Raw genomic sequence first — 54,077 nt, forward strand, 5'->3', positions numbered from 1 at the left:
TGGAGCGGGAAACGAGACTCGAACTCGCGACCCCGACCTTGGCAAGGTCGTGCTCTACCAACTGAGCTATTCCCGCATTGGCGTCCCCTAGGGGACTCGAACCCCTGTTACCGCCGTGAAAGGGCGGTGTCCTAGGCCACTAGACGAAGGGGACACACCTACAACATTCACTACTTACTGCGTTTCGCTGTGTGCTTTACGCTGTAAGTGGCGCGCATTCTATGGATGGATTGGGAGGTCGTCAACCCCCAGATATAAATTTATTTAAATCAATGACTTCGCCATGGTTTTGGGGGCTGTTTCAGCCTTTTCCCCGCCCAGGCTTTGGCGCCTATATTCTGGCACCCGACAAGACGTTATAGTCCAACGCAGCAAATGATGGCAATGTGCATTCATCCAGCAACTACCGTTAATAGCGGCGCGACAGCGCGTTTCAACTCGTCGCACTGCCCTATGCGCTCAAATGCTAAGCCACTACACTCGCACGCAAACCCTATAAAGAGGTCTTAACGGTGACACCACTCATGATCACCCTGCTAGTAGTAGCCGGGATCGTAATACTGATCGCCATTGGCTACATGAACCATGTGGTGGAAAACAATAAGCTGAAAAAAGCGCGCACCAAGGTCGAACTCAACGACCGCCTGCGCCGTTGCGGCGAAATCACCGAGACCTTCCCCGGCCAGTTGATGACACCGGCACTCAAGCTGCTGCTGACCCGACTGGAGCTCAATGTCACTCAGCGCCTGTTGAACCTGAACAAATCCGACGCATCTACCAAGGCGCGGGTAACCGAACTCAACGCCATGGTCGCCCAGGGCGAATCGATTCCGGTCAACAATCCGCCGGCACCGATCCAGACCGAAGCCAAAGCCAAGGATGTGCGCTTTCTACTGGAAGCGCTGCACGGCCAGGTTACTCGGGCAGCACAGGACGGTTTCCTGCCAGCCAATGAGGCCAAGCACTGGATCAGAGAAGTTCGTCATATCCTGGTGTTGCTGCATATCGAGTTCTTCAACAACCTGGGGCAGCATGCCCTACAACAGGATCAACCTGGTCAGGCGCGCCTGGCGTTCGAACGCGGCGTGCAGTACCTGCGCAAGCAGCCGGATCCGGTGGTCTATAACGAGCAGCTCAAGTACCTGGAAAAACTCCTGGCGCGCGCCAACTCGATGGTACTGACCAACATTGAGCCGGTAGAAGGTGACGTCAACGAGTTGACCGAAGGCCTGAAGACAGTGGAAGCCGACGCTGACTGGAAGAAGAAAGCGATTTACGACTAAGAGATGCTTCCATTGTAGAAGCAGCCGGTCGACGCTCGATTGGTCCGGGCGGCGTTCCGACGATGGACTCAAGGGCGACGCGTTTATTCAGAAAACACGCGTTATCGTTAACGTCCATCGCGAGCAATCGAGCGTCGACCGGCTGCTCCTGCTACAACCGGAAATGCCCAACCATCCCCTTCAGCTCTGCCCCCAGCTGCGCCAGTTCGATGCTGGAGGCGGCGTTACCCTGCATTGCCAAAGACGATTGATCGGCACTGGCGCGGATGCTGGTGACACTGCGGTTGATCTCTTCGGCCACCGAACTTTGCTGTTCGGCCGCAGCGGCGATTTGCTGGTTCATCTGCTGAATCAATGACACCGCAACAGCAATGCTGCCCAGAGCGCTTTCGGTCTGCAACGCATCGCTGACGGCCAGTTTGACCAGCTCGCCACTGCTCTGAATTTGCTGCACCGACGAATGCGCGGCTGAACGCAAAGCGCTCACCAGTCGTTCGATTTCCTCCGTGGATTGCTGGGTTCGTTTGGCCAAAGCCCGCACCTCGTCGGCAACCACCGCAAAGCCTCTGCCCTGTTCTCCCGCGCGTGCCGCTTCGATAGCTGCGTTGAGCGCCAACAGGTTGGTTTGCTCGGCCACGCTTTTGATGACACCAAGCACCGTACCGATGTTTTGTATTTGCGCACTGAGACTTTCAATGCTGGTGCTGGCCGAGGTGGCGGAGTCCGCGAGCTGCTCTATACGCTGCATGCTCTGACGGACAACCTGCTGACCGCTTTCAACTTTGTCGTCGGCCTTCTGTGCAGCCTGAGCTGCTTCTTCGGCGTTGCGCGCCACGTCATGCACAGTGGCAGTCATCTGGTTCATCGCCGTAGCGACCTGCTCGGTCTCTTCTTTTTGGCTGCTGACTTCGAGATTGGTCTGTTCGGTCACCGCCGACAGCGAATGAGCCGAACTCGCCAACTGCTCGATACCCGCCTGCAATCCACTGACGATATTGCTTAGCCCGGCACCCATCTGCTGCATCGCGAGCATCAACTGGCCAATTTCGTCACGACGCGTGACCTCCACCGTCGCACTGAGATCCCCCGCCGCTATTTGTTGAGCGACATGAATCACGCTACGCAGCGGCGCAACGATCAGACGGGTAATCACCCACGCGGCAATCAACCCGACCAGCAGCGCCAATGCCGAGGAGCCGATGATCAGCACCGAGTTCTTTTTAAGCTCCACCTGCATCGACTGATCTTCGGCTGCATAGGCCTGATCGACCCGCTCGACCACTTGCGCGGCACGCTCATGCAGTTGCTGGTAGACCTTTTTCTCCTGCGCCAGCAAACCGGTGTATTCGGTAAGCTTTTCGCTGAAGCTGGCAATATGCCCGGCCACTTCGTTGAGGACTGTCTGATACCCCGCATCCTTGACCGTTGCCTTGAGCTGCTCGGCCTGGGTCAACGCCTGATCAGCCTGCTCGATCTTGCCTTGCTCCCCACTCTCATCTTCGCCCTTGCGGCTCTGATCCAGACGCATGCGAGCTTCGTTCATCGCCTGCAGCATCAGTCTGGATACCTGACTGACCTGATTGGCTTGCGCGATAAACTCTGCACCCTCCTTGCCCTGGGATTGCTTCAGTGTGTAGGCACCATCATCGGCAAGACCGGCCTGAAGTACATCGAGGTTATTGGCGACACTGGAAACCGACCAACTGGCCATTTCCAGCGCGAGATCCTTGGCCTGGGTCAGCTCGACGAACTCATCGAAGGCTTTGCGATAAGCCCCAAGCGCCTGTTCGACATCGTTCATCACCGGGACGTTGGCCGCCGACTGCGCCTTGAGTTGCGTCGCCAGCGCGATCAGACCGTCAACGCCCTCATGCAAGGCATCGGCGGTTTTCGAGTCGCCATGCAGCGCATAGTTCTGCTCCAGCAAGCGCACTTTAAGCAGGCCACTGTTGAGCGATGACATTTGTTTGAGACCATCGAAGCGATGACTGATCACCTGTAGGGACCACACGCCTATGGCTGCCACCAAAGCCGTCAGAAGCAATACCAGAAAAAACCCGATACCCAGTTTTTTCGCCATACCAAGGTTGGCAAAACGTCCTTGAGCGGCCGTAATCATTGCGCGTAGTCCCCTTCCAACACCGAATGGCATAAAGGCCATTTTCTGTTTGTGCAGATTCGCAATGGGCTGCCCTTGAGCACAAGTCTCCGGCGCCTGAATAATGGCAAAAAGCTACGCCAAGGTCGTTTTCAGGATGGTAGAGGTCGATCCGACAGAGTCGTGGCGCGGAAAAATGCCAAGGCCCGCGGGTCGTTGGCGTAGGCCACATTGATACGCAGCCAATTGCCTGGAGCACCGTCTGGATTGAACCCACCGCCAGGACAAAGCACTACACCAAGTTTGCCAGCCTGTTCGCGCACCCGCGCATAGTCGGACAACCCGGGCCGAGCCCAAATGAACATGCCACTGGCAGGTCTGCTGAACACTTCCCATTCGGCATCCTCCAGCGCTTGCAGAGTGACAAGCCTGTCTTTGTTCAAACGCTGACGCAGGCGTTGCGCCATCTTGCGATAGGCACCGGTGGCCAACAGGCTGGCCACCACCGCCTCACAAAATCGCGAAGCTCCGAGGCTGGTAATCATCTTCACCTCGGCCAGCCTGGCGATGATAGTAACGCTGGCGCTGATATAGCCGAGCCGTAGCGAGCTGCTGAGGGTTTTCGAGAAACTGGCGATGTAAATGACCCGCTCATTGGCATCCAGGGCCGCCAGGCGCGTGCAAGCGCCATTCTGGAAATCGGCATAGACGTCGTCTTCGACAATGAAGAAGTCATGGTGAGTCGCCAATTGCAGCAATCGCTGCGCCACCAATGGGCTCAGGCTGCTGCCGGTCGGGTTGTGGTACAGACTATTGATAAACAAAGCGCGAGGTTTATGTTTCTCCAGCACGCTGTCGAGCTCATCGAGGTCCGGCCCGCTACGCGCTCTGGGAACCTCAAGCAGCGTAATCCCATGAAGCCTCAGCAAACGATGGAGATTGGAGAAGCCCGGGGGTTCGATCACCACACAATCGCCCGGTTTGAGCAGTGTGCGCACCACCAGATCGAGGGCATGACTGGCGCCATGGGTGGTCAGGATTTGCTCCTCATCCACACAGATGTTGATCCGCTTCAGATGCTTTTGCAGTTGCTGGCGCAAGAGAGGCAAACCCAACGGCGTGCTGTAGTTGAATAACGCGCTCATGTCGGTGCGAATGAGCTGGCGAATCGCGTAACTGAGGTCATCGCTTTCTCGCCAGCTTTCAGGCAACCACCCGCACCCCAACCTCAACTCACCCGAAGGGCTGCCGGTGAAGCGACTCCACCCCGCCTCGACATTTTCATACCACTGAGCTTTATTCCGGGGCTGGAGCGCAGACACCTGTTCGCCGACGAAGAACCCGGAACCCTGCCGTGATACCAGCAACCCCTGAGCAACCATCCGCTCATAGGCTTCGATGACGCTGGACTGGCTGAGCAGATTGTCCCGGGCCAATTGCCTGACAGGAGGCAGACGCGTACCGGATTGCACGTTGCCCTGATAGATCCACGCAGCCAATGCGTTGACGATTTGCTGCACAACCGGCACGAGCGCCTGCCGATCAATTTTCAAATCCATGAATAGACGATCCCTGACTGTTTTTTCTGAAAACAGTTAAGCACAGGCACGCTGCTGGCAAGGGACGATAAGGCCTTGAAATCGCCCGCCCTAACCATTTGAAACACAACACCCGCCCCTTGGCTGACATGGCCAGTGCATCGTCACCGACATCCAGACAGATGGGATAGTCACGCGCCAGCGAAGAAGGTTTTCCACAGCAAAACGCCCCGGACCAGTAAGGTCCGGGGCGTTTAAGAGGTCAAAGACCCGGCATCCAGTGGATCGCAAGCTGCACCGCTTGAACAAGCAGCATTGCAGGGCAATAACCGGGTTTTATCGCTGTACCTGATCAGAGTTTCGCGGCGTGCCGTTGGTGACGCTCCATGTAGCGCTCCACATAGGAGCACGACGGAATGACCGTGTAGCCCATGCGGTCAGCGTACTCGAGCGCCTGCTCGGTCAGCGCGGCAGCTATACCGCGGCCACGCAGTGCGTTGGGCACGAACGTCCGATAGATGTCCAGGGTTTGCTTACCCAGGTCCATATAGGTCAGGTAGGCACGATGACCGTCCACATTGGTCTCGAACTGATGACCAGCCTGGTCATGGTGGATGGACAACGCCTCGCTCATCACTACTCCTCGCGGGTCTTGGATTCTGACCACTACCTTACCGATGTTTTTCCGGCGAAGAAACATCTACTACGCCACCCCGTGCCTGTCTGGACACCGAGAAGAGCTTACCGATCCCGCACAGCCGAGCACGTTTCAAATAGTAGGCGCCATTATCGTAAATGCTCAAGGCGCGCTCGTCATCGTGTAGCTCCCGCTGGCGCAGCTCTGTATCACGTAGAGGTGGCCCGACCGAACACCCCCTGGTCGATAGCCTGTGCATTGCCGGATATTGAGACTTTATGACGAGCGCCCTGTCTTAAAGTCACCTCAACATGGACAAAGATACGTGAGCCGCTCCGCAATTTCTGAACACAAGTGTAGACCGATCAATATAGACCGACTTTCACCCACACTCCAAAACAGCCCCAGGCGGTAGCGAGCACTCATGATCCACTATGAAGCAGCTCGCCCAGCACGGGCCTCACAGCTGCATACTTTTTATACAGACTGATGAATAGTTGCTCGAAAAATATTCAAGGCCTAGAATATTTTTTGCTTCTTGCGCTACGTCAGTTTACTTACTACAAGTAATGGGTAGTATGTACGCCGGCTATTTCCTCACTCTGAAGAGATGGCTATTTAATAGAAAGTCCTTGAAGGGGAACCCGATGAACAACGTTCTGAAATTCTCTGCTCTGGCTCTGGCCGCAGTTCTGGCTACCGGTTGCAGCAGCGTATCCAAAGAAACCGAAGCACGTCTGACCGCTACTGAAGACGCAGCTGCTCGCTCCCAAGCTCGTGCAGACGAAGCGTATCGTAAAGCTGATGAAGCTCTGGCTGCTGCTCAAAAAGCACAACAGACTGCTGACGAAGCTAACGAGCGTGCTCTGCGCATGCTGGACAAAGCTAGCCGCAAGTAATAATCCCTCGGGATTGTTATCAAGCCGATCCATTCTTGGATCGGCTTTTTTATTGCCCGGATTTTCTGACGGCAATAAAAAACCGCCGAAGCTGTGAAGCCTCGGCGGTTTTTTTAGAGCGATTACTGTTGCAGATCGATCGGTATACTGGACACCAGCGGCGCATTGTTCGGTACTGCGATTTCTACCGGCATGCCATCTTCAGCGGCTACCACGTCGCGCACCACATCCCAGTTCATGCGCAGGTTATTGGCCAGGTCCTGACGCTTGAGCAAGGCGTTGATCACCGCGGTGTGCTTGTCGACTACTGACGGATTGCCTTTGTCATCCAGTGGCGTATGCGCTTCAAGATAGACCTTGCCGCCACTGATACCGAACTTGTACGGATCGTTGAGTATGCGTACCGACGTACCCACCGGCACCATGCCGGCCATTTCCAAGACGTTGTTGTTGTACATCCGGAAGCAGCCATGGCTGGTACGCATGCCAATGCCGAATTTCTTGTTCGAACCGTGGATCAGGTAACCCGGAGTCCCCAGAGTGAACTTGAACGGCCCCAGCGGGTTATCCGGGCCTGCTGGCACCACATTCGGCAACGGGTCGCCATCAGCAGCGTGCTCGGCCTTGATCGAAGCGGGAGGAGTCCAGGTCGGATTCGGAGTCTTCGCGATAATACTGGTGTGGGCGATCGGCGAGCCCCAGCCTTCACGACCGATACCCAGCGGGAAGGTGTAAACCACATTCCGGCCTTTGGGGTAGTAGTACATGCGATATTCAGCCAGGTTGATCACGATGCCTTCACGCGGGCCCGGCGGCAAAATGAAGCGCGTGGGCAGCACGACCTCAGTGCCCGCACCCGGCAACCATGGATCGACACCCGGGTTGGCCGCAACCATCTCCAGATAGCCCAGGTCGTAGGTCGTACCCAGATCGGCAAAGGTATCTTCATACTTGGCCTTGACCACTTGCACCTGACCGACGACATCTTCGCCCGGCGGTGGTAAAGGCAGCTCCAATGCTGCAACGGGCCCCGCCACACACAGGGCGGCAAGAGACAGGTAACGGGTGACGGCAGGAAAACGCGGCAACATCCGGAAAATCCTTCGCATGATCAACGGGTAAGGGAGGGATTGTACACCGCCGCCCCCACCTTCGGGAGGCGGGGCGACGAGCTCCAGGTTGCACACAATTGGTGCAGGAGCTACCGCAGGTTCGGGCCGCCGATCTTTTCGCCTCTTACAGCTCGAAGCGCAACTCCGGCCAGATCGGCGACGTACCGCGTTTCTGTGATTCGAGGATTGCCCGACATAGCGAACACAGGCGCTGGTCCTGGAAGATCGTCCGGTCGACGCTCGACCAGCGCGGCTGAGCCGGCAACAAGGTGCCGCACAGTGTACGGTCGGCCGAGCCGCCCAACTCCAATTGACGCGTCACCAGATGCACCCGGACTTCCTGGCAGGCGAACAGATCCAGCTGTTCATCAGGCTCGATCAGTTGATAGGCAAACAGGGACCAGGCGGGACGTGGCATCGGGGGCTCCAAATCGGGGCGCCACATTAGCCGAAAGACTGCCAGTAGAAAAGTGTCAAAGCAGCGGTTTTAGCGTCGGCCAGACATTTTCCAGCAACTTGCCCTGGGCCACTGCCGCGGGATGTATGCCATCCGCCTGCATCAGCTCGGGAATCCCGCCCACCCCTTCGAGAAAAAACGGTACCAGCGGGATCTTTTTCTCCTCGGCGAGGTTGCTGTAAACCTCGGCAAAGGCCTTGGTGTAACGCGCACCGTAGTTGGGTGGCAACTGCATGCCCAGCAAGAGCACCTTGGCACCGCTGGCACGGGAGCTGTCGATCATCGATGCAAGATTTTGTTGCAATTGAGCGGGCGGCTGACCGCGCAGGCCGTCATTGCCGCCCAATTCAAGGATTACCAACTCAGGCTTATGCTCTACAAGCAGCGCTGGCAGGCGCGCCTGGCCGCCGGCACTGGTATCGCCACTGATGGATGCATTGACTACCTTATCGGTGAAGCCTTCGCTCTTGAGCCGTTGCTCGAGCAGGGACACCCACCCCTGGCGGGTATCCAGGCCGAAAGCCGCGCTGATACTATCGCCAACGATCAGGACAGTACCCGCCGCTGCGCTCTGGGCCATGCACATCAAGGCCAGGCCAGCACTTAAAAACCACACACGCATCGGACTCTCCATGGGCGCAAGCATTCTCACAGCGCGCAACCTTAGCAAAGTGGTTCCCAGCTCGGAAGGTGAACTGACCATCCTGCACGAACTCAGCCTGGAACTGAACACGGGCGATAGCCTGGCGATTGTCGGTGCCTCCGGTTCCGGTAAATCTACCCTGCTCGGCCTGCTGGCCGGTCTCGACCTGCCCAGCAGCGGTGAAGTCGTGCTCGCCGGTCGAGCCCTGAGCACCCTCGACGAAGATCAACGCGCACGGATCAGGGCCGAGCATGTCGGTTTCGTCTTTCAATCATTCCAGTTGCTCGACAGCCTCAACGCTCTGGAAAACGTCATGCTGCCGCTGGAGCTGGACGGCCGCAAGGACGCCCGCGAGCGCGCCAGAGAACTGCTTGAGCGGGTTGGCCTGGGTCAGCGACTCAGTCACTCACCACGCCAGCTCTCCGGCGGCGAACAGCAACGGGTCGCGATTGCCCGCGCGTTTGCTGCGCAGCCCACTGTACTGTTCGCCGATGAACCTACCGGCAACCTCGACAGCCACACCGGCGAGCGCATCAGCGACCTGCTCTTCGAACTCAATAAAGAAAGTGGCACGACCCTCGTACTGGTGACTCACGATGAACGCCTGGCACATCGCTGCCGGCGCCTGATCCGCCTTGAAGCCGGCCTGCTGGTCGCCCCACTGGAGCCTTGATGGCACACTTGCCGCTATTGCGCCTGTTCAGCCTTGCCATCCGCCAATTGCTGCGCGATGCCCGTGCCGGTGAGCTGCGGGTGCTGTTCTTCGCCATTCTGGTCGCCGTGGCGGCGAGTACCGCCATCGGCTATTTCGGCGCTCGTCTGAATGGCGCCATGCTATTGCGCGCGACCGAGTTTCTGGGGGCCGACTTGCTGCTCGAGGGGAGCTCGCCAGCGCGCCCCGAACAGATTCAAAGCGGCATCGAACTGGGCCTCGAACATGCCCGGGTGGTTGAATTTTCCAGCGTCATCGCCACGGATAACGGCATTCAGCTTTCCAGTATCAAAGCCGTCGACAACACCTATCCGTTGCGCGGCGAGCTCAAAAGCGCCGTCGCCCCTTACGCCCCGGAAGAACCCGGGGGCGGCCCGAGACCCGGTGAAGCCTGGGTCGAGGCCCGCCTGTTGCCGGCGTTGAATCTGAAGATCGGCGACAGCATCGATGTCGGCATGAAAAACCTGCGCCTGACCCGGGTGCTGACCTACGAGCCGGATCGCGCCGGCAACTTCTACAGCCTGACGCCCAGGGTACTGATCAATCTGGCAGACCTTGAGGCCACTGGCGTTGTGCAACCCGGTAGCCGGGTCAGCTACCGTGAACTCTGGCGCGGCACAGCGCCCGCCCTGGAAAGCTATCGACAGTTGATCAAGCCCGGCCTGGCCGCCAATCAGCGATTACAGGATGCCCGCGACGGCAACCGGCAGATCGGTGGCGCCTTGGGCAAGGCCGAACGCTACTTGAACATGGCCAGCCTGGTGGCAGTGTTACTTTCCGGGGTGGCGGTCGCGCTTAGCGCCACTCGCTTCGCCACACGCCGATTCGATGCCAGCGCATTGCTGCGCTGCCTGGGTTTGTCTCGCCGGGAAACCATGCAGTTGTTCAGCGTGCAGTTGGCCGTACTCGGCCTGCTGGCCAGCCTCAGTGGTGCCCTGCTCGGCTGGCTCGCACAGCTGGGCTTGTTCTATCTGTTGCATGACCTGCTACCGACCGATGTACCGCCCGGTGGCCTGCTGCCGGCGATCGCCGGGATCGGCACCGGGCTGGTGGCCTTGGCCGGGTTCGCTCTGCCGCCATTGGCCGCCCTGGGGCGTGTTCCACCGCTGCGAGTGTTGCGCCGGGACCTGCTGCCCATCCCCTCAAGCACCTGGATGGTCTATGGCACGGCATTGGCGGCCCTTGCGCTGATCATGTGGCGCTTGAGCCTGGACCTGGTGCTGACCTTCGCCCTGCTCGGTGGCGGGGTAATTGCCGCACTGGTGCTCGGTGGCCTGTTGCTGGTGGTGCTGCAAAGCCTGCGTCGATTGCTGGCTCGTGCTTCCCTGCCGTGGCGCCTGGGATTGGGTCAGTTGCTGCGCCATCCGCTGGCGGCAGCAGGGCAATCGCTGGCATTCGGTTTGATTCTGCTGTCGATGGCGCTGATCGCACTGCTGCGCGGTGAGTTGCTGGACACCTGGCAAAACCAGCTGCCCAAAGACGCCCCCAACTATTTCGCGCTGAATATCCTGCCCGCCGATAAAGAGGCCTTCACCAGCCGTTTGATTGAGTTATCCGCACAATCGGCACCGCTGTATCCGGTGGTTCCGGGAAGGCTGATCAGCATCAATGGCGAACCGGCGCGGGAAATCGTCAGCAAGGATACCGAAGGTGATCGGGCCATCCAGCGCGATCTGAGCCTGACCTGGGCTGCCAATTTGCCAACGGGCAACATCCTCACGCAGGGCTCGTGGTGGTCGCAACAGCCTTCCGGTGATGTGCCGGGTGTTTCGGTCGAGGCCAAAGTGGCCGAAAGCCTGAAACTCAAGCTCGGCGATCATCTGATCTTCACCGTGGGTGGGGTCAATCGCGAAGCTCAGGTCACCAGCCTGCGTACGATCAACTGGGATAACTTTCAGCCAAATTTCTTCATGATCTTCCAGCCGGGAACCTTGAAGGATCTGCCTGCTACCTACCTGACCAGCTTTTATCTGGCTGCCGGTCATGATCAGCAGATCATCGATCTCGCGCGCGCCTTCCCGGCGGTGACCATTCTTCAGGTCGAAGCCTTGCTCGCGCAGCTGCGCAGCATCCTCGCCCAGGTCACGCTGGCGGTGGAGTATGTGCTGTTGTTTGTTCTCGCCGCGGGGATGGCGGTGCTGTTTTCCGGTTTGCAGGCGACCCTCGATGAACGCATTCGTCAAGGCGCACTGCTGCGGGCCCTCGGCGCGGAGCGACAACTGCTGGTCAAGGCGCGGCGTATCGAGTTCGGTCTGCTGGGTGCGGTCAGCGGCATGCTGGCAGCATTGGGGTCGGAGTTGGTGAGCCTGGTGCTGTACCGCTACACCTTCGATCTGGCCTGGCACCCGCATCCGTGGCTGCTGCTGTTGCCGGTAATCGGCGCGCTACTGGTGGGTGGTGCCGGGGTGTTCGGTACCCGACGGGCCCTGAACACCAGCCCCCTGACGGTCCTGCGCGAGGGTTGACTGGCTCGGGCCGCGCTCCTGAGCTGCGGCCCGTGCGACAACCTATTTCACGTATTCGATTTTGTTCACCCACCACTCCATGTCTCCATGGGGTGTAGGAACGACAACGTCGTCTCCGACTTCCTTCTTCAGCAACGCACGGGCCATGGGCGAATCGATGGAGATGTAATCCATGCGTTCATAAATCTCGTCGTAGCCGACTATTCGAAAACGCTTGGTTTCACCCTTTTCATTTTCAATCTCGACCCAGGCGCCGAAGAAAACGCGCCCCTCCTGTTCAGGTGAATACTCCACCACCCGCATATCTTCCAGGCGCTTGCGGATGTAACGGACGCGGCGGTCTATCTCCCTCAGCAGCTTCTTGTTGTATTGGTAGTCTGCGTTCTCGCTTCTATCGCCCAAGGAAGCCGCCCACGTGACTTTCCGGGTGGTGTCGGGACGCTTCTCTCGCCAAAGGTAATCCAGCTCCTTTTTAAGGGCCTCATGTCCTTCCTTCGTGATGATTTTCGTGCTCAATGGGTTGCTCGCTTTTCCTGGCGCGGATGCCAGCTTACCACTCAGAAGTTCGCTGAAAACCCGGGGGTCGCAGCAATTTCTTCGTCCTGATTACCCGCTCAAGCTTTCTCGACCAACGGATAAAGCGCCTCATCGAACTGCGACAAGCGCGGGAACTCGATAGGTTGGTCCTGGGCGATGTTTTCCAGGCGCTGCTGATAGCTATGCAGGAACTCCTTGCGCGCGTCGTCGCTGATGTACGGCACATGCCAGGCCACGAACGGCTCCAGCACATCGAACCCGACGTAGGCCAGCGTGCCACGCAGGATCGGTCGCAACATGTCTTGCAGCGGGCCATGAATCGCACCGTCGCCGAACATGTGCTCACGGCCGCCCAGCGTCACCGTCACCAGTGTCTTCTTGCCACTGAGCCCGCCCTGATCGTAGAAACGTTTGCCGCCATAGCAGACGCCGGAAACCAATACCCGGTCGATCCAGCCTTTAAGCATCGCTGGCGCCGAGAACCAGAAAATCGGGAAGTTCAGAATCAGCAGATCGGCCCACAGCAGCTTGTCCAGTTCCTGCTGGATATCCGCCGCCAGTGACTGGCTTTTGACCCCCAGACGCTGCTCCAGCGCATAGACCAGATAGTCCGGATTCTCCCGCGAGGAGAAGTCATCAGCGCTGGCCACCGGGTTCCAGTTCATGGCATACAAATCACTGACCTGCACCTGATGCCCCTGGGCTTTCAGGGTTTCTACCGCCTGTTCGCGCAAGGCGGCAGTAAAGGAGTTGGGCTCCGGATGGGCGTGGACGATCAATACATTCATAGGAGTTCCTTGGACGTTTTCAAACCTGGAAGGCGAAGGCTGGGCAACGGTCATGGCGAAATCACACTTGCATCGCCTTCACTTCAACAAACTCGGCCAACCCTTCTTCACCCCATTCGCGACCGTTGCCCGACTGTTTGTAGCCACCAAACGGCGCCTGATAGTTGAACGCCCCGCCGTTGATAAAGCACTGCCCGGCGCGCATTTGCCGCCCCAACCCGAGTGCACGCTCAGTGCTGCCAGCCCATACACCGCTGGACAGACCGAACGGCGAGTCGTTGGCCATTTGTATCGCGTGTGCTTCGTCCGTATAGGGAATCAGGCACAGCACCGGGCCGAAGATTTCTTCCTGAGCGATGCGCATCCGGTTGTCGACATCAGCAAACAGCGTTGGCTTGACGTAAAAACCGCGCTCGAACTCGTCAGCCGTTTCGCCGCCACACAGCAGGCGCGCGCCCTCTTGCTGACCGATTCGAATGTAGTCACGCACGGTGCGTCGCTGCGCCGCCGAGCACATCGGCCCCAGGAAACTCTGCGGGTCAAGCGGATCGCCCATACGCAGGCTTTGTGTCTCCGCCAGGGCCAGTTCCAACGCCTCGACGTAGCGGCTGGCGGGCAGCAGCATGCGAGTCAAGGCGGTGCAGGTCTGCCCGGAGTTGATCATCACGTCCTGCACGCCGTAGCGCACCGCGGCTGCCAGATCGGCATCTTCGCCGATCAGCAACGGTGACTTGCCGCCCAGTTCCAGGCATACCCGCTTGACCGAAGGCGCCGCCGCCTGCGCCACGCGTACGCCGGCGCCGGTAGAGCCAGTGAACGAGACCATGTCCACGTCCGGATGCCTGGCCAAGGCCTCACCGACCTTCGAACCCGGCCCGCTGACCAGGTTGAACACTCCGGCCGGCAGGCCGATGGCCTCGATCATTTCGGCCAGCAAGAAGGCGTGCAGCGGGGTTTCCTGACTCGGTTTGACCACCACCGTGCAACCGGCCGCCAGCGCCGGCGCGAGTTTGCCGATCAACTGATGCAGCGGGTAATTCCACGGATTGATGAAGGCGCAGACGCCGACCGGCTCGCGGATCACCAATGAGTTACCGACCTCGCGCACCTCATCCATCAACCCGGCGATTTCAATGTACTGCTCAAGTCCGGCAATCGGCCCGTCGACTTGCACCGAGCGGCACCACTGCACCGGCATGCCCAGTTCGGCGGTAATCACATCCGCCATCTCGTCTGCCCGCGCTCGCAGCTGATCGGCCAATCCGCGGATATAGGCTGCACGCACGCTGGACGAGGTCCGCGACCACGGACCGAAGGCCTTCCGTGCCGCAGCCACGGCGCGTTCGACATCACGCTCGTCACCCAATGGCACCACGCCTGCGACCTGTTCGGTGGCCGGGTTGATCACCTCGGCCATGCCCTGACCAGAGGGCGTCTGCCAGGCGCCGTCAATAAAAAGAGCCGTGTATTCACGCATCAACCAGTATCTCCATCAATTCATTGGCACAGCGAGCGATCCGCCTGCAAGCATCACGCAATGGCCCGGTGTCCAGCACCAGCCCCAGGCGAATATGCCCGGCGGCGCTGGGCCCGAACGCTTCACCGGCCAGTACCGAGACACCGTGCCGATCCAGCAGGCGGTCGGCGAACGCCTGAGCGCTGAGCCCGGTTTCGCGGATATCGACCATCACAAACATGCCGCCATCGGGTTTCAATGCGCGAACGCCGGGGCAGTCCGCCAGGCATTCGCAGACCAGATCCCGGCGCTGGCGATAAGCCAGGCGCATGGCTTCCAGCTCCGGCAGTTGGGTTTCCAGCGCAACCACCGCGGCGTCCTGAATAAAATCCGGGGAGCCGTAGAGCATGCACAACGCGAGGTTTTCCAGATGCCCGGCGAGTGACGGCGGCGCGACCACCCAACCGACGCGCCAACCGGTCATGGCGTGGGATTTCGACAGGCTGTTGAGGGTTGCGGTGCGCTCGGCCATGCCCGGCAAACTGGCCGGGCTGATGTGTTCGCCCTCGAACAGCAACTCGCTGTAGACCTCATCGGAAATCAGCCACAGATCATGAGCGACGCACAGCCCGGCCAGCGCCTGCCAGGTTTTGCGCGGCAAACTGGCGCCAGACGGGTTGTGTGGACTGTTGAGTGCCAACGCCCGAGTACGCGGCGTAATGCGCGCGGCGACGTCTTCGGGCAACACGCGAAAGCCGTTCTCGGAGCGCACCGGCACCGGAATCACCACCGCGCCGCAGGCACCGAAGACCGCTTCATAGGTGACGTACATCGGCTCGGCGACGATCACTTCATCGCCGGGATTGAGCACGCATTGCGCGACGCTGAACAACGCACACTGCGCACCGGCCAACACAACGACCTGATCGGCATCGACCTGTTGGCCGCTGCGTTGCCGATGGCGTTTGGCGATGCTTTCTCGCAAGGCACGCTTGCCGCGCACCTCGGCGTAATGGGTATTGCCCGCCAGCAGGCTGTCGATGGCCGCTTGTACGATCGGCACCGGCGTATCGAAATCCGGGTCGCCCACCGATAGCAGCAAAATGTCTTTGCCCTGTTCCTGAAGCGCCAGGGCACGGTAATGAATTTCCCAGGCAGCCGCGCCGTCACCGGCGATACGTTGGGTCAGATCGGAAAAGCGCATGGTGATGTATTCCCTGTGTATGTTTTTAACCGACCAGAGCACAGGCGTGCTTGAGTTCGATGAGCGTCACACCGTTTCGGTTGAAACCGGCACGCAGTTCGGCTTGCAATTGATCCAGGTTCTGCGGTTGCGTCACGGTGCATCCGAAGGCACGGCCCAGCGCGGCGAAATCCGGGTTACGCGGCAGCACGCCAACAGGCTCGATATCCAGCCCGATCATGTCGTCGCGGATCTGCCCCAAGGCATCGTTGTTCCACAGCAGCACCACCAGCGGGCTGTCCAGCTCTTCCACGGCGGTTGCCAGCTCTTGCGCGGTGTAGAGAAAACCGCCGTCGCCGACCAACACCAGGCCAGGTCGGTTCGGCGCACCGAACTTGGCCCCGATACCCGCCGGCAAGCCGTAACCCAAAGTGCCGTAACCGGTCGGGTGCAGCCAGCTGCGCGGCGCATTGCTACTGAAGGCGTAATTGCCGGTGTAGGCCAGTTGGGTCATGTCGCTGCTGATAAACGCGTTGTCCGGCAATTCGGCCGAGACCCGGTCGAGGATCGCCTGATGGATCGACTGCAAGGCTCCGTGCCCGGCCTTGACCGCCTTACGCAACATGTCGACCGCTTGGATGGCGGCGCTGGCGTCGCGTGCGGGCTCGGACAGACGCGCCAGCAAGGCGGCCACGGTTTCTTGAGCATCGCCCTGCAAGGCCACCGCGCACGGGTAAAAATCGTTGAACTTGCGCGAGTCGATATCCACCCGTAACAGCTCGGCATTCAGCGGCAAACGCTCGCGCCAATAATCGGTGTCGGCCATTTCGGTACCGACCGCGAGCACCACATCAGCTTCGGCGATCAGCTTCCAGCCAGGTTCCACGCACAAGGTGGAGCCGGCATTCAGTGGCGCATTCGGCGCTAACAAACCTTTCCCTGCGACGCTGCTGAAAAACGGCGCCGCCAGCCGCGTGCTCAACGCCTCAAGCGTCTGTGCTGCATTCAGCGCACCGCCACCGGCGATGATCATCGGGCGGCGCGCCGCTTGCAGTTTCGCCACCGCCTGATCCAGCACCTCGGCAGCCGGTACGCCGCGCCCTGGACGGCGCACCACTTCATGGCTCCAGTCACGCGTCACCGGCGCGGCCAGCACATCCAGTGGCACCGAAATATGCACCGGGCGCGGCCGCTCGCTGTCGAATACCGCATAAGCGCGGGCGATCAGTTCGGGCAAATCCTCGGCACTCAAGGCGACCGCCGAAAACGCTGTGATCGGCGCCGTCATGGCGCGCTGATCCTGGGTTTCGTGCAGGCAGCCCCAACCTTTGCCAAGACTGGCCGTATGGTTGACGCTGGAAATCACCAGCATCGGGATCGAGTCGGCGTAAGCCTGACCGATAGCGGTCGCGGCATTGGTCACACCGGGACCGGTAATGATGAAGCACACGCCCGGTTTGCCGCTGACACGCGCATAGCCGTCGGCCATGAAACCGGCCCCTTGCTCATGACGGGTCAGCACATGACGAATGCCGCTGCCGGGCAAGCCGCGATACAGCTCCAGCGTATGCACGCCGGGAATGCCGAACACCGTGTCGACGCCGTAGTTGGCCAGCAGGCGCACCAGAGTCTGGCCGCCGGTCAAGGTTTTGCTTTGCATGTTCATATCCTCACGCTTGACCGAAGCGAATCAACGCATCGACCGCAGTCGTGCCTTGGGCACCGACCAATAATGGGTTCACATCGAGTTCGAGCAACTGCCCCGCGTTTTCACAGGCGTAGTCCGCCACAGCACGGATCGCTGCGACCAACGCATCCAGATCCGCCGCTTCACGACCGCGAAAACCTTGCAGCAATGGTGCGCTGCGCAGGCTCGACAACGCAGCGCGAATGGCGCCGTCGGTGGTCGGCAACAGCAGGCTGCGGCTGTCCTTGAGCAGTTCCACCAGAATCCCGCCAGTACCGATGACCAGCGCCAACCCGAAGTGGGTTTCACGCTTGATACCGACGATCAATTCGGCCAACGGCGGCGTTGCCATGCGCTCCAGCAGTACTTGATCGAACGGCACCCCCGGTGCGTAGTCGGCAATCCGTGCGCGCATCTGTTCCAGCGCGTCGCTCAATGCCTGCGCATCGCGCAGGTTCAGCGCCACCGCACCGGCTTCAGTCTTGTGCGGCAATTGGGCACTGACAGCCTTGAGCACCAGTGGATAACCCAGGGAATTCGCCGCTGTCAGCGCGTCGCTTGGGGTACTCAGCAGGCCTTGCGGCGTCGGCAGGCCAAAGGCGCGCAAGGCTTGTTTGGACTGCCATTCATCCAGCAACTGCCCCTCACCTTCCAGCGCCTGTGGACAAATCGGCACCAACGCCGACTCTCCGCGCGCAAGCAATACCTGACGACTGTGCTGATAACCGGCAATCCGCCCCCACGCCGCCAAAGCATCTTCCACGCCTTGCAACGCCGCCACGCCATGGGCATGCAAACGCTCGCGAGCGCTGGCCGCAAGCAGCTCGGGAAAGGCTGAAGTGACGAAACCGGTCTTGCCGTGACGGGTCAACGCCGCGCAATACAGTTCCAGCAGCAGATCACATTCCTTGCGCTCGCCGGTCGCCTCAGAAGGGTAATCGAGCACCAACATGGCGGCGTCGGCTTCGGTGCGCAGGGCGCTATCAAGCATCTTGTCCAGCGCTTCGCGGTTGCCCCATATCGCCGTGGTGAAATCCAGCGGATTGACCAGGTTGGCGTAGCTGGGCAGCACTTGATCCAGCTCGAGCCGCTGGCTTTCGTCGAGTGTGGGCAGGCTCAAATCGTTGCGTTCGGCATAGTCGGCGATCAGCCCGGCATCACCACCGGAACAGGCCAGCGCGATCAGACTCTTGCCAGCCGGTAAATTGCCACAAGCCGCGGCTTTCAGGGTCTCGACAAAACTCACCGGACCACTGACGCGAATCACCCCCAGGCGATCGAACAGGCTGTCGTACAGTGCATCGGAACCGGCCAGCGAACTGGTATGGCTGAGGGCCAATTCAGCACCGAGCTGCGACACACCGGTTTTCAGCGCGATGATCGGAATGCCCTTCTCCAGCGCCTTGTGCGCCGCGCGGGCAAAGCCTGGAACGTTTTTCAATCCTTCCAGGTGCAAGCCGATTGCCGTGACGCGCGGCTCGTCGAGCAACACATCCATCAGCTCGGCGATGCCCAATTGCGCCTGGTTGCCGACTGAAGCCATGTAGGCCACCGGCAACGAGCGATCACTCATGGACAGGTTGTAGGCAAAATTGCCGCTCTGGGTCAGTACCGCCACGCCTTTCTCGACCGTCTTGCCGCCATGGGCAACCGGCCACAGCGCGCAACTGTGCAGGTAATCGAGCAAGCCATAGCAGTTGGGGCCGAGCAAGGCCATGTCGCCGGCGGCCTTGAGCAGCTGATCTTGCAAGGCCTGGCCTTCAGCGCCGGTCTCGGCAAAACCCGATGCGTAGCAAATCGCTCCGCCTGCACCTTTGACCGCCAACTCGGCGACGCAGGTCAAGGTCAGTTCGCGGTTGGTGGCAATGAACACCGCGTCCGGGCCGCACGGCAGTTCTGCCACGCTGCGCACACACGGCACGCCTTCAAGGCTGTCGTGTTGCGGGTTGACCAACCACATCTGGCCCCGGTAGCCGCCTTCAGCGCAGCGCTTGAGCGAACGGGCCATGCTTCGGCCGCCGACAAACGCCAGGTGGCGCGGCGCGAGCAGGCGTTTGAGGTTGTCGCGAATGTGTTGGGACATAACCGTTCTCCGACCCGATCAGCGCAGCAGCGGCCGCAGTAGCTCGCGGGAAATGATGTGGCGCTGAATCTCCGAGGTGCCTTCCCAGATCCGTTCGATCCGGGCGTTACGCCAGATGCGCTCCACCGGACCTTCGTCCATCAAGCCCATACCCCCGAATATCTGAACCGCTTCGTCGGCCACGCGACCGAGCACTTCACTGGCGAACAGTTTGGCCATCCCGGCTTCGCCGTCAGTCATGGAGCCCTGATCCATTTTCCAGGCGGTGTGCAGGGTCAACAGCTCGGCCGCGCGGATTTGCGTGGCCATGTCGGCCAGCTTGAACGACACCCCCTGATAGGTACCGATGGGTTGACCGAACTGCTTGCGATCCGCCGCCCATTGCAGCGACACGTCCAGCGCACGCTGGGCCTGACCGACGCAGTTGGCGGCAACCATCACCCGCCCGGCGGTCAGCCAGGCGTTGGCCACGTCCCAGCCCTTGCCGACTTCGCCCAGCACTTTGGAGGCGGGTACGCGGCAATCGTCGAAGAACATTTCATAGGTGTGATAACCGCGGTTGCTGACGCACTTGGGCCCACGGCGAATGGTCATGCCCGGCGTGTCGCGGTCGACCAGGAACGAGGTTACGGCGTTGCGCTTGCGACCGTTGTGTTCGTAGGTATCGGTCACGGCGAAGACAATGGCGAAATCGGCGTGCCCGGCATGGCTGATGAAGTGTTTGCTGCCGTTCAACACAAAGTCGTCGCCCTCAGGCACCGCGCGGGTCTTGATGGCATTGGCGTCAGAGCCGGCGCCCGGTTCGGTCAGGGCGAAGCAGTCAATCTTTTCACCCTGGATGCACGGCAACAGATAGTCCTGAATCTGCTGGCCGGTGCAAGCCATGAGGATTTTCGACGGACGTGCGACAAACACATGCAGCGCCCACGACACCTTGGACAGCTCGCGTTCGATCAGCGCCTGGGACAGGTAGTCGAGCCCGCCGCCGCCGACCTCTTCCGGCATGTTGAAGGCATAGAAACCCGCCGCCACAGCTTTACCGCGAATCTGTGCGGCCAGCTCCGGAGAGACTTCATCGGCGCGATCGACCGCTTCTTCATGGGGCAGCAGTTCCTTGGCGACAAAACTGCGAACCGCATCCACCAACATTTCTTGTTCTTGGGTCAGCTGGAAATTCATTGCGCTACCTGCTCTTCGATAACCGAGTATTCGATGACGTTCTATTCGTTGGCTGGAAAGCCCGCCTGGTCGTCGACCCTGTTTGGCCGACCTATTTACCGACAAAGGCCGGCGCGCGTTTTTCCATCGCCGCACGCAACGCTTCGGCGCCGTCTTCACTGCGACCGCAGAGCAAACCGGCGGCGAGTTCCGCGCTCAGTTGTTCAGGCAAGCTGCGCTGGGCGCCTTCACGCATCAGTTTCTTGGTCTGGGCGAAGGCGAAGGTCGGGCCGCTGGCCAGACGCGCGGCCAGTTCGCCAGCCACGCTCAGCAGTTGCTCATCGGCACACACTTCACTGACCAGGCCTGCCGCCAAGGCGCGATCGGCGCCCCAGAGTTCATCGAGGAACAACAGACGCTTGGCCTGCTCGACACCGATCAGACGCGGCAGATGCCAGCTGGCACCGGCATCCGGCGAATACGCCATGCTGGTGTAACCGGCCTTGAACCGGGCGGACTGCGCGGCGAGACGCACATCGCAGCACAGCGTCAAATCCATCCCGGCGCCGACGGCGGTGCCATTGATCGCGGCGATGGTGGGTTTATCGAGGCTGTGCAGACGGCTCATCATGGCGTGGGCGGTTTCTGTCCAGCCGTAGCTTTCCAGTACGCCACGTGCCTCGGCTTCAGCCCATTCAGCGAGATCGGCGCCGGCGCAAAAACTGCGGCCAGTGCCGGTCAAAACGACGACCCGCACAGCAGGATCCGCGTTGAATTGATCGAGCAAGGCGTGAAGGCTTTTCAGCGTCGGGATATCCAGCGCATTGCGTTGTGGTGCGCGGTTGAGGGTGATCCAGGCAACGCCCGCTTCGACCTGACTGAGCAGAGAAGATTGAGTAGTCATACGAGTCCTCGAATTATTGTGATTGACGACATGGCACCCATACTAAACGACTGTTCAGTAAGGCGGCAATCCTGCGGCCAAGGGGTCTGTAACAGCCCTTAAAATTAAATAACTTATTGTTTTAAAAGAAAAAAATTATAGATTTCGAATATCCGCCGAAAAAGCTGTTACATCTTTGAACAACTGACCACGGCGGCTGCTTGCGATTGAGGAATCGGGGGGATGATGAAATGCAGGAGCGAGCTTGCTGTAAGCGCGCGCCGGATTTGGCATCGCCTAACGCGGTATTTGGCACCGCCAGATCACCCCGACCGCTTAGCTATTAGCGCTAGATTTGGCACCCTCGAACTACCCCACTGATCACACTAGCCCCAGCTCCAAAGGCGTCGCTGGTATCGCAGGCCACTCCACGGCGGATGGAAAGCCGGGCTGGGTTTCGATTCGGGACAGGTAGACCCGATAGGCACACCAGGCATCCAGCTCCGCCTGCTTGAGCGGCACCGTGGCCTCTTCGACCGCAGTGGCCAGGTCAAGCCGCAGTGCATCCTGCAGCGTCGCGAGCGCCACTTGCTGCGTGGCGATGGTCCCGCTCGCCAGGGCCTTCAGGCGGTAGAGCGTGCGCAATGTAGCCTGCTCCAGCACGTCGGCCGAAGGCTCCAGAACCGGGCCAAACTCCAGCGCCACCGCCCGCGCAAACAAGTCACGACCATGGTCTTCGTTATCCTCTGGCGAGGCCGTGAACGGCATTTCGCCCAGGGTGTCGGCGGTCTCTTCAAACATCACCCATAAGTTCAGCGAGGTGTGCTCGGCGTTATTCCACCGCGGTACGCGCGCGCTTTTTACCGTCAACATTAGGAAACCCTCAGGCATAACGTGGCAGAGTCCGGGTTAATCGCGTCATGGTTGTACAGCGTGCCCATTAACTTCCAGGTGCCCGCCGGCGTTCCACTGCTGCTGGATCCGCCCGCGTTGGTGAACAAGCACTGACTGCCGGCCACCAAGGCGCCTTGATACAGCGGCTCGTAACTGGACGATGCGCTGCCTCCGACCATCAGCAGCGCATAAGTGCCGACCCCACCGGCCTCGGCCGAGGCCTGAGCGACAATGGCTTTGGGGGTGGCATTGGCGTCGTTCCACAGGCCCGCCAACGCCGCGTCGATACTGGACCTGGTGTAGGCATCGGTGATGCCGTAGCCGCCCAGCGTGGTAGCGTTGTTGGCTTTGCCGGCCAACAGCCCGTCAGTGGCCGATTTAGTGTAGGCATCGCCGATGCCGTAGCCAGCCAGCGTGATGCTCCAATTGGCTTTCCCGGACAGCAAGAAGTCGGTTTGGTTTTTGGTATAGGCATCGCCAATCCCATAACCGGCCAGCGTCGTGGCCTTGACCGCCAAGTTGGCGGTGAGTTTCCGCGCGGCCTTTAACAACTGCTCGTTGTCCGTTGCATCCAGCACAGGCAGATAAGCCAGAATAAAGTTGGCCAATTCCTCCTGCACTAGATTGAGCCACTCAGCCTTAACCGGCGTGGGTGGTACGCCCCCCACTTCGGTGCCGTAACGAAATAGCCCACCGGGGGTGCACAAATCGGTAAAAGCAGAAACTCTATCCATCTTCTTTACTCATATCGTCCCCAGCTGGTCTCATGACAGCTAGTTAAAGCAAGTCGAAAAGTATTTGTTACCAAACGCCCATCGCGACGCCCCACTCATGCCGCAGGTACATTAAGTTTTGTAGTATCTCGGCATCGGTAAGGACGCGATTGAAGTAAGCCACAAGCGAAACGTTAGATTCGCCCGAAAAACCGTCTCTGCTGGATCCGATTCGCAGGTTATTCCCAAAGGGGGCCGCAGGTCGCTGTATGTTACTTGCGGCAAGTGCGTACGTAGCTTTGGCCAGCGCGTCATTAGCGAGATTGCCCACAATAAACCTAGGCGCGCCCCCAACAAACGTGCCAAATACTAGAACAGGCTCAGCCACAGGCAAGGCCAAGGTTCTACCCACCTGTTGCGATGCAGGGATAGCCTGGTCGCTAGCCGCAGACGCAATAAAGCTTCCTGCGCCGCTGAAGTTAGTCCCGAAGTACAGGCTGTCACCTTTGCCATAAGTATCAGCTACGCTGACAAAACCAGATACCACCGGGATAGAGTTCGCCAAAGTAGTTGGCGCCGTGCCCGGCTTGGCAATAGCCAATATGGTCCCGGCCGGTTGAGCCTTGAACCCCATATCGTAATAGTTGTCTTTGTTGCAAATTGCCCCATGCTCAAGCACGACGGGGCTGCCCACCTTGATTAGCGGCTGCCCGCCAGCAACATAGTTTTTTGTTTCCCGGCCGCCAGAGTCTCTGAGGTAGTACAAGCCAAGGAGCCCATTGGCCACGGGCAGTGCAGGCGTCACATCGAGAAAAGATCGCAGCGAGGGGTAGCCGGAGCCTGGGAGCGTAACACCTGAAAGTCTAAGAAAGTTGCTCATTGGTTACACCATAAAGTTGTTGTAGATGTGACGACAAAGGATATCTGCACCGCTACTGCTGAGGTGCAAATCATCATTCCACAAGCCAAGTGCGTTCGATTTCGCATACACAGGAAAGACAGAATGGACGTCTGCATACTCGCAGCCGAGTGATACAGCGACTTGTTGGCCGTATTTACGAATAGTTGTCAGTGGAATGGACGCTACGCCATTACTGTCTGGGGGGCACACCACGATGATACCTATATCTGGCCGACCCTCTCGGTGCTTGGTAATCAGCCCCGTAAGCCCATCAATGAACCCCTGCAGGTTGCCAGACACATAGTCGTTTGTCCCCAGACTGATAATTAGCAAGTCTGCCTCAAGGTCGGCGGCGTATTGCGGGATGTAGTTAACAAACCGCAAAGCCTCTCTGCCATCTAGCCCCCCGCGCCCGCACTTGAGCACCTCGTAGCCAGACGTACCTCGCGTAGCGTAGAAACCATACAGCGTGACGTTTCCCATGTTGCCTACAGTGTCGATATCCAACACATGGGCCGCGTCGGAAAGACCAGTTACAGCCACCTTCTGCATCACGCCATCAGCACCACCGGTCACAGGTGTCCAAGCCCCCCCGTCAATGCGATAACGAAACGTGCCAGTGCCGCCACGGTAGTAGATAGAAAAGCTAGTGGTCACAACCCCGGAGATATTAAGGTTTGCCGTCACCCCTGTCGTTGTGATGGCTGCTCCGTCGAATGAGCAGCCATAAGAAGGCTCAACCAACGCAGAGGCGGCATCGTACGCAGTCCAGCCATTCCGCACAGCTGTCGCGCCATCGGTCATTCTGTTTAGCAGCGAACTTATCCACCCGTAGCCGAGCTTGGTGTTTTTGGTGGCTAAAATGCTCGACATCTTGTTGGGGATTGTTTCTAGGTCAGACCAGGAATCACCGATAAACATGACCTTCATCTTTGCCGGAACGCCGCTGTTTATCAGCGCTTTCTTGGCCTGGTATAGCCATAGACTCTTTCCGCGCGTAGTCAGCAGCTCCGCTTGATCGGCTGGAGCGGCTGCAACATAGCTGCTGACTAGGCCAGTCACTTCAGCTCGCAGACGGGGGCCAAGACCAATAGCCTCAAGCCTTCCTTCATCCAGCCACAAAGCAACGTTACCTGACTCATCCGAGAGTACAGGGACGCGGTTATCCGCGTACGGAACTGTTTCGTTAACCCCTATGCTGTCTCTAATGTTTGGCCCTACACCAAAAGCATCAAACTTGCCATCAACAAGCCAGACGGCCACATTGTCGGCGGCGTCCGAAACTAGCGGAACGTAAACTGGCTCAGGCACAAAACTGGGAATCTTCGACTCGACAGCTTCCGCGCTGGGATAGCGCTTACGCGGAACCGCCACACCTGCAACGTTTTCATAGAGGATCAGGTATTCCAGCGACTCAGGGCTCGGCACGCTGAAAAAGCCGCCATTCACCGTGCCCGCCAAACCCGCTGCAATGGTCCCGTAGGTCATTGCCCCCGCCATCTGCGAAGCGACTTCAACCAGCGCCGAAGTCACTTTCTCTTGTGCCAGCACTGCTTGCTTGGCAACCGAAGGAACTAGGCCAGACTCCGTCAAAATATCAGTTTGCGCATCGCCATTAATAATTTGATGCTGCTTTTCTGATGCGGCTCTGGCCTGTGCAGCAGCTTCTGAAAGCTGCCCGGCGTAGGCGGCCAGTGCTTCGATAGTCGGTTGATCAGCCATTGTTCATACTCATATTTGAGGGCATAACGTAATTAACGGTGTTGAATAGCTGGTCCACTGCGTTGGTAACCACTTCGATGACTTCCTTACCATACCCAAACACCACGTCCGTATTTCCCGGACGGCGTTCAGTGATGCGGGTTTCCATGGTGGCGTTGACGTAGGCCACAAGCGGCGCATCAACGCGCCAGGTATACGGCCAGTCGCCGGAGTAGATCGGATCACCAGTGTTCAATAGGCCGACGACAGGAGTCCTGAAAGTTTCAATAGTGGCGGGCACGCCGAACAATGAAGCCAGGCGGATAAAGTAGGGAATGGACTGCCCACCAAGATCTCCCATCGCCGCAAGAACGTCCTGCACTCGGTCGTCCTGAGTCGCATCAATTGATGGGGTCAGCCCATATATCCGTTCCCAATCAGCGATAAATCCACCCGCTGTCTCGGGGAATATCGCCCGCTCGACGTTCTCCAGACTTACAAGAGCATCACCTAAAACCGCAGCCTCACCTGCTAACTGAGCATTTAAATTCGCGCCGTTCGGGTCGTATGAAACTGGTGGGAGCAGCGCTTGTAGCTGTTCAATCAAAACTTCCCTCATACCATCGGCTCCAAAATTACTGTTCCAAGACGAATCCAATTAACTGTCGCTGGATCATCGGATGCTGAAACATTGTTTGGAGGAGTTACTAGCTGAAGATCGATCACCCCAGCCAAGCTACTGAAAGCCGCTGTAAGGCGAAGGATGTAAAGAGTTTCCAGCGGGACTAAAGGATTAATAACCCCTGCCGCCGCAGACTCCGATGGCTCTTGCAGATCGGCCAAGGCGAACCCGGCCTGAAGCTTGAGTCGTAACTGCAGATCCACAGTAATCACAGCGGGCGTAAACACCCATATATCCGCCCCGGCCGGACCTACCGTTTCGATGTAGGCCTGGCACGCCGCGATGACAGCTGCAGAAGAAGGACTACCCGCAGACGTAATCACCACGTCAATGGAGTTGCCACCACGACGCTTGGGGATGATTAGAGCGGTCGATACACCGTCCACGGACAATGCCCAGCGGCGATAATCTGCTATCGATCCTCCACTTGGGGGAAAGCGAAGCACGTCCAGATAACGGCCAAGCAGGCTTTCTTTTTTCTCGTCTTCAGTGCCCCCAACCAAGGCAGCAAGGGTGCAATTACCATCGATCCCGAGAGGAGGGCTGGTCAGGACGGCAGCACCCTCCTGACCGTTCAGGGACGCGCCGGTTTCCACCGTCGATACAGGAGCAGTGCCGGTTCCGTCAGATCCAACCGTCGCGGTGGCTGTTGTGAACAACACGGTGCCTGTTGCGATGAGGCGAACTTGTGAACCCACCGGCAACGGAACACCAGGACTTCCACTGATTCCAATCGAGCTGCCTGCCACGGTGGCTGACTTCGGCAAAACACCGCGAGTGGCGGCGTGCTTCTTCAGCTCCTCGAAGTCGGCTGAGTCAGGAAATATCTGCCGGGCGGTCCATGCTCCTTGCTGATGAATACCCTCAGCAATCGCCGAGGTCGAACTTGCGCGGACGAAGTGATCGCTGTCACTGGTGATGTCCGCGTCCGCCGAAAGCGAACGAATTTCCCGCAAAGCGCGGGCTCGGATAGCATCGAATTTGGGAGCGTCGTAGGGCATCAGATTACGCTCACGAGATGTTCAAAGGTTTGCCTGCCTGCCGGGGTAGATACCTCGACCAACAGCTTTAACCAGCCGTCACCAGCGCGCTCTGCCGTGATGTCGATAGAGGTCGCTCGACCGTCATCGATCAAGGGCTTCAAAGCGTCTTTGGCGTACTGGATGGCAAGGCCGCTAACGCGAGCCTTGTCCTTCTCCCGCTTCAGCTCATGCAGACGCGAACCGAGTTCGGGCGCGGCCCAGTAGCTTCCGAGGGGAGTCATGAGGCGTAGATAGACGGCATTTGCCAGCGTCGTAATGCGCTGACCCGTCAAATCGCCAGTAGTGGGGTTTATGCCTGCGTCCATGCCAGGCAGATTGCCCCGCGTGCGCGCGAGGCTGCGTTTCTTATATAGACAAGACTATTGCTGAGGATACGGAGCTGGCCCGTCCGGATGGCCGTGGCCACTATAGAGTTCGCGGTCATCTTGCATGGCGCGAGTGTGGTCGGTGATCTCGCCATCCGCCTTGATGCTGCCATCCACCTTGACGTTGCCCGCAGCTTCCAGGAGCGGCGTTTCAAAGCGAACCTTCGTCCCGGCCTTAACCAGGAACGTTTCCGTCACCACCTCGACCACCCGACCGCGCTTGAGGTGAACGTAATCGCCTTCGTCGCTGTACAAAGACACCTCACCGTCCTTGAGCGTGACCCTGTAACGACCATCCTCGCTGGCCACCACAACGGTGTGCTTGCTGTTGCCACCGACCGGTATAGCGATGTATTCGGCACCAGCCAACGGCGCCGAGGTGAAACCGTAGTGCTGGAACAGCTCCCCAGAGACTGCCTCACCGGCAAGACCTTGCATATCAACCCCGATGAGCTTTCCGTGCTTGTTACGGGCAGCCACGGCGCGAAACGCCTGGCGGAACTGTTGCCTCTCGCGAGCTGCTTGCTCGCGCATCATTCGCGTCATCGACATCGTCATAGCCCCTTAATTAGTTCAATGAACGCGTCGGCCTTGTTGGACTTGCCCTTGTGCTTCTTCACGGGATTACCATCCAGCACCCACATTTTGTCTTCGCGCAGGCGCAGCTCGGTAATGGCGCCTTGGCCACGGGTCAAGCGAAGGGTGCGCGACATCAGAAAGAAAGTAGCATCCAGACCATGCGGCTCACTTCGCACCTGGACACGTTGACCAGGCGCCCATACCTTCCCGCTGGCAGTGCGATGCCCTTTGACTACTGCGCGAATCTCGAACCCTTCCAAACGGCTATCAGCCAGCAACTTGCGGGCACGGGTGGTGGCCATGTCCTGGCTCTCGCTGGAACTGTCCACGATGATCTTTGGCCGAAAGATCCCGCGCTTGGCCAACGTCTCGTCCTGGATGACCGAACGCAGGTGGGACCTGGCTGTATCGTAGCCGTCGTTTTCATATTGGCCGTGCTGCCCCAGAACAGTGATCTGGCTGAACCGATTGGCGATGGATCGATTGACCGATAGCCGTTCGACGTTGTTGCCTTGACCGTCCAGGTTCAACACCAGCGTATGAACTGGCGCAGTAGTGTAATCGGGACCGCCGATCACCAACCGACCATCAGGCTCAAACCATGGCCAAAGCCCATTGGCCTCGGCCACCTGCAGAAGCGCCTCCCAAGCTGACTGGCCTGGCTCAATCTGGATGCGCCGCCGCATCATTGCCGACGCGGCCCTGATCTCGACTTTGCTCACACCCAACGGTTTGACCACTTGGTTGACGATGTCTTCCAGCGAAGCCTCTCGCATTGCCACGAATGGACAGGAACAGTCCACTAAAGGTGCGGCGCCGTCACGGCCATTGATACGGATGGCGATGCCTTGGCGGGAAATATCGTGCTCAAACTCATCGATCTGGCCCGTCAACACGCGATCACCGCTCAGGGTCAGAATGCACGGCGCACCTTCGACCAGGACGCTTGGCAGTTGAGTTGTCTCGCGGGTGTACAACTCCATCTCAAAGGCATCGGATGGGGTCAGCAGATCCGACTCAACCGACCAGCCGTCCCACGTCGCGTGGGCCAGCCCGCCAATGGTCAAGGTGATGGCTTCATTTGGCGTAGGCACGCAGCACTTCTCCTGCAGGAATACTGTAAGGCCGGGTCAGCCCTGGATTGAGTCTGAGCAGCTCCGCTGCCCGCGAATGATCGGCATACCAGCGAAAGGCCAACAGGCGGAGACTGCTTGGGGTTTGAACGGTACGCTCGATCAGGGGTGGGCTCTGCAGGATGACGGAGCGGGCACGGGCCTGAACCAGGTGAGCCATGTTCCGAAGCGACTCAATGACTGGCAACGCGTCCTCAATGCCGTAGAGACGGCGCTGCAGCAGAATTGCCGACTGGATCAGCGAGCGCACCAGGTTAACCAGACCTTCCAGTTCATCCGGGCTCAGCGTCGGACTTTCGGCCTCGGCCTCGATCACGACTGATGCCGCCTGAGCGTGTGACAGGGCCAGCTCAGTAATGACCAGGACCACCAATGCCATGCTCGACGCTGCCACTGGATCGCTGGGCATTGCCTCTGGCAGGGCTTCATCCGATGGTGACTGCGCTTGGCGCGCCGAAGCCAGCAAGGATGCTCCGGCATTCCCGGCTTCGCCGGTCAGACTGGATGCACCTGGTACAGCTGCAGGGACACCATCACGGGCCAACAGATCGCTTGAGGTAGTTGGGGTACTGCTCTGGATCGCGCTCCTAATTTCAGTCGGGGTCCGGGCCAAATCTATCAGCGGGTCAAAGGCTGACAATGGATTGCCCTTGGCCATCGAGACCACGCCCGACACTACGCCCATGATCTGCGAGCGCAGCTGCTCAAGACGTAGGCCAATGCCGGGCAGCCCAAGGGCCGTTTCGAGCAAGCCAGTCCACCCACCACCAATCCAGCCCTGCACCTCGGCTACCAAGGAGTCCACGCGGGCCAACAGGTCGAATACCCCGTCTTGCCATGAATAGTCGTCGCCCAACATCAGGCCAGGCTCATCCACAAAGACAAACTGGCGTTTGAAGAATGGCTCATCAGGCTTTTGCTCGATGAACTGTAGGGAGACCTCGGCGTAATCGGGGCGGTTGGCGGTGTGTTGCACGCTCCAGTTGTAGGCTATGACACTGAGGCTGCCGTAAATCGGATGGACCAGCTCACCTGGTCCAATGGTGTCCAGGGCTGCGAGCAGCGCCTGCAGGGCTATTTCGTAGTTCGTCCCGAACAACACCACCCGCATGGCAAAGGCGCGGGCACCACGACCCAAGTCTTCAACCGAATCACCGTCCTGGTAGGGCGTGCCATGCTGAGCGATAGCCCTTTGTGCCTGCAGGTTTTCATCAATCACATCTAAAGGCACGCCCCGATAGGAGGCATCCAACAGCGTCTCTGACCAGCTCATTAACCGCGCCTCATTTGAATGCCAACACGTCGCTCCATCTCGGCCTGAAATGCCTCAGAGTCAAACCGCAGGTCGATAATTAGTGGTTTCTCCAGGAGTGCTTTGAGGCGCTGTTCAGCGGCCTGATTGGCACCGGCCGCATTCATTGGAGCAACGCCCGCATTAACCAGCTTGGCGGCCATACCCGAGGCCCAGCTATTGGCTCCGGCAACGGAGGCGCCCGAGGAGGTTAGGCCGGTTTGACCTTGGGCCAGGCGTCTGGCGTTTTCCGACAGCCAGTCAGAGGAGGCCTCTGGGTTTTGGTTGGCCAGGTCAATCCGGTTGCGGTAGAACGACGCCTGATAGGTGCGCTGATCGCCGTTGATCAGCTTGTTACGAGGCACCATCGCCAAGCGATCCTCGTCGGTTTGTTGACCTGAGGAACCGCCGATTTGCATGGCGCTAAAGGTCAACGCAGCCGGCGCTAGCCAAGGCACAATAGTGCCGCCCGATTTACCCTTACCCGACCCGGACGACAAGTCAGGGAGACCGCCACCCACGTTATTAGGCCAATTGGTGACGAAGACTGACGTCACCCCTGTAGCTTCTTCCAGGACTTTACCAACCGCTATGTTCTTGAGGGTTTCAGGTCCACCCATGAACTTGTTCAGCAACGCACCAACACCGGCCTTGGCGCCACGTCCGGCGTAGTAACCACCCGCCCCCATGGCGAGTCCGCCACCCAGCATCTGTTCGCCGCTCAAATTCAAGTCATCGAGCAGGTAGCTCCCGAACTGAGCAAACCCTTTATTGAGCGGTTGGGCCATACGGTCAATCGCCTCGCCCAGGGTGGTCTTCACGCGATTGCCTACAGCCGTGGCGCTCTCGGTGTTTTCCTTTAGATCTCGATTAAGCACTGGCTCTGCAGCGCTGATCTTCGCTGTCTGCTCATTGAAGGTCGCAAGCCGGTCGCCACCGAGCATGATCCGCATACCTCGAACAGTGTCCTGGTCCATGCTCTTGAAGACCGTGCCCATGAACTGAGCCCGCTGCTGGTCCGTCTTCATGGCGTCGTACTTGCGTTTCAGATCGCCCATAACGTCCGTTGGGTTGCGCGAGCTGCCGTCGCCATTGAAGAACTTCACGCCGCTGCTCTTCGTCACCTGGTCACGGTATTGCTTCACGCTGAAGACCCGAAGCGTCGAGTCAGCAAGTGTTCCAAGGCGATCCGGCTGCATCTCGACGGTCGATAGCGTCTCCACGAATGCAAGCGCCTGAGACAGGCCCATGCCCGCCGCTTTAGCAGATCCACCGATCTTGGGGAACAGGTCGGCCAGGTTCTCCAGCTCAGCATTACCGAGGCGACCGGCCACCGTCATCTTCTGCAGCAGATCGAGGGCAGCGCCGGCCTTGTTCAGGTCGATATCGAACGCACTGGCACCGGCTACCGTGGCCTTGCCCAGCACCGCCGAGTCGGCTCCGCTGACGGCCGTGGCTTGCCCGATGGCGTCTGCAGTCTTCTTGGCGGCGTCATAGTTCACGCCTGAAGCAATGAGCGTGTTGAAGCCGCTGTCTACGCCCGCACGATCCAAGCCGTAAGTCTTCGCAATGCGAAAACCTTCCTGACGCCACTCATCACGCTGGGCCGAGGTCATCCCGGCAGTCTGCTTGGTACGGATCAATTGGCGGTCCAGCCTGGCGCTTCCGGTCAGCCCTGCGGCAACACCAACACCAACCCCAAGACCCGCCAATCGACCTTGCACCGAAGAGCCAAGTCCTTTAATCCGGTTGAATTCTTCACGGACGCCAGTGGCCAGGCTTTTCAACAGACGTAGATTGCGACCGCCATTCTGAGCCAGCCGCCGAAAACTGGTCTCAGTACGGTCGACACTTTGACGCAAAGGATCGATGCCTTCGCGAGCGGTGCGGACCAGCTCGGCTTTAGTCTCACGGGCAGCCTGGCGCCCGGCCTGGCCAAGTTGCTTCAGATCCGATGTGGTCTGCAGGACGCCTTGGCGGAACACGCCGCTGCCTTGGGTGGTGGCTTCACGCATGGCCTGGCGGATGATTTTGTAACTGGCTGCCCCGGCCTGGCCGGTCCTGGTGATCGCACTGGTCGCCTTCCCCGACTCATCGGCCAAGGCCTTGGCGCCATCTTTGCCAGCCTTGCGCAGATCCTGCCCAAGGGCTTGAATCTCGCGCCGACTGCTGCCCGACGAAGCTTGAATGCGGAGCGCTACGCGCAGATCTGAACTCATGTTTGAAACTCCCGCACGCCTTTATATAAAGAAGAAAGGCCCGTTTCCGGGCCTTTGGTCAGTTCTGCGCAGGCCCGGCCTCTGTGCCGATACCCCAACACAATGTGTTTCGGCCACCTGGTTGGATGTTGATCCAGAAAACGCCAGTCTCAGGCGCTACGAATCCGAGACGCTCGGCGGCGATGACCAGGTCTTCCTGGAACGCCTCCATTGGTGGCTTCGCGTCAGGCGATGCCAGCGCATTGGCGCGATGGGCACGCATGGCCCCGTCGAGCGCTTCGAAAGTGGCCAGATCAAGGTTGATGTATACGATTGGAGTCATTTACTTTTGCCTTTTCGCTTGCTGACGTAACGGGTTGTGCCCGCCTTACGGCCAACCAGAAGATCAAGGCGCGCCTCTATCTCTGGACGGGTCATCGACCGGATTTCGTCTAAGCGGTAGCCGTGTCGGACAAGGGCGTGCTCAACACGTCGCCAATCGTTGGAACCGCGCTCGGCGGCGCGAGCTTTTTTTCCAGAACCTCATCTGCCAGACCCAACCGCGCCAGATCGGTCTCTGTCAGCTCGTCCAGGAGCAACTCCGTTGTCAACGAAGCGGCCGGAATATCGCCCAGGGCCAACAGCTGACGACGGAACACGTCGACGGTAATCAGCTGAAGCGGACCCTGCGGATTATCTTGTTGAGCACCGACCAGATCGCCAGCCATAGGCACGCGCAAGGTAAAGCTCTTATGACGTGTGCCCGCAAAGTACACACCGACCGCCAGCTCACCCGACTCGGTCAAACCATCCCAACGCTTATCAATAGTCGTCATCACGTTATTCCGTGTAGTAGTTGAGTGCGGCCAGTGTCAGGTCGCGGGTCGCTTCACCTTCGAGCTGATACTTGCTACCCATTTCAATGAGCGACACGCCCGTCCAGGATTCACGATCACCGCCGCCGTCGACTGGCTCGATGGTGATTTTGGCGTCCAGCATGGCTCGCCAGTTCGGCTCACCCGACTTAGGGATGGCCACGGATACGCGCAGGTCATAATCCTCAACACCAGCAGAAGTACCCAAAGGCCGCTTTTTACGGTTCATGGTTTTGACGATGGTGCGACCGGTCTTAAGCGTGTGCTCAAGACTCTTGATCTCGTAGTCCTCACCATTGATGGAAAGGACGATCTGCCCAACATAGATATCTGACATAGGTACGGCCTCGAATTACAGGAGCAGGTCGATGCGACCGGCGAACACATGCAGGCCGTTCACAACGTCGGCCGGAATGGCAGCATTTAGGCGGCTCACACTCTGAGATGAGCGCTCAACGATCAAGGCAGGCGCATTAGCAGCTACCTCCTCGACGATCTCCAACTCTTCGCACTTGGTGAGCACATCGAGCAGCTCACTGCGTACTGCGGCCGGGGTTTTGCTGGAAAGCTTGGAGCGCGGGAAACGCAGGCGAATGCGGTCGCGGCAAGCCTGCCTGACGTAGTACAGCGTTCGCATGGTGGTCAGGTCGAGCAGCGACACATCCGGAGCATCGGCTGCGTTCTTTGTGTAAGTGCTGACCGCACGAACGATTTGCACCTGGTCGCCCGGACCTACCTCCAGCGGCGTGATGCCATTGGCTAAGCAGGTTTCTTGCTCAGTACGCCCCAACCGACTGGCGATTGGCGGCACTTGGATGCCGGTTAGGACCAGGGTGTTCAACGGGCGGGCTGGATCTTCCTCAGAAGCGATCAGCGCCGCATAGGCTGCTGCGACTTGGCGCGGCGTCGAGGCTGTGCCTGGCAACAGCGCCAGAGTGATCGGCCCCGAGTTGAGCGCAGTGGCCAAGGCAGTAGCCGCAGAGATGGTCGATGTCACGGCACCGACGCCCAGGATCGACTGCTGCTCAACGGAGTCGGTGTAGGTGTTGATGTGAGCCCGCAGATCCGTTAGGGCAGTCTGGCTGAACCAGGACGGCACCAGGATGGTGAACTTGCCCATCGCAGTCGCAGCCAACGCGGCACTGATGTCGGGCTCTTGACCTTCGGTCACGGTGACACCAACGCATGAGATGGCCAGGTAACGGTAAGAGGCAATCGCTGCAGCAACCATCTCCTGAGCGACAACCCCGAACTGGGCCAAGGCCTCGTCCGCGCTGTAGACCTGGGCGGGCACATGGGCTGTAGCCGTGGCCTCCGCGTCAAGCGGCACGATCAGGCAGATGCTTTGCGCGTTGGTCGGCAGCGTGCGCACGGCCAACTTGGTATTGAACTCCATGTACACACCCGGCTTGCGGATGCTCTCTGGAATCGTATCAAAGCTGATGTTCATTACTTGACTCCTTTGGCGGCTTGTTTGGCACCGCGTCCAACCGTTTTGGTATCTGCGACTTCACGCAATTCGCCGGCTGCAATACGGCGCTGGTAGTAGGAGGTGTTTTCGACCTCTACCGCCTCAGCAGGCTCTGGTTTAATGAACCCCGCCTGCTTGTTCAGTTGATCCGGCTGCATAGGCACCGGGTCTTTGGTGGCGATCACGCGCATCACAGATCCCTCAATTCGATGTTGTCTGTTGCGGTTGTCTCAGGGCTGTCGCCCGGAACGTGGTACGAAATATCAATGCCTTCGAGGTCTGGCAGAGGCTCCTCTGGGATCACCCAATCAAGATCGATGGCAAAGCTTTGCCCCAGCACCGAAAGGTGATCGGACTGGAATTTGCCGGTGACCAGGTTGGCGAACTCAGTAGGCGATGCACGCGCCCCATCAGGCTTGTGCTGCCAGCCTGTCAGCAGCCGCATACAGCTTTCCCAAATCCAGTAGCTGCCCGGATCTGCTGTGACGGTGCCGCGTCGAGTGGCTTTCTCATCTCGGACTGACTTACTGGAAATGACCAAGCGGAACACCACTGCAGCGCTATAACGGCGATGGCTTTGGCGGCGGAACACCACCCGAGGCGTAGTGAGCATCACCGATGGCGTGCCCTTGATCAGATCAACCAGCAGATCTGGATCACTCAGTTCGCCGCCATACGTCTTGATCGTCAGGCGCGGGAGCTGCTTTTTCAGCTCCGCAAGCCTGGCCTCAATGGCGTCTTCCAGATCTCCCAACATCAGAGGCGGCTCAGCGTGTTACGGCTGAACAGTCGCGGTGCATGGGTGATGGCCAACCCGGACTGGCCAGACTCAGATGCCCCGCGTTTATCATCCTCAGCGGCCAGACTCTCCAGCCGCTTGATGATGTCCTTGTAACGCAGCCGCACGCTCGACTCGGCATTGGCCTTCTCGCCGTATAGATGAAACCGGGTTAGCTCAGGCAGGTCTTCGGCCACCCAAGCCGGCGCGTCTTCACCCGGACGGCGATAACGCAGGTAGAACTGGACCTCGCTCCGGGCACGGGTGGCGGCATCGGCAATCCGCGCCAGCGCCGCAACGGCGGCCGCCACATCATCGGCATCCCATCCCGTCAGATCGTCGCCCTTGGCTGCCGCTTCCAGCAGACCAGGTTCAATGGGATTGAAGGTGTCGGGAACGGCCAGCCCGGCCATTTCCGAAGCACCGAAACGAGCGATGAGGACTAGCGCACCAGGTAGCGAGAGATTCATTTGGAGGCCTTTACACGGCCGGCCTTATCACCAGCTGCCGCAGACTTCGGCGCACCAGACGCCGAGTCTGCTTGTGCGCCATTACCTTCCAACTCGGTGCCCTCGTTCTCATCGCCGTCATCCTGTTCCGGTTCTTCAACACCCTCGATCACGACAAGTTGCGGCTCACCCTTGAGCGCGACCAGCTGCTCTTCGGTGAATGTACCGTCGGGGTGAAAGGCGCCCGCTTTGGTGTGGGCGATCCCGGCGCGACGGAAACCGTCGCGCAAAGCCTTGATGATGACGCCCATGTTTAAGCCTCCGTACCGGTCGAACCATAAGCCAGCTGCCAGAAGCCGTAACCGCCTGCAGCCCGCGCCTCAGCGCCGAACTTGAATTTCTTGCGGTTGAACACGTCATCCGCTTCGGCATCGATCTGCTGAACGAATACCGGCGCTTTACGCTCTTGGTAGATGAACGGCTTTACCGGCATGCTGGTATCGAGCAGAAACCAAGCCGTGTCAGATGTGAGGCGAGAGGAAACGACCAGCTCCGCCGTACCTTTGTAGATGTTCGGCTTGCCGTCTTCGAAGCGCTCCAAGGTCAGCAACGCACGACCCACGTCTTCCAAAGCCTTTGGCACCAAAAGAACGGTGGGAGTGATGTTCAATGGGCGGGCGTCTTCATCCGCGAACTTGCCCATGGCGGTACGGGCTGCCCCATAGCTCGCCATAGCCGCTGCAAGGGATGCGATGGACAGGGCTTTGGTGCCTTTGTTGCTGACACTTTGCGAACCCACCGGGTGATCGGTGTCGAAATAGTACTGGCCGTCATAGCAGAAACTGCTAAAGCCGCCGTTCACCACTTCATAAACGATTTCATCCGGCAGTTGCTTGGCCGAGTAGCCAGCCATTTGCGCTTGAGGCGCGTAAACGCCCAACTGGTCGTCTTCGATATGATTGCGATCGACTTCGACGGTAGCCTCGAAATCTTCGTTTTCAACTGTGTAACTGAACGCCTTGAGGCTTTTTACGTGCTTCTCGCCGATCCATCGGCGCATGCGTGGAAAGGCTGACAGCCAGGCATAGAGGTTACTGCCGGTACTGGACGGCACCTTCATGGCGATCTTTTCCCAGTTGCTGGGCGCCGTACCGAAAGCATTGTTGAACAAGGTTTTCAGGCCAACGAAGGCGGCTTGAATCGAAGCTTTGTTTACCAGCATGCGCAATGCGCTCCTATATAAAGAGAGTTACTCGACCCAAACACCGTCGGAGTCGACGCCAACAATTCGTCCAGCGGCAGAGCGAGTGCCGCCTCCATCGGTGGCCGCGACCGTACCGTCATCGACCACGTAAGCGGTTTTGAGCAGGTTGGCCTGGGCAATGGAGCCGTCATTGGTCCACTTGAAGGCCCTGTTCCGGCGCACTGGAGTCTTGACGGCACCCGCTGCACCAGAGGTGTTATCAGCGAATTCCTCGGCGCGGCCGGCATAGGTCAAACCGGTTGCTGTGGAGCCAGGAACGAGATAGCCCGCCGCATTGAGCATCACCAGGCTGCCTGCGAAGACCTTGGTGCTGGCTGCCAAGCCGAACACCACGACATCAGTTGCTTTCATGGGGGTATTGCGATCTTGAGTCAGAGGCATGGCTTAGTCCTCGCTCTGCAGGGTTTTGAGGTACTGCTCTGGATCAATACCGAACTGCTTGCACGAGGCTTGTTGCTCAGCATTGAGGGCAGTGCGGACTTGAGGCTGCTTTTGACCATCAAGGCCGGACGGATCACCCACCACTGGCGCCGCTGTGACATAGGCTTTGAAACGGTCAAGACCGCCTTCTTCTTGGCAGGCGGCACGGTGGTAGTCAGCAGTGGCTGGAGTGATCTTGCCGAGCTTCAGAGCGGCATCGATCTCGGTGGCGATCGAGGATTCGCGCTGAGTTCTCACGTGAGTTGCCACTGCTTGTTCGGCGTTGGTGGCACGAGACAACAAAGTTTCGTAGTCAGCGCGCGGTACGAAGGACGCCAGACTTGGAGCCTTTTCAGTGTTTGCGGCTTGCTTCAGTTGGGTCGTCGCCGCAATAACTTCGGCTTCGGTAGCAGTCTCGGGCAGGCCGAGCAATGCCAATAGCGCAGGAGAGAGCTTCACATTGAACTCCGGGTTTTCGTGGTTGAGGGCGGTGAGGAGAAAATTTGGGACGTTGGTGAGGCCGGCACTGACCAAGCGCACGATGCGCCCGCCGTCTGCCTCGTAATCGAATACGGGAGAAAGGAATCGATACTCGCGGGCGACGACTTGCTCGCCGCCACGGGGGGTCCAGTTGACCTGGCCCCATAAGCCACCTTCGCGGATTTCCAGCTGGGCGATCCAAGCAGCCGCCGGAGCCTCTTCGCCGTTCGGTGCTCGGCTTTGGGTGGCGTGTTCCCAATCAATGGGCAGATCAATAGATCGAGCCGTAAACAGACCCAGCACCATTTGCTGAGCCTGTTCATCGAACAACCAGGTGCGGCCATCACGACCAGTGACGACTGGACCGGCTGGAATCAGTTCGACCCAATCCGGTGCCTGCCATTGGCAATGGCAATCGCTGCTGAGAGGTCGGTGTTGAGGGCGAGTAATGTTTTCATGCCGCCAGTTTCTGCGGCATCGGTAAAGCGAGGAGTTTCAGCCCCGAATAAGAATTCTGAGGCCTCGACCAGGTGCGGAGGATTTACACGAACTGGCTATTTTGGCGGGATCTTTGTGGATCTGGCTACCGCTATGAGGCTGGAATACCCTCTGAACCAAATCTAACGCATGTCTAACGCTATTCGCGGACAACTACCGCCGTCGTTGTACCTGTAAGGCTCTCTAAACCCCGCCAGCGCGATTATCTTGGACCGACCTCCAATGGTTCGGAAAGGTAGTCAGACACGATGGCGAGGATCTCGTTGTCATCTGCTGAAGACAGACCGAGATAAGGTCGAGCCGGCATCTCTGTAGAGGTCGCACCTCGGGTCACCCATTGGGCAAAATTGGACTGACTCTTTTTGACGAACCGGTTTCCCACTTGGCCATTCTTGTGTTTGAAGTAAACCTGTTGCGACCGAGCGCCTTGCTCGATCTTGCCGCCGAACTGGTGGATAGCCGCGTAGGGACGATCCGAACCGAGTTCCAATTCATCACCGCTGACCCTGTGCCGGATCGTGTCCTGGAGAAACCCGTCCTGCCGCAGAATCTGGCTCGACTTCTTTTTAGCAATAGTGGACGCGGCCAATGGTGCCCATGGCGCCCCATCTGGAGAGACCTGTTGTCTAAAGCGCTGGTCCGTGGACTGCTGCAGGTATTCGGCGATGTCCAGGAGTGGTACACGAATATCCTCCAATCGCTCTGCCAATTCGGCCAAGGCCGCACCAGACCGGCTGTCATCCACTTCGACATTGAGCATTGCGCCTGCCATGTGCATCTCCTACTATCAAAACGTCCATTGAGTGAGCAGTCCCCGCCAGGACCTCCAGGCCTACGCTCAGGACGAAACCACGTGTGGCGGCGCGTGGTTTATTTGTTACTCGTCGATTGTTGACCGGCGGTACAGCCGTACCCCGATCCGGAGATGCTCCATATATTCCGGATTGTCCGCATCTGGTGAGAACGTCGTCACGCCGTCCCATCCATCATCCCCCACTTCAAATACCGACAGCGCCGGGACAGGTTCGCCGTCGATCTGGTAGCGCGAGATGTAGCGCCGCCGTACAACGGCCTTGTTCTTGGCGTACAGCCATTCCAGCCGAACCCACACCTCATCGGGATCTTTGATCGCCTCAGCGAGCAGCAGCAGCTCACGCGCATGGCCACGCTTCTTAATCTTCAAAGCGCCGGTTTTGGCACTCGTGAACAGCTCACGGCTGACCACCACGGCATCGCCGGTTACATCCTTGAACAGCACAGGCGCCGCATCGGTAGCACCGAACTCTGCCAGGAAGCGTTCAACGTAGGTCTGATCGGGAAGCCCCTCCGGCAAGAGCTTGTCAGCGGACACTTCCCGCGCTGGAGGTAATGCACTAGGTGGTCGCTTGTTCGGCAGACCTGCGCCCTGGACGCTGCTCGACCGCGCACCTGGTTCCGGGAGTGGGTCGTAAGCACGCAGTGGCGGCACGGCCGTGGCCAACCGTGATTGACCAGGTGCGAACTCAAACCCGGGGTCTATTCCCTTTGGCACACGCACCTTGCGAGGGCCGTTCGGGCTATTCACCCCAATGGTGCGATCCTCATATTCAACCTCTGGTGCCGGACCAACCTTCAAACCTTGTCGGTCTAGGTCGCGTTGACCCACCATGAACTTCTTGCACTTGCAGCCCCAACCGTTCTGGGGGCTGTGAGTACTCCACCACGGATCGTCCAGGGGCAGCACCGTGCCATTCCAGGCCAGATGCTGTGGCCGAGGGTGAGCACTGTCGCCGTGACGATAAAGGCCGAATGGCCGACGCTTGCGCAACTCAGGGTCGGCCATCTGGGTTTCGCGTCCGGCGTTATACGACTGGCGCAAGTTGGTCTCGTAGATCACACGAGTCCGCCAGCCACGGCCGCCGTTGTATTCCCAGCCATGCTTATTCACGACCTGGTCGAACTCGGAACGGAACTGTTCCAGGGTGAGACCACTGGTGATCGCCTTCTCAACAGCACCGCGCATGTCCGCAAGCAAGGTCTGCTTGGTGGTGCCCGCGACCACGAACGCCCAGTCATGCTCGACGTTATAGACATCCGTCCAGGCGCGGGTTGGGATATTGGTCTTGCCCCGGAAGTAGTCGATCTGTTCTTGGAACGGCAGAGAGCCGTGTGAGATTGCCAAGGGAGTGACCTCGTGATATCACCGATGCTCACCTAAGAAAATTGAAGGGAAGCATCATGAGTTCAAGTGACGAATTGTTCGAAAAGACCCCTGCAACTGGTCAAAATGTAGGCGATGTTATTTCTGCCGTCGCGATCATTGTCCACATCATCAAGGAACAACCTGCTTTTGATGTGGCTCTATACAACCAAAGAGTTCAAGCCATCCTGGATAAAAAAGCACCTGAGCTGCCCCCAATAGTTCGGGCAATTCTTGAAACCACGGTCGATCTCGGCAACGAAACACCTACAGCCCTCTAAGTACGTCATATCGACCGGCGAGGCTGGCAGCAGCCAGCCCGTCTGCCATTGCATCAGCGAGCTGACCGGCATTCATATCGGGATAGACCTCGATGAGCCGGTCACGAAACTCTTCCAGACTGCTGACCGAATCAAGCAGTTCGCGGATGGCGTCAACCATATCGCCGAGGGGCACTGCTGCAGCTGCCTCCAAAGTCTTTACCTGGTTGTCCACCACGTCCTTTATATCGACCGCCTTCGTCGCCTGCTCTCGGTTAGCAGCAGTCGCAAGCGTCGGTGCTGCAGGCTTGCCAAGAATCTTTGCGCCCTCAGCTGGCGAGGGCAGGTTGAGCTTGTCCAGGATGACTGACTGCTCAACCTCAAGCCCGAGTGGCACCAGTTCCTTCAGCGCAGTAATAAGCAGCTGAATATTCTCTGGCTGTGGAACATCGACAATCAGCTTCGGATAAGGGCGACCAGGTGCGAAGTTCAGATCACAGAACGGACGAACGAATTGCCGGTTGAAGGTGTTGCTGAGTGCCTTGGCATCCGCTTCCAGCAGATCCAGTCGCACTTCATTGTGGACCTTGGCTTGCGCCAGACTGGCACCGTCGTCGGCGCTCATGGTCTGGCCAACGACCGCCTTGCTGACCTGCTTGTCCCACCATTCGGCCAACCCTTTAAAGAAGTCCCCTGCACCGGCTACGTTTGCAGCTGCCGTGAAATCAATCCTCATGCTGTCAGGGATGACTGCTGCCGCATCACTGCCCAGGTTGGCCACGGCCGAAAGCAGGACGCCGATGTCATCCTTGCTAGCGTTCGGTCCATACCGGCCCACGCGCATTGGAATACCGTAGATATCCGCAAATCCCATCCAGTCCTTCCACGTCCACGCCTTGCACATATAGGCGACGGCTGCCAGCCTGGCTAAGCCGCCACGGATTGGAAGCCCGGCGCGAATGCGGGGTAGATGGACGATGAACTTATAGGGCGCCAAGGCGATGCCATTGAAGCCATCCGCCTCGTCGAGTAGCCGAAGCTCACGGCCGGTCTCGCGGTCAAACTGGAAGAAGCGCTGGTCGCGGGTCTCGAACCGATCCGGCATCCACGTCTTGCCGCTTCGATCCCAGATGATCTCGCTAACGGAATAGCCTTTGCCCAGGGCATCGACCGCTTCGCTCTGAAGCTCACCAAACTCAGGCGACGACACTACCTCCCGCACGGCATCCGCCCGGCGGATATCCTCGGCTTCGTCGGACGCTGCCTCTACACGAATGTTGAGGCCTGCCACCGCAAGCTTGCGCGTGCCCAAGACTGAGGCGTAGTGCAGGTCGCGCTCCTCCATCTCCTCGGCCAAAGTCAAATAATCCAGCGCTGTGCCCTCGGCAGCGTCCTGTAGGATTCTCGCGAGCCGCTCAGGCGTCAGCCCGCTGGCAACCGACGGGTGCCAAACTTGCCGAACACCAGTCACCCTCGGGGCTGCCAGCTCTGCAGTGAGCTGGTCGAACTGGATAGGCCGACCGTTCCGGTCGACAATACGTGACTCGGCCATTACCAAATGCCTTTCTTAGAGCGCCAGCCGGCGCCGCTCTTGACCGAACGGTCATGCTGAGCGGCTGGCTTGACGCGGTGATATTCAAAAATCTCGACATCTTGGCGAGAAGCGTAATCGGCTAGAACGGCAGCGATACCAGCGTCACCGTGACGCTTTGGCCCGTTCGCTTCGCCTTTTTCGTTGGTGCGTTTTTCGGGGATACGCGCCACACCCTTGACCACGCGAAAGGCACGCACGTCGCTGACGACATCCTTATCGGCCGGGATGTCATAGAAGGTGTCGTCTTCCAGAGCGGCCTTGAACAACGGCATGTTGTCTCGATACCAACCCTCGGTGAGCATCACCCGCTCAATACGGTTGAAACCAAACTCGATAGCGGTGTCTTCAGACAACTGCGAGCCGTTGCCCCTGGCATCGTCGGCACCCTTGAGGAAGTTGGGCAGTCGACTAAGGATGTAGCACTTGATTTGAAACTGCTGCTTAAACGGAACGTTGCGCAGCTCAACCACAAAAGGTGTGCGCTTGCGTAGGTTCTGCTCTTTGACCAACGGCCAAATCACAGACAGGTCACCGCTACGACCGAAGTCCATGCCATAGAAGCTTTGCACATCCAACGGAATAGCCTTGAGCAGTGGGAGCAAATGCTCTTCGCACCACTCTAGGGACTCAGCCAAACGGAGACGCTCCTCCTGAACTTCATACCCTTGCGGATAGGCCAGACGAAGCACCGGCACTTCGCGATTACTGCGCTGCTCGACCAGGGCCAGACTGAGAAAGGCACCGCCGCCTTGAGACGGGACACAATCAAGCTCCTCCTCCGACGCATCGCCGTAGAAGTCATAAACGTCCTGGACCCAGGCGGCTTCCTCTTCTTCCCTGTACTCAATCCCTTTACGCAGGCAAACACGCTGATAGAGACCGTCCCCGACAGCTTCACGGAAGGGGCAGCGGAACAATGCGCCCTTGCGCTTGCCTGCGCGGATATCGTTGATCAGTTCATTGAAGGCGTTCTCGGTGCCGTCGTGGGTGCTGATGACATGAACTTCACCACCCCAGATCAGCAGAGCCAATGCCGCCTTGAGCAACTCAGCCAAGTCTTGGTGGAACGCCGCCTCATCGATCACGACCACGCCCTGACGACCACGCAAGTTGGATGGCCGACTGGTCAGCGCGACGATCCGGTGCCCGCTGGGGAACCCGATAGTGTAGGTCTTGATGTGTTTGTCCGGGTCGCTGTCCGGCCAAATGCCTTCTTCGATCTCCTCGGCGGCGTAGTTGTAAGCCCGCGCCCACATGGCGCACGCCTGGATGTACTCCACCGTCATGTCCTGGTTGTAGCCCAGGTAATAAACAGTCTGACCACCCGCTGGCTTTTCAGCGGCAGCCACCAGAACATTATCTGCCGCTTCCGCCCAGGTGAGACCGATCCGCCTGGATTTCTCACCGACCTTGAGCGGGGCACGAATGCCGATCCACTCTTTCTGATAGTCGAGCAGCACCGCCGGGGCCAAAAGAGTGGCGGTGCTATCCAGAACCAGGGGAACACTCACGATGCCATCCCGAGAATCTCGCGACGAATCTCATCGACAGTGGCTTGGTTCAAGCCGCCTTTCTTCGCAATTTTCTCAACCTTGCTGGCTGCCGCTTCGGCCTTGTCGCGGAACTCGGCTTGCCATTTCTTCTGCACAACAGATGCCCGGCCAAGCTCAGCAACGGCCTTCGCCACTTTCGGCAAATCCATCTTTCCATCGTCAGCCATCAACAACTTAAACAGGTGCTCCTGCACCAGTCTCATGAGCGCTTCGTTGACCGCTCCTTCGTCATCGGGTGCCGCTTGAACAACGGCCTTTGCTTGCTCCGACGCCAGCTTGAGCGATGCCAGCTTTACCTCAAACTCCGACCCATAACGATGAAGCGCGCTTTTGCCGATGGAGTAACCACGGCTCTCCAGCTCAGCGGAGAGCGATTCATAGCCAGAAAAGTTCGACTCGACCAAAGAGTGATCGAGCCATGTCTTCACCTCGGCCGGCAGCGCGGCCACTTTGCTACGCGGAGGCATAAGTCAGGACCAGTACTTTTCAGGACGGGCAATGCCGGGATTGCATTCGATGGTGTACTCGGCAATGTCCACGCCATAGTGAGTCAGGCCACAGATCCACACACCGCTTGGCTGTTTTTTCAGCGTGGCCAGGGAACGATCTTTCAGATAGTCCAGCTCACGGCGCAGCTCCAATTGCGTGGCGTCTGGATAGATGCCCTGGATCGTCGACAGCACCACCGCTTCATGCGGATCGACCGGACGGGAGGTATTGAGGGTCAGGAGGATGTACCAACGCAGTGTTTCGCGCCGCGTCTTCGCATGGTCGATGCTCATTAAAATTTCCCTTTCAACTGAACGTTTTCGAACTTGAGGGCCAACGCGTCGAGCTTGGCCTCGATGACTGTCTGGTTACGCACGTAGTCTTCACGGCGCACGTAGTGCAGCGGCATTTCACCTCGGAGCCGCTCCAAGCCGAGTTCGACCTGACGCAAACGCTCGGAGTCCTTCGCGACGAGTTCAAAACGTTCGTCCAGGCGACCTTCCATTTGCGAGAGCAACAACTTGACCAGGCCTGCGAACATCCCCAACAGGGTCACGGCTGAGGCGATCAGTTGCCACACCGGCATTTCGATCATGTTCATTTGCGCCCCAGTCGTTCTTGGATGGATTGGCAATCCACGCACAACAACACGCCGGGGAGAATCAAACGCCGCTGCTCTGGGATCTCCACGTTGCAGTCCTCACAGTGCGAGGCTGAGACTTTGTTGGGTCTCTTGGCCTGTGCCAAATGCGCCGCTATAGCAGCCTCCCGATGCGCTTCCTCTACTTCGGTGGCGCGGTCAAATACGTCCATGGGTGTAATACTCGATCAGGCTTGTGAGCTGAGCGCGGCAAGAGGCGTGCTTCTCGCTGTTGCGCACTTGGTTGTTCAGAAGGACAGCCGGAGTTATTCCGCTGTCGAGGTCGTCAGCGGCTCCGGGGCCTCCGGAAGTCGAAGCAGGTCCGCTGGTGGTCTGTCTGGCACGCACTGCGGTTGGGTTAAGGCTTTCGTTCCACACGCGGACAAAACCGGTAGTGAACACAGCAGTAGGCAGAGGCTCAGGCTGCGCATCCACGGCGCGGCGGTATAGAGTCGTGACACGGTTTATCTCCCCGGTGAGCTTGTCGGTGTTGCTGCGAAGCTCTTGTTTGGTGGTGGTGAGCTGGCTGGCTAGGGCGTCGCCACGCTCGGTTTGCTCCAGGAGCGATTGGGCAGCGGCCTGAGCTTTCGCCAGGGCGTCCTTTGCATGCTCCAGGCGTTCGCCCTCAACTTCGTCTTTAAGCTTTTGATACGCCTCCGCGCCATCGGCCTTCCCGGCTATGACTCCTTCGTCATAACCGGCCTGGCGGGTGCTCTCAACGAACAGAAGAGCGGCGGCGATCAAAACCACCGCGATCAGCAGCGGCGCAAACCACTTAAGTGTTTCCTTCATTGGCACAACCCTTTGCCCCATCCGGCATCGACATAAATGCGTTCCCATCGCAGCAAGATGAGGCGTGGGTATTGCCGGTTTTCTTTGAAGTTTGCCGCAGAGCGGCCAGCGTTAAATCGCTCGATGGAGCCGAACCAAGTCAGCGGATCGGCGCCCTTAGCCGATGCCAACTTGCGGTCACGGATCAACCAACCCAGCCCGCCGTTGTAGCTAGACAGAAACATGGCGCCTTGCTCGCAGGGGTTCCGTGCCTTGATTCGGTCAGCCAGCCAGCGGTCGTAACTGACCAATGCCTGTAATGACCAGGTGGGGTTATAAGGCTCGACTTTGCCGAGTGCTTTCGGGAACAGCTCAGCAAGCCAAGTGGCGGTCGAGGGCATCACCTGGCCCAAGCCTTGCGCACCTACCGGAGACTTCGCATCGAACTTCCAGCGGCTTTCCTGATGAACCTGAGCCGCGAAGGTGGCAACCGGTGCATCCAGCCCCCACTCCGCTTGAGCAATGCGAGATAGATCGCGCCGGTAGTGTTCGGCCTGCATCGGGATCTCGGCGCGAGCCTGGCCGCAGAGTGCCAAACCAACCACCAAACCAATGAAGCAACCGGCGAGCAGGATTCGTGATCGCGCCATAGTCAAAGCCCCAGCGTCAGGCCAAGCACGCAAGCCAGTACGACGATTGCTCGTCGCAGTCCGGCCAATGGCTGGTGGACGTGGTTGACCTGGTTGGGTCTGGCATAAGGAAACAGAGCGCGGTCGATCCAGTAGCCCAAAACGCCGCCACCAGTTACAAGCCCGGCCTTATAAAGAATTACTGCCAACTTGGTCGGCGCGATCATGCCCAGCGCGATAATCAACACGACGGTGATCACCGTCCAATCGGTCATACGCGGCGCACGAGAACGCCGTCCAGGGTTTTGGAGGGTCATTGTTGGATTGCTCGATTGGATTGGATTGAAGCCCGAACAGCAGCAAGATGTGCGGCAGCTACAGCAGAATTGCCGCGCACTAGGGGACGCTCCTGGTAGGTGGAGATTGTCGGGCTGGAGGGTTTGGCCGGAGGCCGGAACTTCTGTTGACGGGCGACATTCATGTCGCGCCGGTCTTGAGCCACGCGAACGTGATCCATGATCAGGTCGCGCCATTCGGCTGGACACCGCTCAAGAATCGACTCGATTGGAAACACGCCCTCAAGAATCTGAGCAGCGAATGCACGCGGGGTTGTAGGGGCCGAGACAGACATGACGTGAACCCGTCGGTAAGAAGTACCGGACTAGATTCGCGCTTTGGGGGATGTGATCGAGTTTCTTATTCAGACAAGAAAACCCCCGCAACGGCGGGGGCTGGTGGGACGGCATTGCTCAGTGCAATGCTATCAGTGGATGGTCTCCTGCTCAAAGCCAAACAGGTCAGGACCGTTCTGTCTGTGCAATCCCCGTTGACGCTTAATGATGCCGTAGATGATGGCTGAGGAAAGCTGATACTTGCGCACCAGCTCATGAGGTTGTGCTCCAGCATCCAACCATTCACGGTAGATTTCAGCGTCTCGCATTGCCCGCTTAAGCGACTCGCCACGCGGCAGATAAATCACTGAGCCACCCATGGTGGAGCAGATCGAGAACACGACCGCACGGGCAATTTCAGGTACAGCCTCTGGCTTTTCAGGAAGCCTTTTCAATAGCTCGAATTCAGCGAGCTCAACCATCTCCTTTAAATTCCCCTCCCATCGAGCGGAGACGATTGGATCTTCCATATGGGCCAAGACTTTCTTGGGATCAAGCTTGTCACTGTCGTCAGCAAATAACTGGTCACTGCTCATTGTGTCGGCCTCCCATTGCGTTTGGCATCGTAAGTCAGGGCCGACACCATGCTCCCGAGTTGACGAGCATCCAGCCATTCCACCCGTTCGACCTTGAACATTCGCAGAGCCATGCCATCGGCATAAGCCCACTGACGTCCAGCTTCGGCCAGGAAGGCTTCGATTTTGCCAACAAGCTTTTCCCGATCGGGTGCTACTGCCGGTGTTGCTCTACCTACCTTCGATTTCTTCGGCTTCCACCCCAAGCGCACCAGCTCCGTGAGCACGGCTGAGGTTTTCAGTGGTGATAAATCCTTTGCCGAACTGACTCCAGCAATTCGCTGAAGCATTGCTCGGTAGGTGTCCTCATCCAGCGCCAAATCCTTCTTGGCGATATGGATCTTCGATAGATCAAGGTTGCGGCGATTCATTTTCTCCTCGCTTCGACCAATTCCCTGAACGCAACCGGGTCACGTTTCGCCAGCCAAGCCGCTCCGTGAATCAGCAGCGTCAGACCCTCAGCCGTATCATTGAATTCCCCGGCCGCTCGAATGGTCTCCATAGCCGCAATGGTTCCTGCATACACCTCCATCTTGAACTTCTTGGCACCCATAGCTTTTCGCTTTTCAGCTAGAGCATCACGTTTCCGCTGTTGCCGCTCGCGAGCAAGCCGGCGTTTCCGTTCGACCGGGGTTTCCTGTGTCATTGATTAGCTGCTCGTCAGTACCCGGCCACTACGCCGGGCAGACCACACCGATTGCCGGAGTGGTTTCGCTCAATTAAGTGCCAGCTGTTCCTGGCCATTCACGCCGTGATTCAAACGGACATCACTTGCCGCATGAATGCCGTGCATTGCGTCCGTCAACGAGCGAGTACTTATCGCTTTACCGGCATTACGGTCTCGGGCTGTAGAACGCTCGGTATCGGGATGGTGCTTCAGCATGTAAGCGGCTGCCGCTACGGACGGGGCTTCGGTTCCTGTGAACTCCATAACTTTTTTGCGCACCTCCCAAACCCACGCATCACAAAACACGTCTGCACGCTTGGTTTTGGTCGAGGCTTTGCATCGCTTGAGCTTCTCCGCGATGAAATCGCGGCGAGCTTGGCGCACTTGACGAAGCAGGACTGTCATGGTGTAGCTGGCCACTTCAGCGAACTCGCCAATGAATCGCCATTCACCCAAGCCAGCCATGAACAAAAATTCGCAGGTGTAGGCTCGTCTCACACATCCCGCCAGATTGGCTTCCCATTGCGACGGTGTGTTTTTTGATCCGCTTCTGGCGGCACATTCATGGATATCAGAGAGAGCAACATCGGCTTCTTCAATGCGGAATTTGTCCATCAGTGCACGAGCCTGACGCATCGCCGAGGCAGCTTCGTGCGGGTTACTGCTTGCAGCCAGACGGAGGCATTTTTTGATCTTCTCTAGGGCTTTGCTATGGTCCATGGCGTCAGATCTCGGCGATACGTGTGATGCTGACGTTATTGGCCAGCAGGTGCTTTTTCAGGGAGTTGAAGCTTTTCCAGCACGGGTCGAAGCGAAAAAACTTAGCAGCCTCTTTCTTCGCAGCTTCGCGCTTACCGAACGCCTTCCGGTAAGACTCCACCTCCTTACGGCTATACAGAGACTTGATGCTTTTACGAAGGAAACGGCGCGCCTCCTCATGGACCGGCTCACCTTCGCGAGTGGCCTCACACCATGAAAACTTGAAGACACCATCCACATACACCACTGTCGACCAACTCTTACTTGAGCTGGAGGTCTGTTGCTGCAAGCTCAGTACGAACTGATCACACTGCAATTTCATCGTGCCCCAAGGGCTATCCATCTGCGCCTTCAGCGCATCCCAATCGACTTGTTCCATTTCGTCCTCGGCTGCTCATCAGTACCCGGCCACCGCGCCGGATAGACCACCCCAGTTACCCGAGATGGTTTCGCATTAATGGATGGTCGGCTTGGTCATCTGCTTTTCGCGCATGGCTTGGCAGATCTCGCAATCACACGCCGCATGCCCAACTACAAAGTCCACAGGAATCCGGGCAAGTAGCATTGGCACGCCAGTCATAAGCGCGCTTGCTACGCGTCCCGCTTTGCTGCCACCCAGTTGAGTTTGGTTGTCGACTTGGATAGAGACGCCATCGGCGCTGTCTTCGATGGTGATCTGGAACTTGGCCATAATTTGTTCGCTCTCGTACGTTCAATGCTGAATGAGGGTTGTTCAGTGACGGATTCAGATCAGTGCAGCGTCGACGGCGCAGAGGCCGCAACGAAGGCACTGGCGATATCCAACGGGATGGAGGCGTATTGGTCGCTATCACCGATACGCTCATAGATCCGAACGTAACTCTTGGAGCCAACAACCTGTACAGCGTCGCTGATGGCCTGCATTGCGCGCTGCCATCGCGAGTCCGAAATTTCCAGCCGACGAAGCGCAAGCACACGCCCGGTGCTGATTTCGCCTACCTTGTCCGTCCGAAATGCCTCATTAACCAGCACTCGAACTTCACTCCGAGCATCCTGCGTCCACTCAGCTGCACACTCATCAATCAATGCACGGGCAGCCTGTAGCCGCTCATCGAACTTGATCGAGTCTTGTACTGCATGAACGATCTTGTAACGGCCATCGAACGACAACAGAGTGACGTTGCCTTTCTTACCGCCGATGGTGGCCTTGTACTGCTCCGCAGACATTTCGACGAACGCTTTGATGTCACCAAAGGCCAATGCCTTAAAAGCGCCCAGCGTCTGAGAAATGGCCTTGGCCTTGTCGACAAGCTCAATAACCAGTTCGTCGCGTGCCAGATCAATCGGCTTGATCATGCTTACCGGGACCAAGTGGCCCTTTGCATCTTGGCGAAACCCTTCTGGAATATTCATTCTTTGTCCTGCTCCATGTTCGTTTCATGTTTGGTATTGCTGTACTTCAAGGCGCCGAGAATCTCCCCGATCCGGCGACGCCCATTGGCGCGTTGTTCTTCAGTTAATGCGGGTTTAGGGAATGCCTGCTGGCTTTGCCGAACCGGTATCACCCGAATCAACATTGCCGGTGCTGGCCAACGCTCGCAGCTCGCGAACAACGTCTCGAAAGCTGCTTTAACCCGCGCTCCATCTGTCTCTTCGTTCCAGCGCTGTGCCTTTTTCAAGGCCACCAGCCATATATCGAGTGTGTGAGTGATGGCGTCGGCAGCAGGCGCACCGTCGAGGCGCAGGGCAACAAGCCCCATGAGCCCCGCAATCACCTCACGCTGTAGCCAGTCACCCTCCATTCAACCGCCCCTGTAGTGCCACCAGAGCAGCCGTTGTCTGGCTTGGCCGGCTGACCATGGTTTGCTTCGGAGGAGTGGCTTCAGGTAGTAGCACCGCCGTTGTTTCGCCTTGCCACTGAGTCATGACCTGGTACAGCCAGCCATGCCCTTTTAGCGGCGTCACCAGTCGCCCCGCATCACGAGCGGAGACAGCTTGTTCGACGGCCCAAACCCAACAAGCAGCAGGCGCATTGAACACAGCACCATTGCGCTCAATGCGTTGGGCTTGCAGATCCGGCAATAACTCATTGAGGATCTTGCCCACCCGATCCATGGTCAGCTCTCGGGTTTCTGGCCGGAACAAACCGACATAGCGAATCAACGCGTTGCCAAGCTGGCCGGATAATTTGAACGCCACGCCAAGCGCATCGCGGGCGCCGTCATGTGCAATCAAGGCATCCAAGCTGAGCGTCGTCCCACAATTGGGGCATCGAGTACGCATCAATGCACCTCCTGTTGACGCCCGGCCTTTGCCAACTCTTCCGCACGGATCTGAGCGAACTTGTAGCTCTCAGAAAACCCGACGCATTTGTCGTCTATGTAGAGGCGGATCAAGCTGCGACCGCAGATGTAGATTTGCACTACGGGCACTTGCGAACGAACACTGTCAGTGGACGGTTGCATTGGCACCTCCCGCGCAGTTCGGATTCATTGGGCAGTGCAGGCATGCGCGCCAATGCTGCATTGCTCGAGGGTTATGCGTCGGAGCTGGCTTTTCGCGGTAGCTTTGGCACTGCTCGATAGTCAGGGTTTCGCCAACGGCCACGCACTCAATACGCCCCAACGAGTCGAGGACACGACGTTCCACACCCGCCGTACTTGGGCTGCTGTATTTGTTCACCAGGACCAGGCTTACTGCAGTACGGCTGATACCAACACGTTCAGCAGCACGAGTACGGTTACTGGCGCCAACTTCAGCTGCGAGCAGCCGGACGAAGAGAGGGGGCTCGTTACCCCAAGCGGAAATATCGACCTGTGTCATTCGGCCAACTCCAACTGTGCCCGCTGAAGAAGACTTGTCGATGGGAGATTCGGCACAACTTCGATGAACTCGGCCAGAAGAGCTCGAAGCCGAATGTTCTCTTGCTGCATATCGTTATCAGGGGCAGACGCATCAGACACACCACCCGAAGCGACATTCGAGTAGACGACCTTATTCAAATTCGGATCGAACACCTGCACTGCTTCAGTTCGTTGAACTATCGGATACCGTGGCCCTGCCCCCCTCCCAGGAGCAAGTCTGTAAGTCTGAGCACGTTGGGAGTCGTACTCGCTCGCCACTAGGTAGCCTGCTCGAACAAGCACTTCGAAGTAATTTAATGCATATGTCTGGGTGACTTTTACATCTCCGGTACTTGCCATTTCCGCGGCGTCGGCTGCGGTCATTTCGCCCATAATGCGCAAAGTACGCCAAAGGTTTTCCAAGCCCAGCCCACGCCGCGAGCGCTTCCCGTTGCTCGCAACCCTCGGATATTCCGCGCCCTCATCTCGAATGAGGCGCCATCGATGATCGACAAACTTTCCCGCATCATCAACCAGTTCAATCAGGGCTGCTTTGTTCAATGCGCGTATGTAGCTGTCGACACTCACACCTGCTTGACGTGATTGCTTGGCAATCTGGCGCGACGTAAAGCCGCTCCGATTGTCACGAACCGCTTCCCACATGCACTGGCGAGACGCCTTGTCACCCACTAAGAGAAGTTGAGCCGACTTGCCCATTAGTGAGCCCTCCGGGACGGAGCTTCACCGGTGAACCAGCCACGCTTACCCCAGGCCTCAAGATCCACACGATCCAGCATCATGGCCGAAGCCTCAGACTGAACTTTATAAAGATTAACTGCCGCTCTGCGGAGGCACCCACGAGTAGCTCGGTTCAGATCGGCGAGCAGATCATCTGCAAATACAAGCTTTGGATAGCTCAGCTGAGCCAACTTCCGAAGATCATCCAGAGTCGCAGCCTGAGCCGGAACCCATTCAAGAACTCGGTTGTGCAATCTTTCCAGCTTCGCTAATGAAGCCGGCACACGCTCTTCACCTATCAAAACGATAGTGCCTTGACTAGCGTTGTAGATATCGGTCAAAGCATTAGCAACTGCCTTATCCAACAGATATTGAA

Annotated in this window: 62 protein-coding genes, 2 tRNA genes, 2 other RNA genes and 3 pseudogenes (1 of these 69 running past the window's edge); 5 read left to right on the forward strand and 64 right to left on the reverse strand. The window is 58.4% G+C overall.

Translation table 11 applies throughout. The annotated features are described in order from the left end of the window. A tRNA-Gly gene (locus tag AC07VR_RS26250) sits at positions 1-76 on the reverse strand. 2 nt (positions 77-78) lie between these two features. After that, a tRNA-Glu gene (locus AC07VR_RS26255) sits at positions 79-154 on the reverse strand. Positions 155-512: 358 nt separating this feature from the next. Here AC07VR_RS26255 and AC07VR_RS26260 point away from each other — a divergent pair. Further along, the gene (locus tag AC07VR_RS26260; protein WP_494994028.1) at positions 513-1,283 is read left to right on the forward strand and encodes a hypothetical protein; all 771 of its coding nucleotides are present in this window, start codon (positions 513-515) and stop codon (positions 1,281-1,283) included. 151 nt (positions 1,284-1,434) lie between these two features. On the opposite strand, the gene AC07VR_RS26265 is transcribed toward AC07VR_RS26260, so the two are convergent. From AC07VR_RS26265 to AC07VR_RS26280, 4 genes and pseudogenes are all read right to left on the reverse strand, one after another. Further along, a complete protein-coding gene (locus AC07VR_RS26265; RefSeq protein ID WP_494994082.1) occupies positions 1,435-2,316 on the reverse strand; it encodes a methyl-accepting chemotaxis protein in 882 nt (293 codons plus the stop codon). Further along, positions 2,296-3,444 (reverse strand): annotated as a pseudogene (locus tag AC07VR_RS26270) (HAMP domain-containing protein); the annotation flags it as partial. The pseudogene AC07VR_RS26270 and the gene AC07VR_RS26265, both read right to left, overlap by 21 nt. Before the next feature lie 72 nt (positions 3,445-3,516). Continuing rightward, positions 3,517-4,940: pseudogene (locus AC07VR_RS26275) on the reverse strand (aminotransferase-like domain-containing protein). Positions 4,941-5,271: 331 nt separating this feature from the next. Further along, entirely contained in the window at positions 5,272-5,553 is a 282-nt protein-coding gene (locus AC07VR_RS26280; protein ID WP_007931380.1) for a GNAT family N-acetyltransferase, read from the reverse strand. Positions 5,554-6,203: 650 nt separating this feature from the next. Here AC07VR_RS26280 and oprI point away from each other — a divergent pair. Beyond that, positions 6,204-6,455: an outer membrane lipoprotei OprI gene (gene oprI, locus AC07VR_RS26285; protein ID WP_002553018.1), complete on the forward strand. Its 252-nt coding sequence runs from the start codon at positions 6,204-6,206 to the stop codon at positions 6,453-6,455. A 122-nt stretch (positions 6,456-6,577) separates the two neighbouring features. On the opposite strand, the gene AC07VR_RS26290 is transcribed toward oprI, so the two are convergent. From AC07VR_RS26290 to AC07VR_RS26300, 3 genes are all read right to left on the reverse strand, one after another. Further along, positions 6,578-7,546, reverse strand: coding sequence for a L,D-transpeptidase family protein (locus AC07VR_RS26290; RefSeq protein WP_494994029.1), 969 nt, complete (start codon positions 7,544-7,546; stop codon positions 6,578-6,580). 145 nt (positions 7,547-7,691) lie between these two features. After that, complete coding sequence (locus AC07VR_RS26295) at positions 7,692-7,985, reverse strand: hypothetical protein (protein ID WP_494994030.1); 294 nt, start codon at positions 7,983-7,985, stop codon at positions 7,692-7,694. A gap of 55 nt (positions 7,986-8,040) precedes the next feature. Beyond that, a complete protein-coding gene (locus tag AC07VR_RS26300; protein ID WP_494994031.1) occupies positions 8,041-8,646 on the reverse strand; it encodes an arylesterase in 606 nt (201 codons plus the stop codon). Between the two features lie 10 nt (positions 8,647-8,656). On the opposite strand from AC07VR_RS26300, the gene AC07VR_RS26305 reads away from it, so the two are divergent. Both AC07VR_RS26305 and AC07VR_RS26310 read left to right on the forward strand, forming a co-directional pair. Further along, entirely contained in the window at positions 8,657-9,340 is a 684-nt protein-coding gene (locus AC07VR_RS26305; RefSeq protein ID WP_494994032.1) for an ABC transporter ATP-binding protein, read from the forward strand. Further along, positions 9,340-11,844, forward strand: a complete 2,505-nt coding sequence (locus AC07VR_RS26310; protein ID WP_495012994.1) for an ABC transporter permease — start codon at positions 9,340-9,342, stop codon at positions 11,842-11,844. Before AC07VR_RS26305 ends, AC07VR_RS26310 begins: the two co-directional genes overlap by 1 nt. 42 nt (positions 11,845-11,886) lie before the next feature. Here AC07VR_RS26310 and greB read toward each other — a convergent pair whose 3' ends face one another. The 32 genes and pseudogenes from greB to AC07VR_RS26470 form a co-directional block, all read right to left on the reverse strand. After that, entirely contained in the window at positions 11,887-12,360 is a 474-nt protein-coding gene (gene greB / locus AC07VR_RS26315) for a transcription elongation factor GreB (protein ID WP_494994034.1), read from the reverse strand. 98 nt (positions 12,361-12,458) lie between these two features. Further along, complete coding sequence (locus AC07VR_RS26320; protein WP_495012995.1) at positions 12,459-13,169, reverse strand: NAD(P)H-dependent oxidoreductase; 711 nt, start codon at positions 13,167-13,169, stop codon at positions 12,459-12,461. Positions 13,170-13,230: 61 nt separating this feature from the next. Then, positions 13,231-14,646 (reverse strand): aldehyde dehydrogenase family protein, encoded by a 1,416-nt coding sequence (locus AC07VR_RS26325; protein WP_494994036.1) that lies wholly within the window; start codon positions 14,644-14,646, stop codon positions 13,231-13,233. Then, positions 14,639-15,829 carry a pyridoxal phosphate-dependent aminotransferase gene (locus tag AC07VR_RS26330; RefSeq protein WP_495012996.1) on the reverse strand — a complete coding sequence of 397 codons (1,191 nt, stop codon included), beginning with the start codon at positions 15,827-15,829 and terminating at the stop codon, positions 14,639-14,641. The genes AC07VR_RS26325 and AC07VR_RS26330 overlap by 8 nt, the downstream gene beginning before the upstream one ends. A gap of 25 nt (positions 15,830-15,854) precedes the next feature. Beyond that, positions 15,855-17,468: a 5-guanidino-2-oxopentanoate decarboxylase gene (locus tag AC07VR_RS26335; RefSeq protein ID WP_494994038.1), complete on the reverse strand. Its 1,614-nt coding sequence runs from the start codon at positions 17,466-17,468 to the stop codon at positions 15,855-15,857. Between the two features lie 10 nt (positions 17,469-17,478). Continuing rightward, positions 17,479-19,578 carry an acetate--CoA ligase family protein gene (locus AC07VR_RS26340; protein WP_495012997.1) on the reverse strand — a complete coding sequence of 700 codons (2,100 nt, stop codon included), beginning with the start codon at positions 19,576-19,578 and terminating at the stop codon, positions 17,479-17,481. Positions 19,579-19,596: 18 nt separating this feature from the next. Further along, complete coding sequence (locus AC07VR_RS26345) at positions 19,597-20,757, reverse strand: acyl-CoA dehydrogenase family protein (protein WP_495012998.1); 1,161 nt, start codon at positions 20,755-20,757, stop codon at positions 19,597-19,599. A 91-nt stretch (positions 20,758-20,848) separates the two neighbouring features. Beyond that, entirely contained in the window at positions 20,849-21,640 is a 792-nt protein-coding gene (locus AC07VR_RS26350; RefSeq protein ID WP_495012999.1) for an enoyl-CoA hydratase/isomerase family protein, read from the reverse strand. Between the two features lie 360 nt (positions 21,641-22,000). Further along, positions 22,001-22,492 (reverse strand): phage tail assembly chaperone, encoded by a 492-nt coding sequence (locus AC07VR_RS26355; protein ID WP_495013000.1) that lies wholly within the window; start codon positions 22,490-22,492, stop codon positions 22,001-22,003. A gap of 323 nt (positions 22,493-22,815) precedes the next feature. Further along, positions 22,816-22,929 (reverse strand): annotated as a pseudogene (locus AC07VR_RS26360) (gp53-like domain-containing protein); the annotation flags it as partial. A 385-nt stretch (positions 22,930-23,314) separates the two neighbouring features. Next, complete coding sequence (locus AC07VR_RS26365) at positions 23,315-24,106, reverse strand: hypothetical protein (RefSeq protein WP_495013001.1); 792 nt, start codon at positions 24,104-24,106, stop codon at positions 23,315-23,317. A gap of 3 nt (positions 24,107-24,109) precedes the next feature. Continuing rightward, entirely contained in the window at positions 24,110-25,849 is a 1,740-nt protein-coding gene (locus AC07VR_RS26370) for an SGNH/GDSL hydrolase family protein (protein WP_495013002.1), read from the reverse strand. Beyond that, positions 25,842-26,447, reverse strand: a complete 606-nt coding sequence (locus AC07VR_RS26375) for a putative phage tail protein (protein ID WP_495013003.1) — start codon at positions 26,445-26,447, stop codon at positions 25,842-25,844. The genes AC07VR_RS26370 and AC07VR_RS26375 overlap by 8 nt, the downstream gene beginning before the upstream one ends. After that, entirely contained in the window at positions 26,444-27,511 is a 1,068-nt protein-coding gene (locus AC07VR_RS26380) for a baseplate J/gp47 family protein (protein ID WP_495013004.1), read from the reverse strand. The genes AC07VR_RS26375 and AC07VR_RS26380 overlap by 4 nt, the downstream gene beginning before the upstream one ends. Beyond that, on the reverse strand, positions 27,511-27,858 hold the full coding sequence (locus AC07VR_RS26385; RefSeq protein ID WP_495013005.1) for a phage GP46 family protein: 348 nt from the start codon (positions 27,856-27,858) through the stop codon (positions 27,511-27,513). The genes AC07VR_RS26380 and AC07VR_RS26385 overlap by 1 nt, the downstream gene beginning before the upstream one ends. A 54-nt stretch (positions 27,859-27,912) precedes the next feature. After that, positions 27,913-28,470: a phage baseplate assembly protein domain-containing protein gene (locus tag AC07VR_RS26390; RefSeq protein WP_495013006.1), complete on the reverse strand. Its 558-nt coding sequence runs from the start codon at positions 28,468-28,470 to the stop codon at positions 27,913-27,915. A 2-nt stretch (positions 28,471-28,472) separates the two neighbouring features. Further along, positions 28,473-29,591, reverse strand: a complete 1,119-nt coding sequence (locus AC07VR_RS26395; protein WP_495013007.1) for a phage baseplate assembly protein — start codon at positions 29,589-29,591, stop codon at positions 28,473-28,475. Further along, entirely contained in the window at positions 29,575-30,903 is a 1,329-nt protein-coding gene (locus AC07VR_RS26400; protein ID WP_495013008.1) for a DNA circularization protein, read from the reverse strand. The genes AC07VR_RS26395 and AC07VR_RS26400 overlap by 17 nt, the downstream gene beginning before the upstream one ends. Continuing rightward, positions 30,903-33,140 carry a phage tail tape measure protein gene (locus AC07VR_RS26405; RefSeq protein WP_495013009.1) on the reverse strand — a complete coding sequence of 746 codons (2,238 nt, stop codon included), beginning with the start codon at positions 33,138-33,140 and terminating at the stop codon, positions 30,903-30,905. The genes AC07VR_RS26400 and AC07VR_RS26405 overlap by 1 nt, the downstream gene beginning before the upstream one ends. A gap of 58 nt (positions 33,141-33,198) precedes the next feature. Continuing rightward, entirely contained in the window at positions 33,199-33,462 is a 264-nt protein-coding gene (locus AC07VR_RS26410; protein WP_495013010.1) for a hypothetical protein, read from the reverse strand. Positions 33,463-33,571: 109 nt separating this feature from the next. Then, positions 33,572-33,955 (reverse strand): hypothetical protein, encoded by a 384-nt coding sequence (locus AC07VR_RS26415; RefSeq protein WP_495013011.1) that lies wholly within the window; start codon positions 33,953-33,955, stop codon positions 33,572-33,574. A gap of 4 nt (positions 33,956-33,959) precedes the next feature. Then, the gene (locus AC07VR_RS26420) at positions 33,960-34,331 is read right to left on the reverse strand and encodes a phage tail protein (RefSeq protein ID WP_495013012.1); all 372 of its coding nucleotides are present in this window, start codon (positions 34,329-34,331) and stop codon (positions 33,960-33,962) included. Positions 34,332-34,346: 15 nt separating this feature from the next. After that, the gene (locus tag AC07VR_RS26425) at positions 34,347-35,444 is read right to left on the reverse strand and encodes a phage tail sheath subtilisin-like domain-containing protein (protein ID WP_495013013.1); all 1,098 of its coding nucleotides are present in this window, start codon (positions 35,442-35,444) and stop codon (positions 34,347-34,349) included. After that, entirely contained in the window at positions 35,444-35,656 is a 213-nt protein-coding gene (locus AC07VR_RS26430) for a DUF2635 domain-containing protein (RefSeq protein WP_495013014.1), read from the reverse strand. The genes AC07VR_RS26425 and AC07VR_RS26430 overlap by 1 nt, the downstream gene beginning before the upstream one ends. Further along, positions 35,656-36,222, reverse strand: a complete 567-nt coding sequence (locus AC07VR_RS26435; protein ID WP_495013015.1) for a phage protein Gp37 — start codon at positions 36,220-36,222, stop codon at positions 35,656-35,658. The genes AC07VR_RS26430 and AC07VR_RS26435 overlap by 1 nt, the downstream gene beginning before the upstream one ends. Further along, a complete protein-coding gene (locus tag AC07VR_RS26440) occupies positions 36,222-36,713 on the reverse strand; it encodes a phage protein Gp36 family protein (protein ID WP_495013016.1) in 492 nt (163 codons plus the stop codon). Before AC07VR_RS26440 ends, AC07VR_RS26435 begins: the two co-directional genes overlap by 1 nt. Beyond that, entirely contained in the window at positions 36,710-37,003 is a 294-nt protein-coding gene (locus tag AC07VR_RS26445; protein ID WP_495013017.1) for an HI1506-related protein, read from the reverse strand. The genes AC07VR_RS26440 and AC07VR_RS26445 overlap by 4 nt, the downstream gene beginning before the upstream one ends. 2 nt (positions 37,004-37,005) lie before the next feature. Beyond that, complete coding sequence (locus AC07VR_RS26450) at positions 37,006-37,914, reverse strand: Mu-like prophage major head subunit gpT family protein (RefSeq protein WP_495013018.1); 909 nt, start codon at positions 37,912-37,914, stop codon at positions 37,006-37,008. Positions 37,915-37,941: 27 nt separating this feature from the next. After that, a complete protein-coding gene (locus AC07VR_RS26455) occupies positions 37,942-38,337 on the reverse strand; it encodes a hypothetical protein (protein WP_495013019.1) in 396 nt (131 codons plus the stop codon). Between the two features lie 3 nt (positions 38,338-38,340). Beyond that, a complete protein-coding gene (locus AC07VR_RS26460) occupies positions 38,341-39,186 on the reverse strand; it encodes a phage protease (protein WP_495013020.1) in 846 nt (281 codons plus the stop codon). Positions 39,187-39,556: 370 nt separating this feature from the next. Beyond that, complete coding sequence (locus AC07VR_RS26465; protein ID WP_495013021.1) at positions 39,557-40,126, reverse strand: phage virion morphogenesis protein; 570 nt, start codon at positions 40,124-40,126, stop codon at positions 39,557-39,559. A 105-nt stretch (positions 40,127-40,231) separates the two neighbouring features. Next, the gene (locus AC07VR_RS26470) at positions 40,232-41,515 is read right to left on the reverse strand and encodes a PBECR2 nuclease fold domain-containing protein (protein ID WP_495013022.1); all 1,284 of its coding nucleotides are present in this window, start codon (positions 41,513-41,515) and stop codon (positions 40,232-40,234) included. Between the two features lie 56 nt (positions 41,516-41,571). On the opposite strand from AC07VR_RS26470, the gene AC07VR_RS26475 reads away from it, so the two are divergent. Further along, positions 41,572-41,814: a hypothetical protein gene (locus tag AC07VR_RS26475; RefSeq protein WP_495013023.1), complete on the forward strand. Its 243-nt coding sequence runs from the start codon at positions 41,572-41,574 to the stop codon at positions 41,812-41,814. Here AC07VR_RS26475 and AC07VR_RS26480 read toward each other — a convergent pair. The 23 genes from AC07VR_RS26480 to AC07VR_RS26590 all read right to left on the reverse strand — a co-directional run. Continuing rightward, positions 41,801-43,345 (reverse strand): DUF935 domain-containing protein, encoded by a 1,545-nt coding sequence (locus tag AC07VR_RS26480; protein WP_495013024.1) that lies wholly within the window; start codon positions 43,343-43,345, stop codon positions 41,801-41,803. The genes AC07VR_RS26475 and AC07VR_RS26480 overlap by 14 nt on opposite strands. Then, the gene (locus AC07VR_RS26485) at positions 43,345-44,898 is read right to left on the reverse strand and encodes a hypothetical protein (protein WP_495013025.1); all 1,554 of its coding nucleotides are present in this window, start codon (positions 44,896-44,898) and stop codon (positions 43,345-43,347) included. Before AC07VR_RS26485 ends, AC07VR_RS26480 begins: the two co-directional genes overlap by 1 nt. Then, positions 44,895-45,407 carry a DUF3486 family protein gene (locus AC07VR_RS26490; protein WP_247291532.1) on the reverse strand — a complete coding sequence of 171 codons (513 nt, stop codon included), beginning with the start codon at positions 45,405-45,407 and terminating at the stop codon, positions 44,895-44,897. The genes AC07VR_RS26485 and AC07VR_RS26490 overlap by 4 nt, the downstream gene beginning before the upstream one ends. 3 nt (positions 45,408-45,410) lie before the next feature. After that, positions 45,411-45,722, reverse strand: coding sequence for a hypothetical protein (locus tag AC07VR_RS26495; RefSeq protein ID WP_247291533.1), 312 nt, complete (start codon positions 45,720-45,722; stop codon positions 45,411-45,413). Continuing rightward, positions 45,722-46,030 (reverse strand): hypothetical protein, encoded by a 309-nt coding sequence (locus AC07VR_RS26500; RefSeq protein WP_495013026.1) that lies wholly within the window; start codon positions 46,028-46,030, stop codon positions 45,722-45,724. The genes AC07VR_RS26495 and AC07VR_RS26500 overlap by 1 nt, the downstream gene beginning before the upstream one ends. After that, the gene (locus AC07VR_RS26505) at positions 46,027-46,242 is read right to left on the reverse strand and encodes a TraR/DksA family transcriptional regulator (RefSeq protein WP_495013027.1); all 216 of its coding nucleotides are present in this window, start codon (positions 46,240-46,242) and stop codon (positions 46,027-46,029) included. The genes AC07VR_RS26500 and AC07VR_RS26505 overlap by 4 nt, the downstream gene beginning before the upstream one ends. Beyond that, complete coding sequence (locus AC07VR_RS26510) at positions 46,229-46,861, reverse strand: DNA-packaging protein (protein ID WP_495013028.1); 633 nt, start codon at positions 46,859-46,861, stop codon at positions 46,229-46,231. The genes AC07VR_RS26505 and AC07VR_RS26510 overlap by 14 nt, the downstream gene beginning before the upstream one ends. Then, entirely contained in the window at positions 46,858-47,490 is a 633-nt protein-coding gene (locus AC07VR_RS26515; protein ID WP_495013029.1) for a transglycosylase SLT domain-containing protein, read from the reverse strand. Before AC07VR_RS26515 ends, AC07VR_RS26510 begins: the two co-directional genes overlap by 4 nt. Before the next feature lie 2 nt (positions 47,491-47,492). After that, positions 47,493-47,744 carry a putative holin gene (locus tag AC07VR_RS26520; RefSeq protein ID WP_495013030.1) on the reverse strand — a complete coding sequence of 84 codons (252 nt, stop codon included), beginning with the start codon at positions 47,742-47,744 and terminating at the stop codon, positions 47,493-47,495. 488 nt (positions 47,745-48,232) lie between these two features. Further along, positions 48,233-48,676: a Mor transcription activator family protein gene (locus AC07VR_RS26525; protein WP_495013031.1), complete on the reverse strand. Its 444-nt coding sequence runs from the start codon at positions 48,674-48,676 to the stop codon at positions 48,233-48,235. After that, the gene (locus tag AC07VR_RS26530; protein ID WP_495013032.1) at positions 48,673-49,086 is read right to left on the reverse strand and encodes a gp16 family protein; all 414 of its coding nucleotides are present in this window, start codon (positions 49,084-49,086) and stop codon (positions 48,673-48,675) included. Before AC07VR_RS26530 ends, AC07VR_RS26525 begins: the two co-directional genes overlap by 4 nt. Then, entirely contained in the window at positions 49,083-49,361 is a 279-nt protein-coding gene (locus tag AC07VR_RS26535; RefSeq protein WP_495013033.1) for a hypothetical protein, read from the reverse strand. The genes AC07VR_RS26530 and AC07VR_RS26535 overlap by 4 nt, the downstream gene beginning before the upstream one ends. 1 nt (position 49,362) lies before the next feature. After that, positions 49,363-49,432, reverse strand: an RNA gene (locus AC07VR_RS26540) — hammerhead ribozyme type II. Next, entirely contained in the window at positions 49,431-50,102 is a 672-nt protein-coding gene (locus tag AC07VR_RS26545) for a DUF2786 domain-containing protein (protein WP_495013034.1), read from the reverse strand. Before AC07VR_RS26545 ends, AC07VR_RS26540 begins: the two co-directional genes overlap by 2 nt. Before the next feature lie 4 nt (positions 50,103-50,106). Then, positions 50,107-50,520 (reverse strand): hypothetical protein, encoded by a 414-nt coding sequence (locus AC07VR_RS26550; RefSeq protein WP_495013035.1) that lies wholly within the window; start codon positions 50,518-50,520, stop codon positions 50,107-50,109. A 5-nt stretch (positions 50,521-50,525) separates the two neighbouring features. Continuing rightward, positions 50,526-50,596: hammerhead ribozyme type II (locus AC07VR_RS26555), an RNA gene on the reverse strand. Then, positions 50,596-50,832, reverse strand: a complete 237-nt coding sequence (locus AC07VR_RS26560; RefSeq protein WP_495013036.1) for a hypothetical protein — start codon at positions 50,830-50,832, stop codon at positions 50,596-50,598. Before AC07VR_RS26560 ends, AC07VR_RS26555 begins: the two co-directional genes overlap by 1 nt. A gap of 59 nt (positions 50,833-50,891) precedes the next feature. After that, positions 50,892-51,533: a DUF3164 family protein gene (locus AC07VR_RS26565; RefSeq protein ID WP_495013037.1), complete on the reverse strand. Its 642-nt coding sequence runs from the start codon at positions 51,531-51,533 to the stop codon at positions 50,892-50,894. Then, a complete protein-coding gene (locus AC07VR_RS26570; RefSeq protein WP_495013038.1) occupies positions 51,530-51,922 on the reverse strand; it encodes a hypothetical protein in 393 nt (130 codons plus the stop codon). Before AC07VR_RS26570 ends, AC07VR_RS26565 begins: the two co-directional genes overlap by 4 nt. Further along, a complete protein-coding gene (locus tag AC07VR_RS26575) occupies positions 51,912-52,403 on the reverse strand; it encodes an HI_1489 N-terminal domain-containing protein (RefSeq protein WP_495013039.1) in 492 nt (163 codons plus the stop codon). Before AC07VR_RS26575 ends, AC07VR_RS26570 begins: the two co-directional genes overlap by 11 nt. Next, the gene (locus AC07VR_RS26580; protein WP_495013040.1) at positions 52,403-52,585 is read right to left on the reverse strand and encodes a hypothetical protein; all 183 of its coding nucleotides are present in this window, start codon (positions 52,583-52,585) and stop codon (positions 52,403-52,405) included. Before AC07VR_RS26580 ends, AC07VR_RS26575 begins: the two co-directional genes overlap by 1 nt. A gap of 354 nt (positions 52,586-52,939) precedes the next feature. Continuing rightward, positions 52,940-53,680, reverse strand: a complete 741-nt coding sequence (locus AC07VR_RS26585; RefSeq protein WP_495013041.1) for a hypothetical protein — start codon at positions 53,678-53,680, stop codon at positions 52,940-52,942. After that, positions 53,680-54,077: the 3' portion of an AAA family ATPase gene (locus AC07VR_RS26590; RefSeq protein WP_495013042.1), read on the reverse strand. 325 nt of this gene lie beyond the right edge of the window; only the last 398 of its 723 coding nucleotides appear in the window; its start codon lies off the right edge, out of view — the gene reads right to left on this strand; it ends in the stop codon at positions 53,680-53,682. Before AC07VR_RS26590 ends, AC07VR_RS26585 begins: the two co-directional genes overlap by 1 nt.

It is taken from the genome of Pseudomonas sp. GW821-FHT02H09, assembly GCF_059421425.1.

Excerpts from the sequence above, each read along its gene's own strand:
- AC07VR_RS26520 (WP_495013030.1), bottom strand. The coding sequence starts at position 47,744 with ATGACCGATTGGACGGTGATCACCGTCGTGTTGATTATCGCGCTGGGC.
- AC07VR_RS26505 (WP_495013027.1), bottom strand. The coding sequence starts at position 46,242 with ATGGACGTATTTGACCGCGCCACCGAAGTAGAGGAAGCGCATCGGGAG.
- AC07VR_RS26295 (WP_494994030.1), bottom strand. The coding sequence starts at position 7,985 with ATGCCACGTCCCGCCTGGTCCCTGTTTGCCTATCAACTGATCGAGCCT.
- AC07VR_RS26310 (WP_495012994.1), top strand. The coding sequence starts at position 9,340 with ATGGCACACTTGCCGCTATTGCGCCTGTTCAGCCTTGCCATCCGCCAA.
- AC07VR_RS26570 (WP_495013038.1), bottom strand. The coding sequence starts at position 51,922 with ATGGAGGGTGACTGGCTACAGCGTGAGGTGATTGCGGGGCTCATGGGG.
- AC07VR_RS26325 (WP_494994036.1), bottom strand. The coding sequence starts at position 14,646 with ATGCGTGAATACACGGCTCTTTTTATTGACGGCGCCTGGCAGACGCCC.
- AC07VR_RS26345 (WP_495012998.1), bottom strand. The coding sequence starts at position 20,757 with ATGAATTTCCAGCTGACCCAAGAACAAGAAATGTTGGTGGATGCGGTT.
- AC07VR_RS26330 (WP_495012996.1), bottom strand. The coding sequence starts at position 15,829 with ATGCGCTTTTCCGATCTGACCCAACGTATCGCCGGTGACGGCGCGGCT.
- AC07VR_RS26355 (WP_495013000.1), bottom strand. The coding sequence starts at position 22,492 with ATGTTGACGGTAAAAAGCGCGCGCGTACCGCGGTGGAATAACGCCGAG.
- AC07VR_RS26405 (WP_495013009.1), bottom strand. The coding sequence starts at position 33,140 with ATGAGTTCAGATCTGCGCGTAGCGCTCCGCATTCAAGCTTCGTCGGGC.
- AC07VR_RS26400 (WP_495013008.1), bottom strand. The coding sequence starts at position 30,903 with ATGAGCTGGTCAGAGACGCTGTTGGATGCCTCCTATCGGGGCGTGCCT.
- AC07VR_RS26290 (WP_494994029.1), bottom strand. The coding sequence starts at position 7,546 with ATGTTGCCGCGTTTTCCTGCCGTCACCCGTTACCTGTCTCTTGCCGCC.
- AC07VR_RS26490 (WP_247291532.1), bottom strand. The coding sequence starts at position 45,407 with ATGCCTCCGCGTAGCAAAGTGGCCGCGCTGCCGGCCGAGGTGAAGACA.
- AC07VR_RS26385 (WP_495013005.1), bottom strand. The coding sequence starts at position 27,858 with ATGGACGCAGGCATAAACCCCACTACTGGCGATTTGACGGGTCAGCGC.
- AC07VR_RS26340 (WP_495012997.1), bottom strand. The coding sequence starts at position 19,578 with ATGTCCCAACACATTCGCGACAACCTCAAACGCCTGCTCGCGCCGCGC.
- AC07VR_RS26560 (WP_495013036.1), bottom strand. The coding sequence starts at position 50,832 with ATGGCCAAGTTCCAGATCACCATCGAAGACAGCGCCGATGGCGTCTCT.
- AC07VR_RS26510 (WP_495013028.1), bottom strand. The coding sequence starts at position 46,861 with ATGAAGGAAACACTTAAGTGGTTTGCGCCGCTGCTGATCGCGGTGGTT.
- AC07VR_RS26440 (WP_495013016.1), bottom strand. The coding sequence starts at position 36,713 with ATGAATCTCTCGCTACCTGGTGCGCTAGTCCTCATCGCTCGTTTCGGT.
- AC07VR_RS26435 (WP_495013015.1), bottom strand. The coding sequence starts at position 36,222 with ATGTTGGGAGATCTGGAAGACGCCATTGAGGCCAGGCTTGCGGAGCTG.
- AC07VR_RS26550 (WP_495013035.1), bottom strand. The coding sequence starts at position 50,520 with ATGGAACAAGTCGATTGGGATGCGCTGAAGGCGCAGATGGATAGCCCT.
- AC07VR_RS26585 (WP_495013041.1), bottom strand. The coding sequence starts at position 53,680 with ATGGGCAAGTCGGCTCAACTTCTCTTAGTGGGTGACAAGGCGTCTCGC.
- AC07VR_RS26390 (WP_495013006.1), bottom strand. The coding sequence starts at position 28,470 with ATGTCGATGACGCGAATGATGCGCGAGCAAGCAGCTCGCGAGAGGCAA.
- AC07VR_RS26580 (WP_495013040.1), bottom strand. The coding sequence starts at position 52,585 with ATGCAACCGTCCACTGACAGTGTTCGTTCGCAAGTGCCCGTAGTGCAA.
- AC07VR_RS26425 (WP_495013013.1), bottom strand. The coding sequence starts at position 35,444 with ATGAACATCAGCTTTGATACGATTCCAGAGAGCATCCGCAAGCCGGGT.
- AC07VR_RS26455 (WP_495013019.1), bottom strand. The coding sequence starts at position 38,337 with ATGCCTCTGACTCAAGATCGCAATACCCCCATGAAAGCAACTGATGTC.
- AC07VR_RS26320 (WP_495012995.1), bottom strand. The coding sequence starts at position 13,169 with ATGAATGTATTGATCGTCCACGCCCATCCGGAGCCCAACTCCTTTACT.
- AC07VR_RS26445 (WP_495013017.1), bottom strand. The coding sequence starts at position 37,003 with ATGGGCGTCATCATCAAGGCTTTGCGCGACGGTTTCCGTCGCGCCGGG.
- AC07VR_RS26375 (WP_495013003.1), bottom strand. The coding sequence starts at position 26,447 with ATGAGGGAAGTTTTGATTGAACAGCTACAAGCGCTGCTCCCACCAGTT.
- AC07VR_RS26480 (WP_495013024.1), bottom strand. The coding sequence starts at position 43,345 with ATGGCCGAGTCACGTATTGTCGACCGGAACGGTCGGCCTATCCAGTTC.
- AC07VR_RS26575 (WP_495013039.1), bottom strand. The coding sequence starts at position 52,403 with ATGCGTACTCGATGCCCCAATTGTGGGACGACGCTCAGCTTGGATGCC.
- AC07VR_RS26410 (WP_495013010.1), bottom strand. The coding sequence starts at position 33,462 with ATGACTCCAATCGTATACATCAACCTTGATCTGGCCACTTTCGAAGCG.
- AC07VR_RS26365 (WP_495013001.1), bottom strand. The coding sequence starts at position 24,106 with ATGAGCAACTTTCTTAGACTTTCAGGTGTTACGCTCCCAGGCTCCGGC.
- AC07VR_RS26495 (WP_247291533.1), bottom strand. The coding sequence starts at position 45,722 with ATGAGCATCGACCATGCGAAGACGCGGCGCGAAACACTGCGTTGGTAC.
- AC07VR_RS26430 (WP_495013014.1), bottom strand. The coding sequence starts at position 35,656 with ATGCGCGTGATCGCCACCAAAGACCCGGTGCCTATGCAGCCGGATCAA.
- AC07VR_RS26525 (WP_495013031.1), bottom strand. The coding sequence starts at position 48,676 with ATGAGCAGTGACCAGTTATTTGCTGACGACAGTGACAAGCTTGATCCC.
- AC07VR_RS26300 (WP_494994031.1), bottom strand. The coding sequence starts at position 8,646 with ATGCGTGTGTGGTTTTTAAGTGCTGGCCTGGCCTTGATGTGCATGGCC.
- AC07VR_RS26565 (WP_495013037.1), bottom strand. The coding sequence starts at position 51,533 with ATGAATATTCCAGAAGGGTTTCGCCAAGATGCAAAGGGCCACTTGGTC.
- AC07VR_RS26535 (WP_495013033.1), bottom strand. The coding sequence starts at position 49,361 with ATGACACAGGAAACCCCGGTCGAACGGAAACGCCGGCTTGCTCGCGAG.
- AC07VR_RS26500 (WP_495013026.1), bottom strand. The coding sequence starts at position 46,030 with ATGAACATGATCGAAATGCCGGTGTGGCAACTGATCGCCTCAGCCGTG.
- AC07VR_RS26280 (WP_007931380.1), bottom strand. The coding sequence starts at position 5,553 with ATGAGCGAGGCGTTGTCCATCCACCATGACCAGGCTGGTCATCAGTTC.
- oprI (WP_002553018.1), top strand. The coding sequence starts at position 6,204 with ATGAACAACGTTCTGAAATTCTCTGCTCTGGCTCTGGCCGCAGTTCTG.
- AC07VR_RS26515 (WP_495013029.1), bottom strand. The coding sequence starts at position 47,490 with ATGGCGCGATCACGAATCCTGCTCGCCGGTTGCTTCATTGGTTTGGTG.
- AC07VR_RS26265 (WP_494994082.1), bottom strand. The coding sequence starts at position 2,316 with ATGCTCGCGATGCAGCAGATGGGTGCCGGGCTAAGCAATATCGTCAGT.
- AC07VR_RS26305 (WP_494994032.1), top strand. The coding sequence starts at position 8,657 with ATGGGCGCAAGCATTCTCACAGCGCGCAACCTTAGCAAAGTGGTTCCC.
- AC07VR_RS26380 (WP_495013004.1), bottom strand. The coding sequence starts at position 27,511 with ATGCCCTACGACGCTCCCAAATTCGATGCTATCCGAGCCCGCGCTTTG.
- AC07VR_RS26450 (WP_495013018.1), bottom strand. The coding sequence starts at position 37,914 with ATGCTGGTAAACAAAGCTTCGATTCAAGCCGCCTTCGTTGGCCTGAAA.
- AC07VR_RS26420 (WP_495013012.1), bottom strand. The coding sequence starts at position 34,331 with ATGTCAGATATCTATGTTGGGCAGATCGTCCTTTCCATCAATGGTGAG.
- AC07VR_RS26475 (WP_495013023.1), top strand. The coding sequence starts at position 41,572 with ATGAGTTCAAGTGACGAATTGTTCGAAAAGACCCCTGCAACTGGTCAA.
- AC07VR_RS26465 (WP_495013021.1), bottom strand. The coding sequence starts at position 40,126 with ATGGCAGGCGCAATGCTCAATGTCGAAGTGGATGACAGCCGGTCTGGT.
- AC07VR_RS26335 (WP_494994038.1), bottom strand. The coding sequence starts at position 17,468 with ATGCAAAGCAAAACCTTGACCGGCGGCCAGACTCTGGTGCGCCTGCTG.
- AC07VR_RS26530 (WP_495013032.1), bottom strand. The coding sequence starts at position 49,086 with ATGAATCGCCGCAACCTTGATCTATCGAAGATCCATATCGCCAAGAAG.
- AC07VR_RS26415 (WP_495013011.1), bottom strand. The coding sequence starts at position 33,955 with ATGACGACTATTGATAAGCGTTGGGATGGTTTGACCGAGTCGGGTGAG.
- AC07VR_RS26370 (WP_495013002.1), bottom strand. The coding sequence starts at position 25,849 with ATGGCTGATCAACCGACTATCGAAGCACTGGCCGCCTACGCCGGGCAG.
- AC07VR_RS26545 (WP_495013034.1), bottom strand. The coding sequence starts at position 50,102 with ATGGACCATAGCAAAGCCCTAGAGAAGATCAAAAAATGCCTCCGTCTG.
- AC07VR_RS26350 (WP_495012999.1), bottom strand. The coding sequence starts at position 21,640 with ATGACTACTCAATCTTCTCTGCTCAGTCAGGTCGAAGCGGGCGTTGCC.